Origin of the sequence: Sphingobacterium sp. UBA7038 (assembly GCF_002494055.1) — a bacterium.
Classification (GTDB): domain Bacteria; phylum Bacteroidota; class Bacteroidia; order Sphingobacteriales; family Sphingobacteriaceae; genus Sphingobacterium; species Sphingobacterium multivorum.
This window is the reverse complement of the sequence record NZ_DLAV01000013.1, coordinates 57,672-115,342: the sequence shown is the minus strand read 5'-3', so window position 1 is coordinate 115,342 and position 57,671 is coordinate 57,672. Positions and strand designations below refer to the sequence as shown.

Sequence of the window (57,671 nt, the reverse complement as noted above, 5' to 3'; positions counted from 1 at the left end):
CAACAAAATAAATATCTTCAATACAAAGCAGAAACGATTGATGGTTACTACCGCGCAATCGATAAAGAAGATGCTTCGGACGAGGAGATTTATATGGCGATGGCTGCATCTGTATTATTGGAGTCATTCTTATTTTATTCAGGATTCTTCTTGCCATTATGGTTATGTGGACAAGGTGAAATGGTTGCTTCTGCCGATATCATTAAGAAAATTATCGCAGACGAATCCATTCACGGTGTATTCGTTGGATTAATAGCCCAAGATCAATTCAAAAAATTAAAAAATCAAGATCAGGTAAAAGCTCGTTTCTTGGCCTTGCTTTACAATTTGTATGAAAATGAGCTGAAATATACAGAAGAGATCTATACTGAAGTTGGTTTGACAGCTGAAGTAAAAGAATATGTTCGCTATAATGCCAACAAAGCATTGATGAATTTGGGCTTTGATCCGATCTTCGAAGTAAAACAAGTCAACCCAATCGTATTGAATGGTTTGAATACTGAAACGACACAACATGACTTCTTCTCCAAGAAATCAACTAACTACGAAAAAGCAACGGAAATTGTCCATCTAAAAGATGACGACTTCAAAATGGATGTGGTCGTAGATATATAATATTGACGATTCGTCAAACAAAAAGCCCCAAANNTTTGGGGCTTTTTGTTTGACGGGAAACAACTATTGTTGGAATGCTTTGATTGCCTGTCCGCGCCAAGCGGCATCAAGCGGTGCACCAAGCAACCAAGTTAACGTAGGCGCGATATCATAAATCATCAAAGTTTCCTTGATTTCTTTTCCTTTTGGCACACCTGGTCAGGTCATTACCCAAGAAATCTCCACCTCGGCCAGCGATTTACCACCGTGTCCTTTTCCGGTACCACCATGATCCGCAACAATAACAAAAATTGTTTCGTCTGCTATTCCCCCATCTTTTACAGCTTGCTGCAAGGTACCAATACGTCTGTCGACCTGTTTTAGTTCGGCATAGTATTCCGGTGTATTATGCCCGATATTATGGCCTACGCCATCAGGTTGGTCGAAATGCACAAAAGTAATCGTCGGTTTCTCCTTTTTTATGATATCCACGGTGGTGTTCAAATAGAAATTTTACAGCATCTATTATGTTAAGTAAACATTATTTAATCTCTCTAACCAATATGTTACAGAACAAAAAAAAGACGCTGAAAAATTATTTTCAGCGTCTTAACCTTATACCGTTTTACATCGATTTTAATACCCAGCTTTTGCCAACCGTGCGTACATTTCGACAAAAGCACACTGATCGAGCAGCCATTTCGATTTATGCTGATCCTTCAGGGTCCAGTCTGGACTGAAAAGCCCTGCTTGATCGCGCATATGCTGCCAGGCAAATTCAAGATTTTTCGCAAAAACGGTGAGATACCTTTGGTCGCCATTCACCGCAGCGAGCTCGATGTAACCACGCATCATTACGGCATGAAACCACAAATTGCTATTTTTCAATTTTGGGAAATTCAATTTCGCATCCGTTTCGAAAAAATAGCCTAGACAGGCCTCAGCCAGCTGTTGTGCATCCTCAAGGTACCGTTTATTTTTCGTTAACTTATAAAGCAGGGCTGCTGCCTGCAACATTTGTCCGGCGTTGTACGAAAACTTAGCTTTTCCAATCTTTCCATTGAGCTGCATATTGTCCCAGTATAACTTATCTTCGGGATCCTGAAGATTTCTTTTTGTCCATTCATAAAGACGTTCCCCTTCTTGCAGATAGGACCTATCATTGGTTGCCATAAATAACTTAAGTGCAAATACACTTGCTGGTGCATTCGAACAGGTATTTTTAGATTCCTTTTTCTGTTCACACCAATAAATGCCACCGCCGAGTTTATCATCCTCCCCACTCTTTACAAAATTCCAGATCTCTTTGGCCGAAGACAGGTAATTTATTTTTTTTGTATGGATATAGCTATCGGTAAAATCGATACCCAACCAGATATTATCGTCATAAAAACGATCCGAGGGAGGAGCTGTATTTAAATAAGAAGCATAACCAACCGGCGACCGACTTTCATCCCTATATTCCTGTAGCCCAACCAGGACTTTTTTGTCAAGTATGAACTGAAATGCCTTTTTTGTTTTTGGCAATTCCATCAAGGCATTTACAGCCGAGAAACTACCCGAGAAAGGCCATAGATAAGCATATTTCTTTTGCTGCGCTGCCTGTTGATTATTATCCAGATAATCAGCTTTAAAGTTTTCATCAAAGGGATATTTTTCAGCCAAGAGCTGATTCTTGGTATTTCCAAACTTGCTATAGATGCTATCTAAAGTTTGGATAGCATAGTTCTGAAAATTATTTTTCTGTGCAAATAAGGTTACACCAATAAAGTTCAAAAGAAACAACGTAAAATATCTTTTCATGTGTTTTAGGTAAAAGAATAGTAGATACCTATACGGCATCTACTATTCCTGAACATTAATAACCAGGGTTTTGTTTTAAATTGGGATTGATTGCCAATTGATCCATCGGTACCGCATATAGTTCTTTATTCTTATCGTTCGTAGCTTTATGATCCCACCAAGATCCGGATATATATTTTCCGAATCGGATTAGATCTGTCCGGCGCTTTCCTTCAAAAATAAATTCACGTCCCCGTTCCGCCAGTAATTCATCCAGCGTCAATGTAGCGACAGTATACTGCGCCATAGGCCAGTCAGCCTTACTAAATGCTCTTTTTCTGGATTCATTGACCAACTCCACAGCCTCACTACTGGCTTTTCCACCATTCTTACGCATAAGTGCTTCAGCTTTATCGAAATAGATCTCCGTTAAACGATAAATAATATAATCATTCTCCCAGTAGTTGGCATCGTCCAAGGTACCTGATTTATATTTATTAAATCGAGCTCCAGAATTCTCTTCTCCTTTTGTCATACCACCTTCTGAAGTTTTATCACCTTCGCTTTCTCGGCGGATCGAATTGACAAACACCAGCGGTTTACCTGAATACTCTTCCGTTCCCAATACAGGTGTAGTGGTGCCGTATTTATATTGTGGTCCAAACAAAAACCATTCTTTCTTCCGCAAGTCATTTTCAGCATAGGCATTAAATGCGGTAGGGATAACAACAAATGCATTCCATCCACCGTAACCAACTTTGAGCACTTCCTTCATATAGTCATAACTCATATAGAATCCCGACCAATCGAATGTAAACCCCGCCTGTCTGCTATATTGAAATTGAAATAAGGATTCCGGATTCGCCGAATTGGTATTACTGAACAATGCATTCAAATCAGGGCTCAATTTGGGAGCCCCTCCAATGCCGCCAGCCTGTCCGGAAATAATCTTATCACAAGCAGCGATACATTCATCATTCATTGCCTTACCCGACCATTTTTCGGCATTGAGATAGAGTTCAGCCAGCATGGCATAACCCGCAGCCATAGATACCTGACCGATATTACTGGCCGAGGTTTTAGGCAACTTATCCACATTTTCTTCCAGCTCCTTCTGCACAAATGCAAAAACCTCTGTTCTCGGTTTGGTTTCGGGGTTAATAGGATCGGCTACCTTTGTCACAATAGGAACGTTGCCCCAAAGATCCATTATCTTAATGTAGTGAAATGCCCGCATTACTTTTAATTGCACAAGTATTTGCGTGCGTTCATCCTCTGTCAGATCCGCAATTTTAGCGATATCCAATTTCTCAATATCCTGAATAGCATTATTGACATAGCCAACGCCGCCCCACATCAACTCCCAGGCCCCACGCATTCGGCTTTCATTGCTTGTCCAGGTATGATAGTGCTGCCGGATATGGTCTCCACCGTCATATCCATGGCGTCCCTTTTGCGGCCAGGCCACCTGATCGGCACTTAATTCGGAATGATAATAAAAGCCATTTCCACCTGTAGGTGCAAGCCAGGCCTGCATATGTGTAAAAGGGCGGAGCGCAGCTTGCATAACCTCCCGTTTATTCTTATAAAAATTATCATCCTTGATCTTACTATACACTGTCTCATCCAACTTGGTGCAGGAACTAAAAGAGATACCTAAGGTAACAGTGCTCAGGATGGCGAATAAATATTTATTTGTTTTTTTCATAACCTTACTATTTTAAAATCCAACATTTAAACCAATTGTCCAAGATCTTGTTCTTGGATAGAAACTGCGCGAATCAATCCCTGCTTCAAAACCTGTATCCTGCAACTCTGGATCAATCCCCGTATATTTGGTCATGGTTGCGATATTTCTCCCTGTCGCATATACATATAGACTTTTGATATAATCAGTCTTTAGTTTAAAGTTATATCCCAATGTAATATTATCCAGTTTCACAAAACTTCCATTCTCAAGGTAGTAATCCGAATACTGTGGATCCTGTTTAAGGTCGGCATGTTTAGTAAAAGCACTTTCGAAAACATTATTAGGCAACCATTTTTGATTACCAAAGAACATATCCGCTGTATTTAAAATATCATACTTAAATTTCCCTCTGAAAAATACGGTCAGATCGAAGCCCTTATAGGCAAACCGGTTACCTAGCGACGCATTGAATTTGGGAACACCATTTCCAATATAGGCGCGATCATTATCATTTATATCCGCAATGGTAGCCTTGGAGCCGTCAGCTTTATAGAAGAGCCATTCTCCAGCATCATTCAGACCCGCATAACGTTTTCCATAGAAGGAACCAATTTCACCGCCTTCTTCAAGACGAATGGCATCTCCGAGATTACCTGGAGAGGGCAGACCGCCAAAAGTCATCCAATTACTCTTAAAGATATCATTGGACATGGTAACGAGTTTATTCTTTTGATAACTTCCCGCAAAATCCACCGTCCATTTAAAATCTTCTTTTTGAATTGGAACTCCAGACAATTGCAACTCAACACCTTTATTCGAAACCTCGCCTACATTGTACCAAATGTTTGTACTCACATAGGCTGGCTGTTGCGCCTTATATTGGTATAATAAATCTTTGGTTTTACGATTATAGACATCTAGAGACCCTGTTAGTCGGTTATTCCACAAACCAAAATCGAGCCCGATATTCAATTCGGCTTTTTGTTCCCATTTTAAGTCGGGATTGGGGTTCTGTGTCGGTCCATACGTTTGATAATAGATGCCATCCTGCGGATATACCCCACCTGTTCCCAACAAGATCAACGAATTGTAATTTGGGAAGCCCTGATTACCGGTTACCCCATACCCCACACGGAGCTTCAGATTGTTGACAAGCTCTTTATTGGAGAAAAAGTCTTCGTTTGTAATGGTCCATCCCGCAGAAATGGCAGGGAAATTACCCCATTTATGATTAGCACCAAATCGCGAAGATCCCTCTCGGCGAAGAATTGCACTCACAAAATACTTTTGGTCATAATTATAATTTACCCGTCCAAAAAAAGCAATCAATTTATTGTCTTCCTTAAATGAGCCCATCGATGGTCTTGGCAATTTGGTATTTGTCAGAGCCGTACCACTTCCCATGTCCCAATCTTGAAAAGCGTCTGTTGTAAAACCATTATTGGACATCTCAAACCGCTCATAACCATTATATTGAAAACTGTAACCGAGTAAACCCGTTATATTATGCTTGTCGTTGAATGTCTGGTTGTAATCAATTGTTGTTTCAAAGGTCTTGGACCAATTCAACTCATTTCTTTTCCAAGCATAGCCCATACCCTGATACTCAGAATTTTGGCGTTGGTCCCAATCTTTTATCGAACGATATTGACGATCGTTCCAATTATTTCTAAGATAGGATCCGAAGGCTGAGATGCTCAATGGTTCTATAATCTTGAGTTTCATACGTGCGTCTCCCGAAAAAGTTTCCTGATTGCGTTGATCTACACGGTTGGCCATACGATCCAGCGGATTAAAATTATTATAACCCTGGGTTTGGTAAAAACTTCCATCGGGATTGTATAGTGGAGCAGTTGGATTACGCTGGATTGCCTGTTCGAAATATTCCGTTTTTCCACCCAAAAGATCTGCTTTATTGAAATTGGCAGCAATATTACCGGAGAAAGTCAATCGATCTTTTAATCCAGTTTGCGAAAAATTGACACGACCGCCAAATTGCTGACGTCCATTCTGTTTAGCAATGCCTTCGGCATTTTCATAGTTAATTGAAGCACGGTAGTTGGATTTATCGCCACCACCGCTGGCAACAAAATTATGGAATGTTGAGAAATTACCTTTATTGATCAATTCGTCATACAAATCTGTTGAAGCGCCAAGGTCAAGATCAGGTTTATTCTGTCCGTTGACCACATAATCTCTAAATTGCTGCGCACTCAGCATCGAAGGTTTCTTTGCGACAGACTCATGTTGACCATAGGTATAATATTCAAATCGCGGCTCTCCAGATTTGCCTTTTTTAGTGGTTACTAAAATTACACCACCATTACCCCGCGTCCCATAAATAGCCGCTGCAGATCCGTCCTTTAACACGTCTATGGATTCAATATCTCCTTGCTTGATCAAATCTAGATTTCCACCAGGAATGCCATCAATGACAATCAGCGGGGAGTTTCCGCCTTTCATGGAGGCCATACCCCGCAATTGGATATCTGAACCAGCATTTGGATTACTGCCCTGGGTTCTCGTCACATTTAGCCCGGCAACTTTACCTTGCACCAGATCCATTGGGTTGCGCATACCACCTTGATTGAAATCCTTTTCTTTTACAGAGGCCACTGCTGAAGTCACTTCACTTTTCTTTTGCGTACCATAACCGACAACAATAACCTCCTCCAATTGGTCTTCTGTCGCGGATAGTCGAATATCAATCGGGGCATTTCCTATTACTTTGACTTCGTTTGTTCGATAACCAATAGACGAAACGACAAGGACATCTCCTATCTTGGCTTGCAGGGCAAAATTACCCTGACCATCCGATGTTGTACCTTTTACTGATCCCTTGACGGTAACCGAAACACCGGAGACCCCTTCTCCAGTCTTCGCATCCTGTACCTTTCCTTTAATTAAATCCTGAAACTTAGCGACCTTATGGGTAAAGGTCTCTTTTGGATCTTCCCTCTTGGCGATGACATGCGCATTTGCCTGATGTATCGTCCCTGCGATAATAGCCAACGAAAAAAACAGCTTGGTATTTTTCGTTAAGCGGGCAAATGATTCTAAATCGATTCTGCTCATATAATTAGTGATTTTGGTTTATAAAACGTTTTAACTTTGATAAGCTTAAACGGTCATGTTTAATTAGTATCATCTTCAATAATTAATACGAATACCTGATCCCCATCTCTATCGTAATAGATTAAATCTGGCAGTCTATTAATTATTTATAATAGTGATTTGGTTTATAAAAACGTTTTAGCAAAAAGATACTTAGAACGTCTAGTTTAATTTAGTTTCCCTTAATTAATCGTTTTAAAATCGATCTGCTTTCTTAAAATTGCCTGCTATATTCCATTGCTTTCACTTAACAGAAAACGTTTGGGTTCAAATGTCTATGGTATTATTGCCGCATAGAATCTGCAATAAAGTCTGCTAAATCGCTTTTGCTTTTGTTGTAAAATTTTTTGGTTTCCTATTTTGGTTTTTTAATTGCTTTTTTTTGATTACTTATTGGTTCATTAATTGTTTATTCGTTATTGTTTTCCTTTTTGGTTATTCTTTCTTGGTTTTAACGTGCTATTCGGGTGGAAAGATAGCACTTTAATTTTACAGAGGAAAGATTTATTTTCAAAACCTTTCCCCGGTAAACTAAATATTTCCTTTCTTCATCTCGCTAATCGCATAATCGACAGATCGTGCCGAAAATGCCATATAGGTCAATGAAGGATTTTGTGTTGATGTCGAGGTCATACTTGCACCGTCTGTGACAAAAACGTTTTTCACAGCATGCATCTGATTCCATTTATTCAATACCGAAGTTTTCGGGTCGTGCCCCATACGTGCACCGCCCATTTCATGGATATCCAAACCTGGAGCCTGCCAGTGTGAATCCGGGCGAATGTTTGTGAAGCCAGCATCCGTAAACATCTCCGTCATGACAGCGATGTAATCCTTTTTCATTTTTTCATCATTCTCATCATAATCGACAGCAATTTTTAACAATGGAATACCCCAGTCATCTTTCTTACTGCTATCCAATGAAACCATTCCTGATTCTTTTGGTATCGTTTCACCCATCATGTGAGATCCAACCTGCCAAACACCTAATTTAGGATTCAACAAATTGTTCTTCAGATCTAGCCCTAAACCCGAACGATCCGACTCTTTACTACGCGAAGCTCCGAAACCGGCAGCATAGCCCCTTAAAAAGTCCGTTTCCTGTTTGTGCAAGTTTCTGAAACGTGGAATATAGCCTCCACCTGCGGGATTCCGCCCTTCGGCCGTAAAATCCAACATCCCTTCATACTCTGCATAAATGCGTGCACTATAGTTGTGAAAGGCAACATATTTTCCGAGCACACCACTATCATTACCCAAACCATTTGGAAAACGGTTCGATTTAGAATTCAATAAGATCAAATTCGTATTGATTGCAGCCGCATTGACAAAAATCAGTTTGGCATAAAAATCAATTTCCTCTTTTGTATTGGTATCAATAACACGTACACCCACTGCCTTTCCCTTTTGTTCATCATAGAGAATCGAATGAACAACCGAAAATGGACGTAGCGTCATATTTCCGGTTTTGGCCGCCCAAGGAATTGTCGTTGCATTGGAACTGAAATATCCACCAAAAGGACATCCTCGCTGACAAAGTACGCGATTCTGACACTGTACACGTCCTTGTTCGATGTGAATCTGATTTGGTTTTGATAGGTGTGCACAACGTGCTGAAATCACTTTGCGCTCCGGAAATTTCTTTTGGACGCTTTCTTTAAAATACTTCTCGACAATATTTAAGGGGTACCCTGGCAAAAACTCACCGTCAGGCAATTCAGGAAGTCCATCGTGATTACCTGCAATCCCAGCAAATTTTTCGACATAAGCATACCAAGGTGCTAAATCAGCATAACGTATCGGCCAATCTACGGCAAAACCATCTCTCGCTGGCCCTTCGAAATCAAAGTCAGACCAACGTTGCGTCTGTCTCGCCCATAATAACGACTTGCCGCCAACTTGATAGCCTCTGATCCAGTCAAAAGGTTTCTCTTGAATATAAGGGTGTTCCTTGTCTTTTACAAAAAAATGGGCTGCATCTTCATGGAATGCATAACATTTGCTGACAATCGGATTTTCTTCTTTTACTTTGAAAGGCATTTCATTCCGATGTTCAAACTCCCAAGGCATCATATTGGTGGTTGGGTAATCCTTGATATGTTGCACATCACGTCCGCGTTCCAAAACCAATGTTTTCAAGCCCTTCTCGCACAACTCTTTTGCGGACCAACCGCCACTAATTCCCGAACCGATCACGATCGCATCGTAGGTTCTGTTTTTTTCACTGTCAATATTTAGATTTGCCATGTGCTATTTATGCCTTAACTTTTACCGCACCATTGTACGGACCCGGAATAAGTTTATAGATCACCTTATTCTTCATCACGTATTCTGAGTTCATATACCCCTGAATTGCACGCGATTTGAAGGTCTCAAAAAAAGCCTTCTCGTCGGTTTGGTCTTTTAACCCCGCCAAAGTGGTCTCAGTCTCTTTGTTATTTTTTAAATTCAACTGTTTTCTCAATTTGTTGAAACCAGCGACAAATTTAGCCTGATTTTCTGGCGACTCACAGTCATCCACCATTTTGATGACGAAAAGATGTAGGTTCAGATCCTTTCCTCCCGGTGTATCCGATTTCGGAATCAGGATGTTAGCCAGATCGCCCAAAAATTGCTCATCTTCCGCCGAAATCTTCAGCTTATTTAATACAATTGATGCACCTCCATCATTCAGACAGGACGACAAAATTGTCAGTCCGCCAGCGATAATGAAAAATTGCTTTATTGCGGTTCTACGGTTCATAATCAGAGTTCCCTTTACAAGTCGGTAATATTACATATATCCGAATAAAAATACAAATGCTAAAACGATTAAATTATTTTACAACCCTCAAATCCATTGCGCCAACAGGGCTTTCGCCTCAGATAAGTTTTCCACAATGTTATCAACAGCTGTTAGTCTAGCACGTTCTACCTCTTGCTTCGTAACTGCAATCAACTGCGTCCCTGCTCCCAATGCCGATGTACTTCCTGTTGACGTATCCTCAATAGCCACACAGCGGTCGGCTGGTAGACCCAGATGTGTCAATGCCAAACGATAAGGTTCCGGATTGGGTTTTGGCAGCTCCACACACTCACGCGTGACAAAAAACTCAAAATAATCCAAAAGCTCGTGCTTGCCCAAAACAGTATCGACTGTGCTTCTATAACTCGAGGTCACAAGCCCAATACGGATATCTTCTGCTTTCAAAAAAGCTAAAATTTCTCGTGCTCCAGGCATCAATTCAATATCGCTCATGTTAGAATCGGCATAAGCCGCACGTGTACGCTTCCACATATGTTCTTCCGTCACGTCGTAGCCATAGTCCTCGGTAAGACGCTTGACATTATGTGCTAAAGTATGTCCAGCAAAATCGCGAATCCAATCTTCATAGTTGATCTGAAGGTTAAATTCCTGTTTTAATATAGGTGCCCAGTTTTTGAAATAGAAATATTCCGAATCAATTAACGTACCGTCCAGATCGAACAATACCGCCTGTATTTTATTCATAGTGTTAAAGATACACAAGTAGGTGGAAAAATCCTATTAAATGACGCCACAATAGGTAGAATTTGAGAATGCACCATGATACGTATCCCAAAAACCGATGTAGACATGATAATCAGCTTTTTTGCTTAATTCAACCGGTACGTCCACAAAACATTGGCCATCCCTAGCAGATGCAACTGCTGGTTTTAAGGAACAGAAATCATTTAAGCTAACAAATGCTAGATTTAACTTATAAATTTCATCATCATACGCTGGGTTTGGTATCCATTCCAAAAATATACGACCTTCATTCACACTTACCTTAGTACCCGTGGGCGGTATTAGATCCCCCACAAACACATTCAAATTTTCAAAATTCACAACAGGATTATGATCGGCATCAAAAGCCAGTACATCATTGAAAACATGTTTTTGCGCGAGCTGAAATGCACCATATTTAGATCCATTTTCTTTTTTTAGCCCATAGCCAAAATCAAAAACTGCTTTGTTCTCCGCACAAAATTTTCCGATAGCTTTCATTTTTTGACGATGTAATCGCTGAGCTTCAGTCGGAGGTTTACTGTTTTTTCTCCTTGCTCCGCGAATAATCCATTGCCCCATACGATTGTATCCATATATCGAACCAACTTTACCTCGAAAGCCACCATTGGGCCCATCTTCTATTATAGCCATATTTTAATTTTTTTGTTTAATTATCATCTTAACAATGATCTCTTAACAATCGATCTGTATTAATGTTTGAATTAAATTAGGTATGAACTAGTATTAGATTAGGTATACTATAGGTTTTAGTTAGCTATAACCTATACTATACCTAACTAAAACCTAAACAAAACCTAACTAAAACCTATATAAATATATACTTTGATCTAAATTACGCATGTAGTTGTTTTTCTCCAATTTTGGATAAGCTTTGGACATTTATTAAGTTTGTTGTGGTAAACGAAAACTAAAGTATACCGAGTATGGATGCACGATAAGTTTTTAGAAGATAACCATATCGTTCCTCACATGACGTTCGTTAGCATAGCGCATTCCGGCCAAGTGTAGGTAATTCACAAATAGCATATAGTACTTTCTAATAGCGCCTCAAATGTACACGCGATGAAAACCGAGCTCATGAGTTCGCAAGAAATCTGAAAGCTTCATTGCCTTAAAAATTTATATCATGAAAATAATTGCAATCGGTCGCAATTACATCGACCACGCGAAAGAGCTCAATAATCCAGTCCCAGAGAATCCCATTATATTTTTAAAACCCGATACAGCGGTCTTAAAGGATAACAAAGATTTCTATTACCCCGAATTCTCCAAAAACATTCAGTTCGAAACCGAAGTTGTCCTCCGGGTCTGTAAGGAAGGAAAACATGTGACACCAAAATTTGCATCAACCTATTTCGATGCTATCGGCCTAGGGATTGACTTTACCGCAAGGGACGTGCAGCAAGAATTAAAAGCAAAAAGCCTTCCCTGGGAATTGGCAAAAGCATTTGACCATTCTGCAGTGATCAGCAACCTGATTCCTAAAGAAGAATTTGCGGAAGTAAATTCGATTGATTTCTCCCTGCAGCAAAATGGGCAAAAAGTTCAGCAGGGAAATACCAAGGACATGATTTTCTCCTACGAAGATCTGATTGTATATACCTCCAAATTTATTACCCTACGCAAAGGTGACCTCATTTACACCGGAACTCCAGTTGGTGTCGGATCTGTAGCCATCGGCGATTTATTGGAAGGTTTCATTGGCGAACAGAAGATGTTTAGCTGTAAAATTAAATAGCTGGGAATAGCATGATAAAAAAAACGACAGCAATGCTCTCCCTGCTGGCCTGCATGGCAGGTCTAAGTAAGGGACAAGATATTATCAAAAGCCGCAATTATCCACAAAATTATTTTGTACGGCCCATGGACCTAGCGCCGCAGGCTTCAGGATCGTTCGGCGAATTGCGCGCAACGCATTTCCATGGTGGAGACGATTACCGGACACAACAACGCATCAATATTCCTGTGCATGCAGCGGCGGAAGGTTTTGTATCCCGCGTCAGGGTACAGATAGGTGGTGGTGGTAATTATGTTTACATTGATCATCCCAATGGTTACACCTCGGTGTACATGCACCTCGAAAGTTTCAATTCTGATCTTGCGAAAATCATCAAAGATGAGCAGTACAAGCAAAAACGTTTTGATGTCGATATATTTCTCAAACCCAACCAAGTACTTGTAAGAAAAGGTGAGTTTATTGCAAATTCGGGCAATACAGGCGGGTCTGCAGGTCCACATCTTCATTTTGAAATCCGGGATACAAAAGCACAATTGCCGCTCAATCCGCAATTGTTTGGCCTGTTGTTTCCAGACGGTGTAAAACCGATTATCCGCGGTATGACGGTCTACGATTTGGGTTCCGAACTGTTTGATGAAAATACGCCCCGCAGGCATCAAACCATCAGATCTGTTGGTAGCGGCAATTATAGTTTAGCAACAAACGCCCCTATCTCTGTGAATGGTACCTTTGGGTTGGGAATCAACACGGTTGATAAACGGAGAGGCATCTCTTTTACATATGGTGTGTATTCGATTGAACTATTTTTGGACAATAAAAACATCAGCACGGTACTGTTCGAATCCATTCCTTTTGATCAGACCCGTGCGATACAGTCCTACGTAGACTACCCTTATTTAAAAAAGTCAGGGGTACGCGTGCAAAAGAGCTTCAAAGATCCTAACAATCCGATCAACATCTTCAAAAACTTGGATAACCTCGGTAAAATAACGTTGAAAGACAATGAGGTCCATGAGGTAAAATATGTGGTCAAGGATGTTCAAGGGAATACGAGCGAATTGAATTTTAAGGTGCAGAATAACCCTTCACTTTCCATCAGCCGCCCAAATGCGAAGGGGCTTAAAATGTTTCACTATGCCGATGAAAACAAATATGAAGCGGAGAATGCTCGGGTTTATATGAGCAAAAATATATTGTATGACGACCTTTACTTCAATTATTCGCAGGGAGCAAAACCTGCAAAAGGCTACTCGGCAATGCACTATATCCACAACGCTTATACACCGGTGTTCGGATATTACAAGCTCATGATCAAACCAGACTACAGCTTGTCTGAAAATCTTTATGACAAAGCCTTGATTGTTTCTTCTGATGGCGGAGCACAAGGTGGTCAATATGAGAACGGCTGGGTGGTAGCCAACGTACGCGAATTTGGTGGTTTTTACATCGCTGTCGATACCATTGCACCAAATATCACTGCGCGTAACCTTACCGACGGCAAGAATGTTTCCAATCAACGCTCCATCGATTTTACCATCAGTGACAATCTATCGGGTATAGCTACTTTTGACGCTTATATTGACGGGAAATGGGCTTTAATGAAATATGACCCTAAAACAAGACATATCTGGCATGACTTCGAACCGGAACTCAGCAGTGGCAGACACGACTTTAAACTTGAAGTGAAAGACAACAAAGGGAATTTGAAGGTCTACGAGGCTTCATTCTCCACATCGCGTTAATAGCTAATTTCAAACTTACAACATTTGTCCGACCTGATCTGCTACATTAATTGCAATTTTCGAATTTTGGTTCAAACAAAAGGGAAATGATAAAATGAGTAAAGGAAAAGAGTCCTGGAATTGGCGAGGACTCTTTTCCTTTACTCAACAATAATCAATGTTACATTTTTAATTGTCACAGTACAATAAGCATGATGCATTCCATCTACACGCTATAGAACGATTATCGTGTAGATTAAGATACCTTATTCTTTAATAATGATTAAATGATCTGTATTCCCTGTTGCATTTCTTTAGTTCCAAAACGATACGATGGGCCTGAAATACCAATTGCTGCCAATAATTTATTATTACTATAAATTGGTACCGCTACGCAATTCATCTCTTTTTCCAAACGTTCATAATCTTCAGCATAGCCTTTTTCTATTACATTATCGAGTTGCTTTTGCAATTTGATTTGTTCTGGCTCGATGAGATTAACCATTAATTGTTTGGTCAAACTCGGTGAATGTGCCATAAAAACATTACCCAAAGCCGAATTCATTACATCCATTTCTTTACCTACTTCTAGACTTATACGTACAGAGCGTTTGGGATCGCTTTTTAGTTCGTGCCGCATATAGGATCCTAGCTGTATGGTTAGATAAGCGGTTTCACCGGTGAGTTCGGTTATTTTTTCTACGATAGGACGATAGTCTGTTTTCAGTGTAGCGGTAGAATATTCCGTTGGGATGAGGTGATGCATTTTGCCTGTGAGGTAATATCGGGTAGAAAGTTCCTCTTGATCTGCATAGCCCATATGCACCAAGGTTTTAACAAAATTATGTACCGTAGATTTTTTCATATCCAAACCTGATGCAATATCTTGTATACGCACCCGATTACCGTTTTGTACCATATAATCCATAATGAGAAATAGCTTCTCGAGCGACTGTATCATGTTTTGTTCATTATTACGGAACAAATTTACATTTTAATACTCAATAGTCGTTTATAATAAAATAAAAACAGAATTTTGCGATATATAAAATAGAAATATGCAAGATTTAAAAAATAAGAATGCCCTTATCACAGGTGCTGGTAAGGGGTTAGGTAAAGCGATGGCTTTGGAATTGGCAAAAGAAGGGGTCAATATCGCTCTGGCAGGTCGTACAGAAAAAGATTTGCTACGGGTAGCTGCTGAAATCAGTGCCATTAACAGCGATGTAAAAGTGCAAACTTATGCCTTGGATGTCTCAGATTATACAGGTGTACAAGACACGGTAAAAAGTATTTTGGAAACTTTTGAAACTATTGATATTCTTATCAATAGTGCCGGAGTTTTGGCTGTAGGAGGTATCAACGAATTGCCAGTTGAGCAATGGGAGCAATCTTTCAAAATAAATGTATTTGGAACGTATTATATGATCCACGAGGTATTCCCGGAAATGGTCAAAAACAATGGTGGTGATATCATTAACATAGCATCTACCTCAGGTTTGAAAGGTTCTGCAAAAATGAGTGCCTACGGAGCATCAAAAGCAGCGGTGATCAATCTTACCGAGAGTGTGATGCAAGAAGGCCGCAAGTCCAACATTCGTGTATCGACCATCAACCCGAGTACCATTGCCACAGATATGACGGTGAACGCCAACTTCACCGATGGAAACGAAGAAAAAGTATTACAGCCGGAAGATTTGGCGACCCTAGTCGTACACCATCTGAAATTGCCAAAACGTGCTTTTGTAAAAGAATTCAGTTTGTGGTCTACCAATCCATAAGGTTTTTTATTGTCAACGTTGTAAGAAGAGGCTAACTGAACTACGGTTAATTTAGCCTTTTTTATCATCATTATTTTGATAAACCTTTTTATCAGGAGTGTAGATGGTGATAAAGTGACTAATTATTTCCCGCCCCTAACCCTTGTCAGTGTTTTTCTTGAAATACCTAGGTAAGAAGCGATCATATAAAGCGGAATGCGATTGTAGATATTGGGGTAATTTGATACAAAATCTTCGTAGCGTTTCTGGGGTGAGTCTTTGAGTTGATGCATCAGCCGTTCCTTGTTAGTCAGCGTGTTTTTTGCGGTCAACTGTTCTACCAATTGGTGTAAGGTTGGCGGTTGCTGTAGCACTAAATTTAAATGCTCCATTTATCAAAAATACCAATCTATCTTCGATTACTTTGATGGTTTATTGATTGGGTTAACGGCTACACCCAAAAAAAATCTTGATAAAAATACGTATTCATTTTTTCAATTAGAGGATGATATACCCACTTTTGCCTACGAATTAGATACTGCCGTAAACGACGGCTTTTTAGTACCGCCACGCTCGTATGCTGTCCCTGTACAGATGGTAAGGGATGGCGTGAAATACAAAGATTTAAGCGATGAGGATAAGGCCGAATTAGAGGAAAAGTTGGGATTGACCGCGGTATCTGATGAAGCCCTTCAGGAATTTGAAGTTGGAGCGTCTCAGATTAATTCTTTTTTATTTAATGAACCTACAGTAGATCTTGTTTTGGATCACCTCATGAATAATGGGTTAAAAGTAGCTTCTGGCGATAAGGTCGGCAAAACGATTATTTTTGCCAGAAACCATCGTCATGCTGTTTTTATCGAAGAGCGATTTAACAAAAACTATCCCGAATATGGAGGCAACTTTTGCCGGGTCATTGACAATTACAATGACAAAGCGCAAGATTTACTTGAAAAGTTCTGTTATGACAAAGAAGAACTAGAACCTCAGATTGCTATTTCGGTCGATATGATGGATACAGGAGTCGATGCACCTAGCGTACTGAATCTCATATTTTTTAAACCGGTAAAATCATATGCTAAGTTTTGGCAAATGGTAGGAAGGGGTACTCGTTTACGTCGTGATTTATTTGGACCCCATGAGGATAAAAAATTCTTCCTACTATTTGACTACTGCCGAAACCTTGAGTTCTTTCAGGAGAATCCGGACGGTTATCAAACAAATACCCAAAGACCTTTAAGTCAACTGTTGTTTCTGGAACAATTACATGTTGCTAACCTTATTCAGGAGAATATGGATGCCAATAACCAAGATTTAGCTTTAGCAAAGGAATATATCAATCAACTACATGCCAAAGTAGCGCAGCTGGATACAGCTCGGTATGAGGTCAGAAAGCATCTCGCTGTAGTGCATCAATTTGCAGATAGAAGCAAGTGGGACAACCTCAATAAATCTGCTATCATTGCTATAGAAACGGAACTGTCTCATCTTATTCCTTACACTGAAGACATAGATGAAATGGCTAAACGATTCGATCTAAATAGTTATAAACTGCAAGGAGCAATGATTAATAAATCTCCGCGGCAGACCGTCCTTATCCAGAACTTTATGGATATAGGAAAGAGACTATTAAAAAAGCGAAATGTACCTGCTGTCGCTGCTAAAGAAATCGTCATAAGAGAGATGGCCTCCATAGATTTTTGGCAAGATGCATCAGTATCAAAAATTGAAAATCTACGAAAGGAAATTCGAGATCTAATACACTTGCTCAAAGAGGAGAATAACATTAAACCTATTTATACAAAGCTTGATGATAATCTTTTAAAGGAAGAAATTATCGGGTATGATATTATCGCAAATTTTAAAAATCTACAAAGTTATAAAGATCGAGTAACCGCCTTTATCAAAAAGAATAAGCATCATCTTGTGATCGACAAATTGCATAAAAATCAACCGATCAATGCTTTCGAATTACAGCAGTTAGAACAATACCTCGTAGCGGAGGCACTGGGGTCCAAGGAAGAGTTTATAAAAGAATTTGGTGATCAGCCGCTAGGAACTTTTATTCGGTCCATTATCGGCTTGGATCAAGAGGCTATACAGGCTCATTTCACAAATTTTATTGGCGAAGCTAACCTTTCGGCCAAGCAGATCAAGTTTATGGACACTGTAATACGTTATTTCGTAACCAACGGTTATCTAGAAACCGCCGATCTCATGGAACCTCCTTTTACGGAGCTAGATGACAGCGGGGTTATCGGATTATTTGACGAAAACAATGTTGTCAAACTCATGAGCTTAATCAAGCAAGTTAACCAAAATGCAGATATCGGGGCCTAGATGAACATGCATTCATCTACTCCCCCTGTGCATTGATTTTGTCCAGTATATTCGTTAATTCATCCATCATCGCAGGACGGTGCCTGTAGATCATTTTCCAGTGAAGCATTTGGGCCAAGAGTGTTTCCCTACCAGAAGGTATATCTTTAAATATAACGAATACGATGTCCATCAATCGTTGGTAGGCATTACGTTTATTGGCAGACTCAGCATGTTGATCCAATAGGGATGAGTACAATTTCATAAGTTCCGCAGGATGCAATTTATATAAATGCTCATGATAGTTTAGTATGGTTTCCAGATCGGTCTGCCGTTGCACCAGTGCAAGTAATTGGTCGAACATATTCTCTTCAATATAGATAGGACCTATTTCGTTCAAAAGCCAGTAGTCTTGGTGTTTCGAATAGGAACTCTTTTCTCCGGTTGATTTTGCGCGAATCGAGTTGATTTTGTCGTTAATGACACTTCTCCATTCTTCTGAGGTATAGGTGTTTTTCCACTGGTTGTAATAGTGGCTGCTAAAAGAGTAACCTATAGCGAATTTTTCTGTAAAAGAGCGCACCATTGGAATGTCATTTTGCAGAACGGCAATATGCAAAAGGGTTTCTTCCCAGTCCCTTATTACACGAGGATGCTGTGCTTCTTCCGCTAGTCGTATTCCTTCAACCAGCAATTCCTTGGCCTCTTCAAAGCGCTCGTTTTCAATAGCTTTTTCGACCTGAACCTTCCTCATTTGTGGCAAATGGATTTGTTGTTCTATCAATTGCTGTACCTCTTCTGTCCTGTTTCCTTTTTGAAGGATGGAGGCTTTAATCTGTATAAAAAAACTACTACGGTAATCATAACGGTCTAAACGAGCTTTATGAATAGCCACATCGGCAAAGTGCAGAAAATCATCTATTTTACTTAAATCCAGACATAGCTGCGCATAAAGATCTGTCATATCATATCCGAAATCGCCATAGTCAAAGTACAGATCCTGTTGCAGCTCTTTATTCAAATACACAGCAATCTTTTCTTTCAAATCGACGGGGGACTGCACCGCAATATCTGTCAATAAGGATATACCACTATCGATAGCATCTCCTATAGATCCATTGCTATCGTCGGCGTAAGTAATCACTGGCATAACTTCCTGTATATACGCCATGCATAACAAGCTACCGTTTAGGATGTTATTTTTGGATAGATAATATTGACCTTGCATCAGAATTTTTTGTAATTCCCGTGCTAGCTTACCACTTGAACCATAATCGATAAATTCGTGTTTGCTGTAGGTCTTGATCGCTTTCCTAATCTGATCCTTTATTTGCTTTTCTATGTCAAAGTTTTCATCTTTTTCTGCAAAGAATAGTTCCAAATCAGATTTAAAGCTACTGTCCTTTTTGCTGTACTGGACAATAAATGCTTTCAGCTCGTCGCTACTGATATTGTCCAGTAGTTTTTGAAAGGATAGTTTTGTTTTTTTCTTGGTAGTTTTAGGTACATCCTCAGGAGCAATCGCTTTTTCATCCCGTATAGCATACAAGACAGCAACCACGTGCTTGCACAAATCGCCATCGTAGGGACAGTCACATCCATAATCTCCTACTGATCCTTTTTTGCTAATTTCAATCTCTACAAAATAATCGTCCGACCCTGCTACCACTGCAACCCATACACCATCTTCTGTTTCTCCAAGAGATTCAACCTGTCCTTTTTGGTAGTAGACTTTACCTCGCTGTAAAATCGTACTATTGATCTGTTTTTCAAAAGATGATAGTTCCATTTCCATGTTTTTTTAAAAATAGTAATTTATGTGTCGATAGAAAAATTGATTTTCTAAAAAATTATCCTCACTGTACCAGCCGACAGATCTTTTATCAAATTACTTGGCGAGAACCAAGTTGTCGACTTCACGAGTAGCAGCAGGCACATTAACCAAAATGCTTAAGCATACCATCGGATAGATTTATTGTTATAATTTCGTATCTTAATCGACTAAATCGAAATACATATGGCAACACTAGAAATAGGACAACAAGCACCGGATTTTAGTGCAAAAAATCAACATGGTGAAACGGTACATCTTTCGGATTTCAAAGGGAAAAAAGTTATTTTATATTTTTATCCAAAAGACAATACACCAGGCTGCACCACGGAAGCCTGTAATTTCAGAGACAATTATCAGTCTTTGAAAAAAGATGGTTTTGAAATCATCGGCGTAAGTGTGGACAGCGAAGCATCGCACCAAAAATTCATCAGCAAACATGAGCTTCCTTTTCAGCTGCTTGTAGATGAAGACAAGAGCCTTGTAGAGGCCTATGGTGTATGGGTCGAAAAGAACATGTATGGCAAAAAGTATATGGGCACAGCACGTACCACTTTTGTGATTGATGCAGATGGCATTATCCAACATATCATCAAAAAAGTAGATAACAAAAATGCGTCCCAGCAGATCCGTGATTTAGGCATTTAAAGAATACCTCTTATCAAGAATCTTATATCTAAAATCTAAAACTAATATCTATATTTGCCACTTATGAGCAAACAGACAGACGACTTTTTCAAAAGTGTAGTATCACACGCGAAGGAATACGGTTTTGTATTTCAATCGAGCGAAATATATGACGGATTAAGTGCCGTCTACGATTACGGTCAATTAGGTTCGGAATTAAAAAACAACCTAAAGACTTATTGGTGGAAATCCATGGTGCAATTGCACGAAAACATTGTTGGTATTGATGCCGCAATTTTCATGCACCCAACAACATGGAAAGCCTCTGGTCACGTTGATGGTTTTAACGACCCAATGATCGACAATAAGGATTCAAAAAAACGTTACCGTGCCGATCAATTGATCGAAGATAAGATTGCACGTTATGAAGCAGATGGTAAGACAGCTGAAGCTGCTGCCCTATTAGACGCTTTGAATACCGCATTGAATGCAGACGATTTAGCTGGACTGAAAACCATCATTGAAGAACATAATATCGTATGTCCGGTTTCAGGTACCAAAAATTGGACTGAAGTACGTCAATTTAATTTGATGTTTGCAACCCAAATGGGTGCTATGGCAGATGGAGCTGATCAGGTTTACCTTCGTCCTGAAACTGCACAAGGTATTTTCGTCAACTTCCTGAACGTTCAAAAGACAGGACGTATGAAAATTCCTTTTGGTATTGCACAAATTGGTAAAGCTTTCCGTAACGAAGTAATTGCACGTCAGTTTATCATGCGTATGCGTGAATTCGAGCAAATGGAAATGCAATTTTTCTGCCGCCCGGGTACTGAATTGGAATGGTATAACAAATGGAAAGAAACACGTTTGAAATGGCATTTGGCATTGGGCTTCGATCCATCAAACTACCGTTACCACGACCACGATAAATTAGCGCATTACGCAAATGCTGCAGTTGATATTGAATTCAACTTCCCATTCGGATTCAAAGAAGTTGAAGGTATCCACTCCCGTACAGATTTTGACTTGAAACAACATCAGGAATTTTCTAAAAAGAAAATGCAATATTTTGATCCTGAAATCAATCAAAACTACATTCCATATGTCATTGAAACTTCAATTGGATTGGATCGCCTTTTCTTAACTGTATTATGTAACTCTTTGGTAACAGAAGATCTTTCTACAGCAGAAAAACAAGATTCGCGCGTTGTATTGAAATTTCCACCAGCATTGGCACCGGTAAAAGCTGCAATTTTACCATTGACCAAAAAAGATGGTTTACCAGAAAAAGCACGTGAGATCCTAAATACACTAAAATTGGATTACAACGTTCAATATGACGAAAAAGATGCCATTGGAAAACGTTACCGTCGTCAAGATGCAATCGGAACACCAATCTGTATCACAGTCGATTACGATTCATTGGAAGACAACACCGTAACCATCCGTCACCGTGATACGATGGCACAGGAACGTGTTGCCATTGCCGATCTTGAAAAAATATTGAATGACTTGGCTGGTTGGAATACCTTGCTAAAAAAATTGATATAGCCAATATGCTATCACAGAAAAGGTGTCCATTGCTGGACACCTTTTTGTTTTAATAGATGTAGGGCGGCTAGATGCTAAGTACAATAACTGTGCTAGTATTCTATCACAATATGATCGTCCCACTGTTCATTCTTCACGATCTGAAAACCCAAATTCCCATTGGCAGTCTCCAGCAATTTGCCCTTAAACTGTATTTGAACATTATTTCGGATTTCGCTTTCCAGTTCAAATGTACGCAGCAATTTACCTTCCTTGAAAACTTGGAACTGATATTTAATAGCGGTATTGTTGAGATAATAGCCCATAAATTGGTTGAACGAAAAACTTTGATCAGCTGCCGTAAAATGTGGGATAACCGTCAAAAGACTTTCATCAACCTGGTCGTTACTATGCGTCATAAAAGGATAATAATGAAACACAGGATGAAGCTGCTTCACCTGAATACTATCAATTGCGCTCAGATCTTCGCTGTCTGTAAAAGTCAACTTGACCTCACTGTAGATCCGACTTAAGTTTAGGACCCGTTCCATAGCCCCTTTAACCTCAAAGGTATCCCGGCTAGCAAATAACTCTGCAGATTGTTCTGAAAAAGCATTCGTCGCATAAAAGTGCTCAAAATCCACCGCCCCTGCCAGGATCAGCGGCAATGTCGAATTTTTAGCAATCAGACTTAGGTAATAGGTTCCGTTCGGCAATTCAACATCGAAAGCTTCCTGCGAATTAAGTACGCCCGATTTGATCATAGCCTTCGATTTTGCATCAAACACATGATAGTAAAATTTGCTGGGCAAAGCGGCCGGGTTGACTTGTCCGTAAACCATCAAGTTATCCATCTTGAATGTACCAGTCGTTGGGCTGTAACCCGCTCCTCCATCCCTGCTACCGGCAAATAATGAAATTTTCAACCAGAGCTCCTTGCTGTTGCCAAACGAAATATCTGCCAATGATGCACTCACAGGGATTTTGGCTGAAAGTGACACATTCGATGGATAATTGATTGTATCCGAGAGCATCAAAAAACTATTCCCCTTATCCAGGGAATAACTCAAAAGCAGTGCCCTTGGTCCTGTACTCGAACTATTGCAATCAAAGGTCCAGCTACCCAGCGAATGAATACCTGTGGCAGGGATTTTGACTAGGATCTCTTTACCACCTTTGAAACTAATGGCTTTTCCCGTTGCAGGCCAACCGCCTAAAAAATCATAGTCTGTCTTTCCATTGTTGTAATCGATCACAACGGCATCATCAAGTGCATTTTCGGGAACAACATCGCTGTTATCAAAGGTCCAATGATACAGCAATTCGTTTTCGGAAGAAGCTCTGCTCAGCGCAGCTCGTTTTGCCGTGGTTGATTGTTTTTTTAGAGGAGTAACAATCGCTTCAAAATCCTTGACTTTGAATTTTACCGCATGAATTGTTTCATCGTTTTCATCGGGAAGTTTTACATGCTTTTTGCACGAAGGCATTGCGGCTAAAACCAGGATGAATACACATGAAAGAATTCCCCAAGTTGACTTGGATTTTCTTTTCATAAATATAAATGATTTATAAGTTAATTAACCGGCAGATTAAAATTAACTTATAAATCATTTCACTCCAATAGTATAACTAAAAAGTTACAATCCTTTTTTCACTTTTGCCAGTGGTCTCTTTATCTATTTTTTGAACGTATATCTTTCCAGAAGAGGTTGTTAATTTCATTTTGAGCACATTATTCATCCCTGTTGGACGTACATACTCGCCATTAAATTCGTCCCATTCATAGATCGGATTACCTTCTTCATTCATCCAGATATAGCTATAACGCGCATCGACTTTATCCTTTACTGTCAATTGTTCTGTGTTTTTCTTCTTGTCGATTTTAACCTGAATATTCTTTGGCTAATCAATTTTGTCCAAATACCAACTCCGTCTTTTCCAAGCCAGCATTTCCAGTGGACCTGCTTTGCATCTGCCGATTGCGAGCGGTTTACAGACTCAATAGCATATGGATTACCAGTCCAATACTCATCGGAAAGCTGGGCAAAGGAATGTCCAATTTCGCGCATCGCGATGTCATTGCTCTTAAAATTAACAGTGACGAGTCTTTCTCCGATATTGTCAACAAAACCATTCTTCCGATTTCCGTGGAGGGGAGCCCACCAAAAATCAACGGTATGAGGATCCAGTTATAGCTCGGAAATCTCCATAGACTATTCCATTAAACGGCATAGTAACATCCGCCAAACAACCTAGTAGCGCATACGATGTTCCTGTACATATTCACTCGGCGACAGTTTGGTTATTTTCTTGAACACCCGATTGAAATTGACAACATTGTTAAATCCTGTTTTAAAAGCGATATTAGAAACACTTTCCGAAGATTCGTCAATCAACATTTTACAGGCACGTTCAATCCGGATTTCATTGAGGAAGGTAACATAGGTTTTCCGGGTATGTTTCTTAAAATACTTGCAAAATGCGTGTGGTGTCATGTGTGCTACCGCTGCTATATCTTCCAAGGAAATCTTGTCTCCAAAATGCTGGAAAGTATATTGGAATATTTCATTGATTCGCAATCCTTCGGCATCTGAGAACTTCTTTTGTGGAATACCTGTATACAGCGAAGTCCATTGATCTACTTTTTTACTTAAAAAATTAATCAGCTTCACAAACGAAAGGAGACGATCTATGCCCGCACTCACGTTAATCTGTACAAATTTTTCTTTCAACGCGACGGAATGCTCCGCATCCAATTTTTTACTGACGTTGATGTGTTCCAGGAAATACTTAACATCATCGAATTCAGGAAAATCCAGAAAGGGTTTAAAATGTTCGTAGTCGAAAAAAATATGGATGGCATGAATGCCATCCCTTATATCTTCCCCCGTTTTGAACATATGCGGTTCATCTGCATCAACGATATAGATCTCGTCCTCTTCAAAACTATGTGTAAAGTTGCCAATCATAAAGGTTCCCCGCCCTTTCAGGATATAGGTCAGCTGGATTTCCTTGTGTCGGTGATAGTTGCTGTAGAATGAAGGCAGAATGTCTTCCTGCACACAAATAGATCCTTGGTAAACAACCGGAACTGTAAATTGAACGACTTTCATTATGTATTGAAATAACAAATATTAAACAGTTAATTCAAAAGTAAGCTTTTTTAAGACAATAATCGTTAATTTTTAGCAAGAAATTCCTTTACCTTCCCTAAAAACTGTGGCATTGCTGGATCCTCACCACTCAAGGATAAAATTTGGAAGGTCTGCGGATTTATCCATAGATAACTTGGCGTACGATCTATACCAAAATCATTTTCCATCGTTGCCTGGTCATTATAATTCAAAAAGTAGCTCTGCTTCCCTAGCGCCAGCTCCTTACTTGATTTGATCCATTTATCCAGATCCTTATCCAGCGAAAAATAGATAACCCTTACCCCCATAGCGTTCAATTGAGATTCTTTTTTCCGTAACATCTCCATATCGGCCTTGCTATTGGTATTGGAAGTTCTCCAAAACGCGGCAATCAGCATTTTAGCCTTTGAAATATTCTTTAAATTCAAACTATCCCGTTCTACATTCATCGGGCTAATAGCAGGAAATACAGGCATATTTTCATAGAAGTCTTTCACCCTATCGACCTTTTCGCGGGCAAATTTAACATAAGGATGCTTCTGCAAATCCGTATTAAAACTCAGCAATGCGGCATCGAATTTTTTATAATTCGTCTGATCCAAGGAGATGTATTTAAAAAAATAAGGCAATACTAAGGATGAACGGTGGGTACTATCGAGAATAAAATCGGCGTATAGTGTGCGTGGATTAAATGCGGCATTACCACTTAAGCGCTGTATTTCATCGACTGTTTTCTCATAGGAACCATCATTTCTTGCAGCCATCGAAGGCAACTGACTCTCCAGCTGCCTTACCCGTTGGCTTTTATTTGCCGTTTTATTTTTTTCCTCCTCTTCACGCTGTTTATAGTTCGCATTGAACTGTATGAAATCCTTGGCATTCTGCGAAGAGGTTGTCAAGGTAAACTTGCCCTGGTTTTCACTCAGATCATAGTCACTCCCGCCTTCGACAAATAACGTATAGGCCTCCATACCCTTAATCTGAATATCGTAAAATCCGGTCATGGCAAGTTCGCCTTCCAAAACAAATTGCCCATTAGCAACCTGTGTTTTTACAAATTGCTGCAGTTTATTATCGTGATCGACGAGGCTCACCTGAGTCCCATCCCCGGCAGTGGTTTTTCCGGTAATCTTATAGTCAAAGCTATTCAACAAGGCGGCTGTCTTCGCCGATTCGGACTTTTGTGTACAGGCTGTCGTCCCCAAGGCCAGCACAGAAATCAAGCAAAAATAGTTAACGAACTTCATAATCTTTATAGTTTCCGTTTTCAAATAGACGAATCTTTCCTTTTTTACCTTTAATCTGGAGGTCGGAAACCTTTCCATTCTCCCATTTCATATCCACAGTGTAGTTTCCTCTGGTTTTGAGACCGCTAACTTCACCCTTTGACCAGGCTTTAGGTAGCGCAGGTAATAGATGGATATAACCATTGTGGCTCTGTATCAACATCTCGGCAATCCCGGCTGCACCGCCAAAGTTTCCGTCTATCTGAAAAGGCGGATGCGCACAGAACAAATTAGGGTAGGTACCTGCCCCGACTCCCTGATAGGTTGTTTCATTGGTAAAAGCGGGCTTAAGCAACTGCCTTAGAATTTCGAGTGCATGATCACCATCCTGTAATCTCGCCCAAAATAATATTTTCCATGCTCTAGACCAGCCGGTTCCTTCATCACCACGTACAGCTAAAGTCTTACGTGCTGCGTCAGCCCATTCAGGTGTCGTCTGTGGCGAGATAAATGCCGCGGGATACAGACCATATAAATGTGATACATGTCGATGTTTAGGTTCAACTTCCTGATAGTCCTCGAGCCATTCCATTACGCGCCCCGATGGGCTAACAACTACAGGCGGAGGGACATCCTTCAGCTTCGCTTTCAAGGCGCCGGCAAAACTATCGTTCGTCGTAAGGATAGAATCAGCTTTGATCACCGCCTGGTATAACTCCCGTACGATCTGGTTATCAATGGTAGGTCCCATCACAACCGCAGCAACTTTTCCATTGGCCATTCGGAAAGCATTTTCCGGCGACACCGACGGTGAAGTGACCCACCATCCTGTTTTAGGGTCCTGAACCAATGTATGATCGTAGAACTCTGCCGCTCCTTTGAGTATCGGATAAATCTCTTTGAGGTAATTTTTATCCCCGGTAAACAGATAATGTTCCCAGAGATGGTTACATAACCAGCCTGATGCCGTACTCGCTCCCCAGGAAGCCTGCTCACCCGGAGCGGAATACCCCCAGATATTCGTCATCATATAGACCACCCAACCCGGTGCGTTATAGTAAGCCTTTGCTGTCTGCTCGCCAGTTTTTGCAATCCGCTTTATCATTTCAATAAAAGGCTTATGATATTCGCTCAGGTTATTGACCTCCACGCCCCAATGATTCATCTGTGCATTGATATTGAGATGATAGTCACCATTCCAAGGTGTATTGATCTGATTAGCCCATAACCCCTGTAGGTTTGGCGGGAGCGCGTTTGTATTTTTCGGAGCAGCACTTGAAATATTCAAATACCTTCCATATTGGTAATAAATCGTCGCCAAATCGGGATCCTGAACCGGATTTTTATAAAAATTAGCAATGCGTTCATTGGTCGGAATGGCGTTATTCGCTGTATTTCCAAAGAGATTAAGACTTACCCGATTGAAGACCTTTTGATAGGCTGCGAGATGGTCGCGATATAGCTTCTGTTCGTCAGCAGTTTTTGCTGCTGCAACCGCTGCTTTGACAATAGGTAAGGGATCTTTTCCGTAATAGGAAGTACTTGCTGAGAAATAGATCGTAAGACCGCCTTTTGCAGACACCTCTAAGGTTTTATCTTTTTTGCTGATCTGCAGATTTTTACCTTTAACCTGAATTAATCCAACGAATTTCAGATTTTTACCACCTTTTCCATCAGGCAAAAATCCCTCGATCAGAATCCCATCGTCCAACAAGGTGTAACGGTCAATATTTTCCTGCCGCTGGAATGATATGCCTAACTGCTGTACCTCATCGTTATGTTGACTCAATTGGATAACACCTACATTATTGTCAAAAGAAGTATAATAACGACGTTGGAACTGTTGTCCGTTTATCTTGAATGAAGTTTGTGCCGAGGCAGTCGCTAAGTCCAAGGAACGCTTGTACTCTTCGATCGTTCCCGCGGGCAATTTATAATCCAGCAAAAGGTCACCGAATAACTGATAACAGCCATAGGGAACCTTTGCACCATTACCAAAACCAGATCCCTTGCCTTTGGTCACAAAAGTTTCATTGACCAGTTTTTCGGCTTCATCATTTTTACCAGCTTTAAGCAGTGCCTGAATGGCTTCAACATTTTTGTAGGCTTCATAATTATTGGGATCTTCTGGACTGCCCGACCACATACTGATCTCGTTGAGCACGATCTTGTCCTGACTAGGATTTCCATCTGGCATCATGCCGATGAGTCCATTTCCCAATGGCAGAGTTTCTTCCCAAGCCTTCGCGGGCTTATTATACCAAAGTACGAGTGGATTTTGTTGGGCAAAAAGCAACGTGGTATGACATATACATACCACGATAAACATTAAGAATTTATTTGCCATACAATTCAAGTTCCGCTATGGCCAATTCATTGCCGTCGATAAATTGTTTTGGTTCAAATTTGATAAACTTGGTTGCACTGTTTGTATCAAAAAACACCTGTTGCAAAATTGGATTTGCCTTAATATTGGAAAACTCGCCCTCTTTAACAAGGGTCCATGTTTTTCCGTCGGTACTGGTTGATATTTTATAATGTGTTGGTGTCCCTATGTTCTTTCCATCCTGACGAGGAAGGAAGCCGATACCAGAAACAGGTTTGTCTGTAGCGACAACGATTACACCTTGATCGGCAACAGTCGCAAAAGTACCTGGTTTTCCGTCAGATATATAAGCATTATTATTGGATCTACCTGTCGAAATCTTAAATCCAGTCAGCTTTTTCACCTCTTTGGTATTAAATGCAAAGGGTTCGTTGTACTCCTTGAACAGTCCAAAATCACTGAGCGTGATTGCTACCGGAGCATAAACATGAAGACGTAATTTACTTGCAGTTTGAGGTTGCTCGAGTTTGATGAGGCGGTTTGCGCCGATACTTGTTGCTTTGGCCAAAGGCTTCCAGCTGTTATTTTCCCAACGTTCAATCGAAACACTATCGATACGTTGTCCCAACTTAATATTTTCTCTCAACTGAATAAGGTCGAACTTCGCTGGGGATTTTAATTTTATTTCCAATGTAGCCGATGTTTTGGAATCGTCTGTTGCCCAATAACTATAGCGGTCGTTATCGGTAATAAATGAAGTACCATAGGATTTTGAATCACCGTTACGGACATTGGATGCCGTGATGGACGCTCCTTTGGCTAAATTGGTACGGAAAGTTTCCTTCACTTTTTTCCCAAATGCCTGCAGCGACTTCACATCATTCTCATGTAATGTACCAGAAGGCATCGGTGCTAAGCCAAGATTCATGCATGCTCCTCTTCCAACGGATTTTAAATAGATCTCAAAAAGCTGATTTGGTGTTTTTACACGGCTATCTTGTTCTTCATGATAAAACCATCCCGGACGTTGTGGCACGTCACATTCAGCAGGTATCCAATATTTACCATTACGGTCACCTGTTTCGGCATTATGTGATTCTGTCGCTCCGGGTACAGCGACTTTTCCATTTAAGCCAATCGGCGTAAATGTTGCCCATGAAGTTTCAGCAGCAAATCCTTTCTCATTACCCACCCAACGCATATCGGGACCGATATCTGAGAAAATAACCGCTTCAGGCTGTAATTTTCGTACAATAGGCCAAGTTTTCTCATGCCACTCATAGTAAGTTGTTCGATCGATGATACGCTTCCCTTCATGGCCACCATAAAAGCCATCGCCGCCATTTGCTCCATCATGCCACGAGGTAAACAAAGAGCCATAATTGCTCATCAATTCGGTCAGTTGCTGTCTGTAGGCATCTGCATAGGCCGGTGTGCCGTAACGTTCATCGTGACGGTCCCAAGCAGAAAGATATACACCAAATTTCATCCCATTCCGATGGGTCGCTTGCATAAAATCTTTGACCATATCACCTTTTCCATTTTCCCATGGCGAAGAAGCGATACTATAGGATGTTGTCTTGGTTGGCCACAAACAGAATCCATCATGGTGTTTTGCCACACTAATTAAGCCCCTGAAACCACCCGCTTCCGCTGCCTTAGCAATTTGATTTGCATCAAAAGCCGAAGGATTAAACAATGAGGGCTGTGCATCACCATAACCCCACTCCTTATTTTGGAAAGTTGTCGGCGTATAATGAATCAAACAATACGTTTCCATCTCTTGCCACTTTAATTGACGCTCGGTTGGCAGAGCCCCGTAAGCTTTTAAAGTATCTGATTTGGCTACAGGCCCGCTGGAAAGTAAAATGGAGGATAACAAGATTGTCAACATAGTCTATATTTATGTGCTAGAAAATTAGGTTGTAAAGCCCTAAGATAAGAAGTTTTGCAAAATGCTGTATGTAACATTTGCGTACAAAACCGATCGATGATCAGCTCCAACAGAATTTATCCCTAGGTCAAATCGTATTCTTTGTTTTAATCAATCGATTGATTAAAATATGCAAAACATGAATGCTGTAATAATACTTGGCACTAGTAGAACAATTGTTCAGCACATGCGGCCCCGCCAGTTTGAACCCGCTCGCCAGTTTCAGAAATCGAAACTGTATTTTTTCTTAAATAATTGTTTGTCGACAAGGCTCGGGGGAGAAACTCTTCCAGCACCATAACTCCTTTGATCTCATTAGGCTTGGCATCATAGTCACTAAATATCTGAACAGTTTTAAAAGCTGAATTAGGATAACTTACAACGAGGCTATCTAGGTTCTTCGCTGAATTAAAATAGAACGTTTTTTAGGACCTGAGTTGCTCGTCGACGTAGCTGTACTCCCCTTTTAGCAAATCACCTATGTATTGATAAGTTCGACAATTTTCCCGCCCTCAAATAATAACTTCTGTCTGTCTGAAAATATAAGTTCCTTATTAAAACTCTTTTTTTCAAGTATCATCCGATTTCCGTTTACACGAACGTCCCAGTACACCTTATCCGTAAAAAAGGGGGCAAATCCGTTCGTGGTAGGTATCTCTAAAAATCCTCCTATAATGCGATCCAATTGTTTCCCACGATAACTCAATTTCATTTCGTTCACGTTAGACATAAATAATTCAGCGGTAGATGACTCTAGATACAAGATCGGAATTTGCATTGGTCTTTGTTCAAAAGTTCCTTCCTCATCCTTTGAACAGGAAAAGCAAAGCACTAGGAATATAGTACAAGGCAAAAGCCATATTTTTTTCATAAAATGGGTTATTTCATTGCTAATTATACAAATATAAAAATTTCATCTCGTACCTTTACACATCATGAAACAAGATCAATCTAAAATCATACGTGAACAGGTCGATCGTTCAGCACTTCGCGAACATTCGACTCCTTTATACCTTACATCAAGTTTTATCTTCGACAGCGCTGAACAAGGTCGGGCGGTCTTTGCTGGCGAAGAGGATGCAATGATTTATTCCCGCTATGCTAATCCAAATACTTCAGAATTCATCAACAAAGTTTGTATTCTTGAAGGTGCAGAAGCAGGATTGTCTTTTGCGTCAGGTATGGCAGCAGTATTTGCCTCCTTTGCAGGAATTATCGAAAGTGGAGACCATATTGTCTCTTCACGTGCAATATTCGGTTCTACACATCAGTTATTTACGGAACTATTCCCACGTTGGGGCGTTACAACAACTTACGTAGACGCCGCTAATCCCGAAGAATGGGAAAAAGCAATTCAGCCGAATACGAAAATCATCTTTTTAGAATCGCCATCCAACCCAGGTCTGGAATTGGTTGATTTGGAATGGTTGGGTAAATTCAAGGAGAAATATCCTCATATCATTCTGTCGATCGACAACTGCTTTGCCACACCTTATCTTCAGAAACCGATTCAATATGGATTTGACCTGGTTATCCATTCGGCGACCAAATATATGGATGGACAGGGTCGTGTTTTGGGCGGTATTGTTGTCGGAAAACAAGAGCTTATCGATAAATTGATGTTCTTTATCCGTCATACAGGCCCCGCATTATCGCCTTTCAATGCCTGGATCATATCAAAAAGTTTAGACACGTTGGGCATCCGTATGGATCGCCATTGTTCTAACGCATTGGCTTTGGCCGAGGCATTGGAAAATCATGCGGAAATTGAGGATGTAAAATATCCATTTTTACCAAGCCATCCACAATATGAGCTGGCTAAGAAACAAATGAAAGCTGGTGGCGGTATTGTAACCTTTGTTGTCAAAGGTGGTTTTGAGCGAGCAAAAGCCTTTGTAGATCATTTGGAAATGATTTTATATACCTCTAATTTAGGAGATTCAAGATCAATCGCAACGCATCCAGCTTCAACGACACACTCAAAATTGTCGGAAGAAGAACGTTTGAATCTGGGCATCAAACCGGGCAGTATCCGCCTGTCTGTGGGTCTGGAAGATCAACAAGATATCATCAACGATATCTTGCAGGCTTTAGAGAAAACGAAATAAACGTTCGCTTTGTAATAGTTAGCGAATATACATTAACTAAAAAAGCCTTTGCATAAGCAAAGGCTTTTTTTATTCACTCTCATCCTACTTAATTCAACGATGCGATCGCTGCAGCATAATTTGGCTCATCAGCAATTTCTGCGACTTGCTCTTCGTACAATACTTTTCCATTTTCATCCAATGTGATGACAACACGGCTCAATAAACCTGCCAAAGGTCCATCAGCGATAGCCAATTGATAAGCATCTGAAAAGTTTGAATCTTTATACTCTGATAATGTCACTACGTTATTTAGCCCCTCTGCAGCACAAAAGCGGCCTTGTGCAAAAGGCAAATCTTTCGATATACATAACACCACAGTGTTATCCAACTGAGAAGCCTCTTTATTAAATGCACGTACGGAAGCAGCACAAGTTCCGGTATCTACACTAGGAAAAATATTTAATACAATTTTTTTTCCTTTGAAGTCTGTAAGAGACTTATCGGAAAGATCGCCTGCAGTTAATTTAAAATCAGGAGCTTGCTCGCCAACCTGTGGTAAACTGCCTTTCGTGTTTACTGGATTGCCTTTAAAAGTGATTGTAGCCATATAATATGATCGTTTAATTTTTAGTATCCTTGCAATTAAAGGTACGAGCAAAAAAAATATTACACAACATTTATTAATTTTAGTCAAACATTTATTATGTTAGCATTGTATTTGAAAGAGGAATGTTAACCAAAAATAAACACTAGTATGAAGAAACTGCTATTTTCAATACTTTGTGCAAGTCCGTCACTCCTGTTTGCACAAGGATCTCAAGTGAATCTACAAAGTCCCAAAGCTGTGGGAATGGGGGGAGCAGGTTCTGCTTACTTTTTAGATGAGTCTTCCATTTTTTATAGTCCGGGTGCTTTAGCAAAAATGGACCATAACGCTATTTCAGTTGCCGGTAATGCCGTGATGTACAAATCTGGCTTTCAAGAGGTCGGCAGTACAGTTGTTTATCATACTAGAAATCAGATTTCAACTCCTTTTTCATTATTTGCTGCATTCGGCCCTAAAAACTCCTGGTGGAAAGCCGGTATTGGAGTATACACACCTTACGGTGGGGCCGTCGATTGGGGGAAAGATTGGGTAGGTAAATTCAGTTTGGTCAGCCTTTCGCTACGTGCAATCTATATTCAGCCCACATTGAGTTTCAAACTGACTGAAAATTTTAGTGTTGGGGGTGGTTTTGTATACAACGTTGGTACCGTAGACCTCGAAAATTCTGTTCCGGTATTCTATCCGGATGGTCACGCCGGATTGGCAACCTTAAAAGGAACCGGAACTGGCACGGGGTATAATGTGGGGATTCATTATAACTTAGAAGACGAATTCGCCATATCGGTAAGTTATCGTTCTAAAGTTGTCACTAAACTTAAAAATGGTGATGCAACTTTTGACGTACCAGAATCGGTGGCAAGCAATTTCCCTGCAGGTAACAAATTCAGTGCTGAGCTACCGCTTCCTTCGACATTTGCCGCGGGCATCGCCTTCCCTATTTCGGAGAAATTGAAGATGGCTCTTGATGCAACGCTCATCAACTACGACATATATAAAGCCCTAGATTTCGATTACAAAGAAAATACACCTGTATTGCAGGATACCCATTCACCAAAAAAATACGATAAAGCAGGATCTGTTAAAGCAGGATTGGAATATATTGCTTCCGACCGTTTGCAATTACGTATAGGTGGCGGTGTGATCGCAACTCCAGTACAGCAGAGTGCCTATGTTTATCCGGAGACACCAGACAACACCAGATACTTAATATCGGGAGGTTTTACAATAAAACCATCACCAAAATTTGATGTCACAGGTTCCTTTGCGTATCAACGGATTGTGGCTCGCCAGTCAACCAACGTGGAGAGCCATCTATCAGGTACGTATGCAACAAATATTTTTGCTCCTGGTATTGGTGTAAGCTATAAATGGTAATTAACAGCCAAATTTGACTAAGATGAAAAAAAACAAACTTTATATAGCTGCGGCGTTAGCACTTTTAGCGATCGCCTCATGTAAACCGACCTTGGACGAATATACGCCTTCGGCTGGATCGCTTAATTTTTCAAAATATGTTGCCATCGGAAATTCATTGACAGCAGGTTATGCCGATGGCGGACTCTACTTGGAGGGCCAAAAGGTAGCCTATCCAAATTTAATTGCTGAACAGCTAAAGCAAGTCGGTGGTAGTGAATTCAAATCGCCGTTTTTCAGTGAAGATCAAGCCAATGGTTCTGGTTATATTACACTTACAGCGCTCGTCAATGGCCAGCCAGTAACGGCACAGGTAACGGATAAATTGGCCTACCGTTCTGCTTCACCAAAATTATTGACAAGATATACCGACCCGATTAACAACCTTGGCGTACCGGGCATGCGTATGGATATGGCCTTTGCTGCTGGCGTGGGATCCCAAGCTGGAAACATGTATTTCGAACGCTTACTACCTGACGCAGATGCGATGAAAACATATTTTGCCTATTCAACGACGCAAAACCATACCTTCTTTAGTTTTGCTTTAGGCAATAACGATGCTTTAGGCTGGGCGACTAACGGTGGTGTAGAAGATGGACCAACATCAACATTGACTTCTACTGCGCTCTTCACGTCTTTATTGGGCAACTATGTAACGACATTAACAGCAGGAGGTCAAAAAGGCGTACTGGCCACAATTCCAGATGTAACAGCAACACCTTATTTTACGACGGTAACCCGTGCTGCTTTATTGGCAGCTGTGAATGCAACAAATCCGCCGACACCGGTAACAAATATCTACATTGCAACAAAGTCAGGTCCTCGTGCAGCTACTGATCAAGATTATTTTGTGCTCCCTTTCTCTTCAACAGGATTATTGGGGAAACCAAATGCGGCACAAATTCCGTACGGCTTACACCCACTGAACCCCGTGGAAGACAAATACGTGCTTGATGTAAGCGAAACAGCAACGGTCGTACAACGCATCAACGAGTATAATGCAGCCATCAAAGCTGCTGCAAATTCAAAAGGTCTAGCTTTAGCTGATGTGCATGAATTCTTGAATAATGTAAAAGGAGGTGTTCGTATCAACGGACTAGCGGTGAGTGCAAAATACATTACCGGAAATGCATTCTCTTTAGATGGTATTCACTTAACACCAATTGGAAACGCCCTAATGGCGAACATCTTTATCAGCGCCATCAATTCTAAATATGGCTCAAAGATTCCACAGGTTGATGTAGCGAAATATCGCGGTGTCAAACTACCCGATACCGTCACAAAATAAACAGTGATCAACATACTGACAAAAGGCAGACAAATAATCGTCTGCCTTTTTTGTATATTTCCTCTATAAATAAGTTCCTCAAAAGGCAGAGGAGAGATCGATAAATTACTTTTATATACTACGCAATTATATTGCATATAAAAGGTAATTTATCTAAGTTTGTTTAGTATAGATTGAACAGAAAAAAACTCGTTTCACGTTCCACAGCCTAAACGAGCAAAAAAGAATAAAATAGAATAAGATGAAAATCAAATTAAACCGTGTCAACCAAGCTGTGCATTTCGAAGCCAGCAGTGAATTATCCCCCGTGAAAGTCAACATCGATGGTTCAGAAGCTATCGGCGGTGAAGGAAAAGGTGTTCGTCCAATGGAATTGGTTTTAATGGCACTGGGTTCTTGCAGCGTCTTTGACCTCCATAGCATACTGGTAAAACAACGCCAGCAAATTGACGATATCCAGGTTGAAGTGGAAGGTAAACGCCGCGAAGAAATTCCTCAAGTATTTACAGATATTCACATTAATTTTTTCCTAAAAGGTGAAATTGATGAAGTAAAAGCAGCCAAAGCAGCTGAATTAGCTGTTAAAAAATATTGTTCAGTACACGATATGCTTGCCGCTGGCGGTATTAATATCACGTATTCACTGAAAATAAACTAAGAAATACTTTCCTTGCATCTGATAATCCTCCACATCGCATGTGGAGGATTATTGTTTTTGATCCATGCGGTATTTATTCTCTTTTACAGGCGTATGGAGAATATAACCAAGGAAATAGAATCTGCAGCAGGATTTGACTTTGCCAAAATTAACCGAATTACAAGCGGTTCTGCTCTTCTGTTCTTGTGGGCTGATTGCTGCTCTTGACTTTCTGGTTTCCAAAATGATACCGCAGCGTTAGATTCACCTTTCTAGTATCGCGGTAATCTTTATAAAAGTTGTTTTGGTCACCATATTTGGATGATATCGTCATTTTTTCTGTTTTGAAAATGTCCATAAATGAGAGATTCACTTCAAATTTCTTTTTAAAGAATTTTCGATTTGTCATCACATAGGTACTTGAATACCCTGTAATATGAAATGGCCCCTGTATCGTGGGTGATGTAAATGTATTAACCAGTTCAAGGTTCCAACCGGCATCCTTATTCAGCACATAGTTGGTGCTTACGTTTCCGTTGCCGATATACACATCATTCTTGTGCAATACGTCATCAGTACCCATAAAGTAATTCTGGTTATACATCCCCTCTAGCTGCAGATTCAATCCCCAGCGCCCGGTCAGCTGAAAACTCTTTCCTAAGTCTATCCCTGCCCCTTGTCCTTTCTTGATATTGGTATATTGGAAAATAAGTTGGTGATTGTTGTTATCTTGGCGGGAAATTTCCATATTCGGCCACTTCTCAAATCGGTAGAATAAATCGATATTCCAGTTGTTTTTTGTCCAGGTCAGATTCAGGTTATGAACGATCGTCGCCCTTAAACGTGGATCTCCCTGAAAATAGGAAAAGCGATTATAGTAGGACTTAGCCGGATTAAGCCAGGAGTATGCTGGGCGACTAATACGCTTTCCATAGGAAAAACCAAACTGCTGATCGTCAGTCAAGGCATATTGCATGTAAAATGTCGGAAAGAGCACAAAATAATCACGCTTATTGATATCAGCTGGTTCGGATACAATACCTTCCAAATCGGTATATTCTCCCCTTAGACCTGCTTTCCAGCTCCATTTTTTCCAGGCATAGTCCAATGAGCCATACAAAGCCACATTACGTTCTTTGTAATCAAACACACTACTCTTATCAGGCCTTTGCTCGAGCTCTCCTGATTCATCATCAAAGAAAGCAAGGGTACTCGTCGTTTTCACATCGCTAAATTTTCCACCAAACTCCAGCCCCAGCTTCTTTATTTTTCCGGTGAAATCTATCTGGGAAGAAAAAAGCCGATTTTTATTTCCATTATTACTGATAAATCGGGTATATGTGGGTTCCTCCCCCTTAAATCGCAGTGCCGTCAGCACGTCTTGATCATTTGTCGAATGATTGTCAGTGAAGTAGGATGACCAATTTATGCTCCACCTGGAATTAAGCTTCTTTGTTACCTGAAGGTAGAGGTTATTCGTTTTTGTCGATCGTTGATGATCATTGGTGGTAAAATAACTGGACTCCTGTACATGATTTTTATCGTATATAACGGTTGGCACTTCATAAATCCCATAGGTTTTCGGTCCATAATATCCATTTAGTCCAGCATTAACCGTCCAGGTTGTATCGGGTGTATAGTCTATCGAAAACACATAGCTGTTCTGACTGTTATTGGTATCAAATCGATCCATGACACCTTCCCATGAGGTTTGCTCATTTGGATAATAAACATAATTCGTTTCATAGCGTGCGTAAGTCCCTCGTCCGAAATTATACGTACCTCGAAGATTGAATTTTTCATTTTTATAATACTGGGTTAGTCCAAACAGTTGCTTCCAGGTACTGCTTTTTTCGGCCAATGCAACCACCGAGCCTCTATAGCCATATAGGTTGGATTTGGAAAGTTTAATATTGATAATCGTACTTCCCTCAGCTTCATATTTTGCAGGTGGATTGGTAATAACCTCTATCGATTGCACGTCGCTACCTGCTGTATTCTCCAGATAGGTTTTCAGTTCGTCTCCCGTGAGCATCACTTTTCGGTCATTAATGAGGACAACAATATTTTTGTTTCCACGGACCATTAAATCCGCACCATTCACCATCACTAAGGGCGTACGCTTCAAAATATCCCAGCTATTCAGTGCTGAAAGATTGGAATTCTGAACGTTGAACTCTAAGCGATCCAACTTACGGATCAATCGGGGAGCTCGACCCACGACCTGCGCTTCTTCAAGTACCTTTGCTTCGGGAATAAGTTCAAGTAACAAAGGGCGTGAAATGGTATCGCTGCGAAAAAAAAGTTCCTGAGACTTGAAGTTCAGATAGCTTGTCCGTAGATAGTATCCACTAGGATGATCCAGCGTAAGTAAGAATTTTCCAAAATGGTCCGTCTTTACTTCACGGATCTCTTGATAGTTGCTATCCAATAGCATAACAGTCGCTCCCGCCAGCACAATTTTGTTTGCATCCTGTACTTGTCCCCCGATTTGTTTGGTCTGTGCCGAAAGTAACAAGGGGAAAGCCAGAAAAAATAGGATCAATTTCATGTACAAATAATTAGTCTTTTAATTCTAGTATAGCTTATCCGCATTATTCTATTTGACAATCGCGGCCATTTCATACTGATATGCTATGCTTCAAAAGTGTCTATAGTGACGGCAAATAATGGTTAATAAAGGGTTAATACTGGGTTAAGGTACATTATCTTAGCCCTCAGCAGTTATATTTGTGTATGGAATTGAAACCCAAAAGTTATATCGTCCTATTCACGTTATTTTTTGCCGTACTTATTGGCATACAGGGGTATCAATTGTACAATACCTATCAGCTCAAACAGCGTGATATTTTTGCCACTGTAAAAAGTAAGCTAAGTAAGCTTCATGACAATGACAAGCTTTTTGATGATGATTTAATGAGCAAAGACATTGCTAGAGATTACTACATCAAATTGGTTAAACATGAGATAACGGCCGAAAAATTAAAGGAGTTATACCATGCAAACGCCCATAAAACATCCCAGAGGCTAACGCAATATGTCGACAGTCTATTTCAGCCACTTGGAATGGATGTCATTCTGAAAAAAGAAATTTTGGGCATCTATTTCAAGAGCTTAGAAAAACAGATCGCAGCGGGTCCCATTACCATCTACACAACGTCTGGAGCTTTTCGGCGGCCCGTTGAACTTTCCTCAAGCGAGTGGATAACAGAAAAAACAGAAACACAGAAAATCGAAAACAGCATCCAGAGCAAAGAGGTCTTATATACCTTTCTTGTACATAGGAAGACATCCTTTGAGGTGACGAATCTCAACTGGATATTGTTCAAAGAACTTACTTCGCTCCTATTGAGCACCTTATTTATTCTAGCCGCTTTTCTTTGGCTTTTTTATAGAACCATTCAGAATCTCCGAAAACAGCAGAAACAGATCACCGTACTGCACGATGTCGTCGACAATATTTCACATGAACTCAAAACACCTATTGCAACCCTGAAAATTGCTGCTAAAACACTTTGGAAATCAACAGACGAAAGCATTATAACCGTCATTGAACGACAAGTAAATCGCTTGGAACAAACCCTTGATCCACTTAACGAAAATCTTCACACTATTGATCAGCCTCCTGTTAAAAGCACAGAACTACAAGCTATTTTCGACGATTTTCAACTGACCAACTCCGCTATTGCATTCCAATTAAGTCTCTTGCCTGACGGCAAACTATGCCTGAGCCCAAATGATGCGACAACACTATTTCAGAACCTGATGAACAATGCCGTAAAATATGGTGCAACTTGGATTAATATCTCTTTTGAGGATCAGAAAGGCAAACTCTCGGTTTATATACAGGATAACGGTTACGGCATGGAGGAGTCCGAGCTACCCTATATTTTCGACAAGTTTTACCGCATCCAAAAAGACAATATTCACGACACCAAAGGCCTGGGAATAGGTCTTTTCCTTGTAAAAAAAATCGTCGATCGTTATCACGGACAACTTACTGTAACCAGCGAACCCAATGTCGGGACTACGTTTAAAATCCAGCTGCCGCATGCGCTTGTCCCATCATCGGAAATATGACCAAAAACAAGGATAAGCTGTGAAAAGACAATAGACGGCCATAGACTAAAGTATTTATATTAACTCAACTACTGAAAACAAAAATGAATAAAATATTACTCGTTGAAGACGATCCCGATTTTGGTTTTATGCTTAAGCAATACCTTGAGCTATCCACATTTGCCATAGACTGGATAGCACAGCCCAATGATCTTACGGAAAATTTCCAGCAGCTAGCCGATTATGATCTGGTTATACTGGATGTTATGCTTCCTCAAATCAGTGGTTTTAGCCTCGCCAAAGAAATCAATGCACTATACCCTACTTTACCCTTTATCTTTTTAACAGCCAAAGAGCAAAAAATAGATAAGCTCACGGGACTAAAAATCGGTGCCGATGATTATGTCACTAAACCTTGTGATCCCGAGGAACTATTGCTTCGCATACAAAATATATTAAAGCGGAATCAGAAAAATAGTACTCCAAAATCGATCGCCATCGGGAGCTATCTATTCCATCCTGAACAATTATTATTAAGCCATGCTTCGAAACAATATAAGCTCACTGAACGTGAAGCCCAACTTCTCCTCTTTCTATGGCAACACAATGATCAGCTTGTCACGCGTGAAGAAATCCTTGAAAAAGTATGGGGAAATGCAGATTTCTTCACAGGAAGGAGCATGGATGTCTTTATTACCCGGATCCGCAAATATTTAAGCCTGGATCCTAATCTGAGCATCAGTTCGAATAGAGGTGTCGGATTTACGATTCAATTTTAAGAGTTATCCAGCAATCTCTTCCTTCCGTTTGTTCCATAATTTCTCTGCCCAACGGCCGACAAACCAAAAGGACACGGCCAAAATTAAAAAGAACACTGCTCTATTGATATTATCCCAGAGATACTCGACATAGCGGGTATAGATATTGAGCACTAAAAATACAAATCCTACTTCTCTGCTGACGTTATCTTTCGCTTTTAAGCCGTAGACAACCAGGAATACCGACACGGCAGTGGATAAAATACCCCAGTAGAACATATGGTATTGACGTACAGTCGTCCATTCATAGAAATCAGCATAATTTCCAAAAATAGAAAGGGTCCACAAGGATACCATCAGATAGATCAATCCCACAATATAACTGATGGGCTGAAAGATTTGTAGCCTTTCAAACCTGGGTTGAACCCAAACAGCCAAGGCGGTTATCAGTGCCCCAAAAATGGTAAAACGCAGCGGATAGTTCATCCCCCAAAACTTAAATCCCCAATTGCTATGGTAGGCGGTCTCGGTCGCAAACCATACGCCCAAGGCCAAAAGCATAAACGTCCAAATCAGCTTACTCTCGAGCTTGACGGCAAGAAAGCCATAAATCGCCACGGAGAGTAAAAATAACAGCGAATAGTGCATCGTATCTTTGTCCAATACTTTACCCATAAACCCGATACAGGCCGCAGTTCCGAAAACTCCAATCAGCATCATGGTTTCCGTGGATAGATTTTTATAAGTATAGCGTTTCTTATACCGAAAACCCAGCGTATAGAATAATACAGCCACGGCAGCGAAAAAGAAGCAAAATAGGATATTAGGTGCTTCGTAGAGGGTGTCCACAAAGGCCAAGAATGATGCATCTGTAAACAACGAAAAGACAGCGAAGACCAGAGATGCCAAGGCAATCCAAAAGGCATATCTAGCCAGTTGTCCCCAGTCAAAACTTTTTACGTCTAAACTATCCATCAGCTCGTTCGCTTTTTGCTCATCTAATAAGTTCTCTTTCTTCCAAAATTGGACAATATCGTCGATCGATTGTTTCTCTTGTTTGCTGACGTCGTATTTTCGCATAAATTTAGATTTACTGTGCAAGGTACATTATTTTTTTAAATCACTTGTATATCACATTTTGTTCCAAAAGTCAGAAAGGCTCGCATAATTCCTTTAAAATCTGTAATTTTGCATGTTTTGCATTTAATCCCTCACACGGGACCTTAAGGAGTTTTCATGGCAGTAAAAAGAAGCCCAGATTTGGGCGAACAAAGTGAAGTTCAGGTATTTGGAGCGCGTGCGCATAATCTAAAAAATATAGATGTTTCTTTTCCGAGAAATGAATTGGTTGTTATCACAGGTTTAAGTGGCAGCGGAAAGTCTTCCTTGGCTTTTGACACCATTTATGCCGAAGGACAACGTCGGTATATGGAGACATTCAGTGCCTACAGCCGTCAGTTTTTGGGCGGCATGGAACGTCCGGATGTGGACAAGATATCGGGCTTAAGTCCAGTGATCTCCATTGAACAGAAAACCACCAGCAAAAACCCGAGGTCCACTGTTGGAACCATTACTGAGGTGTATGACTTTATGCGTCTACTATTTGCCCGAGCAGGAGAAGCTTTCTCCTATGTGACTGGGAAGAAAATGGAGCGTATGTCGGACGATCAGGTTATCGAACGGATTTTGACTGAGTTTGAAGGACAGGCACTGAACATCCTGGCACCAGTGGTTAAAGGGCGTAAAGGCCACTACCGGGAGTTGTTTGAACAAATCCGTAAGCAAGGTTATGTGAAGGTACGTGTGGATGGAGAAATATTGGACCTTGTTCCAAAAATGCAGGTCGACCGCTACAAAATACACGATATTGAAATCGTCGTAGATCGTCTGAAAGTAGAGCGTGAAGATAAAAAGCGCTTACAAACTTCCGTGATGCAGGCGATGAAAACAGCGAAAGGTATCATCAAGGTCTCCACGAAAGATAATCAGGAGCAATTCTATAGCCGTTATCTCATGGATGCCGAATCGGGGATCTCTTATGATGAGCCACAGCCAAATACCTTCTCATTCAATTCCCCATACGGTGCGTGTCCGACATGTGATGGTTTGGGCTATATTTTTGAAATTGATAAGAATGCCGTTATCCCGGATAAAAAACTAAGTATTCAAAAAGGTGGTTTGGCCCCTTTGGGACCTACCCGGGAAAATTGGACTTCGGAAGTCTTGAAAGCTGTCGCAAAAAAATTAGATTTTACCATTACAACACCGCTTGAAAAACTAACTGAAGAACAGATTGACCAGCTTTTATTTGGCAATAAGGAAGAGCCTATCGTTGTCACGGTATCTTATGGAAGTTATGGCACACGTGAATATCGTGTTGAATTTGAAGGAATCTTTAAGATGCTGGAAGAGTTTTCGGGAAAATCATCGGATGAGGCACCTTCTTTAGATGACTTCAGAACGAAAGTGACCTGTCCAACCTGTGCGGGAGCTCGTCTGAAAAAAGAATCGTTACATTTTAAAATTGCGGATAAAAACATCCATGAGCTCTCAACGATGGACATTACATCCATCAAAGAATGGTTTGATCAGGTAGAAAGCAAACTTGATGAACGCCAGCTCATTATTGCAACGGAGATATTAAAGGAAATCCGCGCACGTTTAGGCTTCCTGCTGGATGTCGGCCTAAATTACTTGACCTTGGACCGTACAGCTAAAACACTTTCGGGTGGTGAAGCACAGCGGATCCGTTTGGCCACACAGATTGGTTCCCAACTGGTGAATGTACTTTATATTCTGGATGAACCGAGTATTGGGCTCCATCAGCGGGATAACGAACGTTTGATCAATGCGCTTAAAAACCTACGCGATATTGGCAATTCGGTCCTTGTTGTGGAACATGACAAAGACATGATCCTACATGCCGACCATGTTATCGACATGGGACCTGCTGCAGGCGTTCATGGTGGGACTGTGGTTGCCGAAGGTACACCAACAGAAATCCTAAAATCGAACTCTTTAACAGCAGCTTACCTCAACGGGACAAAAGAGGTTAAGATTCCCGAGAAACGCCGTGAGGGCAATGGAAAAACATTGTCATTACGTGGAGCAACCGGACATAACTTAAAAAATCTGTCTGTCTCTTTTCCATTAGGAAAACTCATTGTTGTATCGGGTGTTTCAGGTTCGGGTAAATCAAGCCTAATCACAGGTACTTTATACCCGATTTTGAATAAACATTTTTTCAGAGCCAAAGCAATTCCACTTCCTTTCAAAAAAATTGAAGGGTTAGAACATATTGACAAAGTCATCGAGATCGACCAAAGTCCTATCGGCCGTACACCACGGTCCAACCCTTCGACCTATACCGGTGTATTTTCGGATATCAGAACTTTGTTTGTTCAACTTCCAGAAGCTAAGATCAGAGGCTATAAACCAGGAAGATTTTCCTTTAACGTCAAAGGTGGTCGTTGTGAAACCTGTCAGGGAGCCGGGCTGAAAGTCATCGAAATGAATTTCCTTCCCGATGTACAGGTTCCTTGTGAAACATGTCACGGAAAACGCTACAACCGAGAAACTTTAGAGGTACGCTACAAAGGAAAATCCATTTCCGATGTACTTGATATGAGCATCAACGATGCTGTGGATTTCTTCGAAAATGTACCGAGTATTTACCGAAAGATCAAAACACTGCAGGATGTAGGTTTGGGTTATATCACCTTAGGACAGTCCTCCACAACCTTATCGGGGGGTGAGGCACAACGGGTAAAATTGGCTACTGAACTTTCTAAAAAAGACACTGGAAATACATTCTATATCCTTGATGAACCGACAACAGGTCTTCACTTTGAAGATGTCAATGTCCTTATGGGCGTTATCAATCGTCTGGTCGAGCGCGGGAATACCATTTTGATTATTGAGCATAACCTTGATGTCGTTAAATCGGCCGATTGGGTCATTGATATCGGTCCCGAGGGTGGCAAAGACGGCGGGCAGGTTCTATTTGAAGGAACACCTGAAAACTTAATTAAAAATAATAAAAGCGAAACAGCACGTTTCTTAAAATTGGAAATGTAATGCCTTTGAAACGGCAGCCGCGAAGTATTATATTTCGTGACTGCTGTTTGCTCGGGATGGCTCGGTTATTGCGCAGGAATGTTTTCCAACTCCTTGAGCTTTGTCTTACATGGGGCAATAGATATCGCACACTGACTTTGACGGCCGAGGAATAGGGCGCAACTATTTATCAATGCCATCCATTTCATTTGTATAAATGAACACATTAAAGGTTTTTGCTTTTAAAGAACATACGGAATGTCCAGTTGATTTTCATCAGTGTTTATACGCTGTAAATATGGATATTTCTTAACTTTGTATTATATGTCGGATATTATTCAATTACTTCCAGATAATGTTGCTAATCAGATTGCGGCGGGAGAAGTGGTGCAGCGACCAGCGTCTGCCATTAAAGAATTGATTGAGAATGCTATTGATGCTGGAGCTGACAAAATAAAACTTATTGTTAAAGATGCAGGCAAGTCATTGATCCAGGTCATTGACAATGGCTGTGGCATGAGCGTAACTGATGCTCGTCTTTGTTTTGAACGTCACGCAACATCGAAAATTCGTAAGGCTGAAGACTTATTCGCTATCCGTACGATGGGTTTCCGTGGTGAAGCAATGGCATCCATTGCTGCGATTGCACAGGTAGAGCTCAAAACACGCCGCATTGAAGATGAACTGGGTACAGTTGTTGAGATAGAGGGATCAAAAGTTGTCAACCAATACCCGGAAGCTGTTGCTGCCGGGACAAATATTTTAGTTAAAAATCTTTTTTACAATATTCCTGCACGGAGAAACTTCCTAAAGAGCAACTCGGTAGAAATGCGTCATATCATTGATGAATTTCAACGTATTGCTTTATCAAATCCACAGATTTTCCTAACCTTACATAGCGACGGAAATGAGATCTACCATTTGCCGGCTGAGACGCTGAAACAACGTATTGTCCATATTTTTGGCAACAATTACAATCAGCGACTTGTCCCTGTGGAAGAAGATACGTCCATCATCAAGGTAGAAGGTTTTGTTGGGAAACCTGAATTTGCAAAAAAAACACGTGGTGAACAGTTTTTCTTTGTCAACAAACGCTTTGTACGTGATCCATACCTGCACCATGCAGTCATGAATGCTTATGAAGATATTTTACAGGCCGAAACATTCCCTTTCTATGTATTATTTATCGACATAGATCCTGCACGCATCGATATCAACGTACACCCTACCAAGACCGAAATTAAGTATGAAGACGATAAGGCTATTTACGCCATTATCCGTTCAGCCGTAAAAAGATCGTTGGGACGGTACAATATCATGCCATCTTTGGATTTTGAACAGGAAACAAGCTTCACCAATCTTATTACAAAAAAGGCATTAGATGAAATCATCGTTCCAACGGTAACTTTTAATCCAGACTTCAATCCATTTGATACAGACAAATCGAAATCCAATTCGAGCTACACCCGTTCAGAAAGCTACGCTGAAGGACTTAACAAGAAAACAGGTGGCATACCTAGCAATTGGGATTCCCTGTACCAAATCGTCGAAGAGGAGGAATCTGTTCAGCTGCCATTGCATGCGGAGCCGGAATTGCATACGGATAGCTCACAGGTCATTCAGGTCGAAGATAAGTCATCCTCAAAGCTCTTTTTTCAGCTCCATAATAAATATATTGTCTCTCAGATTCACTCTGGATTTATTCTAATTGATCAACAGGCTGCACATGAACGTATTCTCTTTGAGCAATTTCTTGCGCAACTGGACCAACATAAAGGGCTGAGTCAGCAAAGTTTGTTTCCACAGACTTTGGACCTAAATGCTGCAGATAATGAATTAATGAAAGACCTTTTGGAGGACATCAATGGCTTAGGCTTTCAAATTCGTGAATTTGGAAAAAATTCCTATATTATTGACGGAATTCCTGCAGACTTAGGGACAGGATTCGACGAAATAAAGATGATTGAGAAAATATTGGAGGATTACAAAAACAATCAATCTGAGTATAAGCTCGCTAAGCGCGAAAATCTTGCAAAAAGCCTTGCCCGTAATGCGGCCATTAAACCTGGTACCGCGTTGGACAATACAGCAATGGCAGAGCTTGTGGACAGACTATTTGCCTGTCACTCACCCAATATCTCCATCTATGGCAACCCTGTGATTGTAACATTTACATTGCAAGAATTAGCGGAAAAATTTGGCAAAAATTAGAAGATAAAATATATGTTTCCACAACTGACACCTGTTATCAAGAATTTATTGATCATCAATATCATATTTTATATTGGATCACAACTTGTACCTGTAGCATATGATTATCTTGCGGTCTATTATCCGGACTCCCCTTATTTTAAAATTTGGCAGGTGATCACGCATATGTTTATGCACGACAAGAACAATATTAGCCATATCTTCTTCAATATGTTTTCCCTGGTCATGTTCGGTCCTATGATTGAGCAGGTCCTTGGTTCAAAACGTTTTTTAAATTTCTACCTGGTTTCGGGAATCGGTGCCTGGTTTCTTTATACAGCTGTAAATGGTATACAACTCTATAATGCGACAGGTTCTTTCGCTCCACTTCACGGCATAAGCGGAAACGAACTTATTGCCATGGCCAATACCGGAAATAATGAAGCACTAACCTACCTCATTCCGATGTTGGGGGCCTCAGGAGCCATTTATGGTGTTCTATTAGCATTTGCCTACCTTTTTCCAAACATACCGCTTCAATTTTTGTTTATTCCTGTACCAGTCAAAGCAAAGTATATGATCGGTGGATTCATTCTCATCGAAATTTATATGAGTTTGTCTAGACCAGGGGATTCTGTGGCTCACCTGGCTCATGTCGGTGGTGCACTATTTGGCTATCTACTGCTTAAACTGTGGAAGATTAGAAAAGGAATTTATTAATATCGTGCGCAATGAATAACATCGGTTTAAAAGATTTTTGGAGACAAACCTATAAAACTGGCTCGCCCGTACCTTTGGTGATCAGTATTCAGGTCTGTTTATTTGTCCTCATTTATTTTTTAGACCTGCTCTTCGAATTAAAAATTGTACCACAAAGCTTTTTGGAACCTACGGTGCGTCTATTAAGTTTACCGAGTAATTTCTCAAGCTTTATTGCACAACCCTGGTCATTGGTTACATCGAATTTCGTTTACGTCAAGCTCTGGACCATACTTTTTGATAGTCTCTGGCTCTATTGGGTCGGTCAGATCTTCTTTACCTTCTTAAACAAACGGCAATTTCTATTTGTCTATATCGCCTCATGGCTGCTCGGCAGCGTGCTCTATATGGGCTTTGGGTCACTTATTCCCATGCCAAGTAACTTACAGCTTATGGGAGGTTCTCTTCCCCTGGCAGCGGTATTAGCCGCGATTGTGACTTTGGTTCCCAAGTACGAATTACGCTTTCTCCTTATTGGTACTGTTAAGCTAAAATTAGTGGCTATTATTTATTTTGGATTGGAATTCCTTACCCTTACGATGACCAATCGACCTGCTGCCATTTCGTATTTTGCAGTTATACTTTTTGGAATGGGATTCACTTATGCGCTAAAATCGGGAATGGACTGGTCTACGATTTTTCAGAAAAAACAACAGAAGCCTGCAAAAATGAAAGTCGTTGTAGGTAACAATATTCCGACAAATCGGAAACATCGTTATGACTTACCCAATCAGGACGAAATCGATGCTATCTTAGATAAAATTTCTGTTTCTGGCTACGACAGTCTAACGAACCATGAAAAAGAAACGCTCTTTAGGGCAAGCAATAGTGGTGACAAGGTTGATGGATAAAAGGACATTTTTAAGAAGAAAACTGGGCTTTATAAGTAAAACAATGTTCCTGGCAAATATGCTTGCGATCGTTGCATTGCTTATGAGCTATTCGGCTACCTTCATTAATCCCAAATCCTTTTGGCCAATTGCATTTATGGGCCTGGGCTACCTTCCAATTCTCCTTATCAATATTGGATTTATCTTTTACTGGCTACTCCGCAAACGAAAAATTGCACTTTATTCACTCGTTACAATCCTCATTGGATGGCCTTTTTTAACTAAGCATTGGAATATTCGCAAAGAGAATGCCCCTGTATCATCGGAGGTACGTACGCTTCGCATCATGACTTTCAATGCTCATCTGTTCAAGAAGGTAAACGATGAGAAAAAGAACTTTAAAGCCGACGTTGTCCGCATTATTGACAGCATCTCTCCTGATGTGATCTGCTTTCAGGAATATATTAGCAAGATTAAGGGAAAACATGTTTTCTCTGAGGAATTCAAAGATAAATTGGGATATGACTATTTTTTCTTTGAACCGAGCTCTAAAAACGATTATGAGGCGTATGGAATGGCTGTTCTTTCGCGTTTCCCGATCTATGATTCAGGAACCATCAAAGACAACGATTACGGAATCAACCGGATTAGTTATGTTGATATCAAAAAACAGGACACCCTGATCCGCATCTACAATATACATCTACGTTCTTTTGCGCTGCAAAATGAAGACAAGGAATTTATCCAAAACCTGTCCAATAATAATGAATCGGATAATTCGAGGACCCGTAAATTGAGCCGCAAACTTAAGAATGCCTTCGAGCTACGCAGCGAACAGGCGCATTCGTTAAAGAAGCACATGAATGAATGTCAATATCCTTATATTGCCGTAGGTGATTTCAACGATACGCCAATGAGCTACTCGGTCAATCTAATTGGAGACAGGCTGTATAATGCATTTAAGGAGAAAGGTAATGGCTGGGGAGTAACCCATCATGCCCTGCTTCCGATCTTTCAGATCGACTATATTTTTGCTAGCCAGAAATTTCAGGTAATGAATTATCAGATTGTCAAACAGAAATTATCGGATCATTACCCCGTGTGGTCTGATCTTAGGCTTAAACCTTAGGCATCTGATAACCCAATGTTTTAAGACCTATTTCAATAAATTTATCCCTTCGGTTTTTGATTTTGTAATATGCTTCACGACCAAAATAATAGCGACCGACCAAGGCCTCGATATCGGATTGAATCAAATCATGTAAGTTTTTTGCTTCTTTGGCGGTGACCGAAATCCGCTTCTGACTGTTGAGATATGAAATAAATAGATCAAATTCTGTTGTCGGTAAGTGGTAACCGCTAATAAAATTCTCGATAGAATATGCGGGCAAATGTTTCGTGAAGCGATCATAAACAAATTCTTCGATCGCATTGGAATGAAATATCTCGCGGTATTTGGCACTGGTTTCGTTGGTGTCAATCGGAATAGTAACATCCGGAAGAATACCACCACCACCAAAAACAAGTTTCCCTTTGCTGGTGGTAAACATTTCTTTTTGGCTGAATTCAGTGTCCATCGTCCATAAATCGAAGCCTGTCATGTATTTCGCAGCATCAAAATTGGCGCGTGTGTATTTTCGCTGAATGCATCTTCCAAGAGGGGTATAGTAGCGAGCTACAGTCAGATTGATTGCAGAGCCATCCGAAAAGTCAAATTGTTCTTGTACTAAGCCTTTACCATAGGACCTGCGGCCGACAATCGTTGCCCGATCCAGATCCTGAAGAGCACCGCTCAAGATTTCGCTTGCTGATGCCGTTCTTTCATTGATTAGCACAATGACACGGCCATCACCAAAATCGCCAGCTTTCTCCGAATAGAAATCCTGGCGCAGCTCATTGGCACCCTCGGTATACATCAACAATCTTTTTTCTTTAAAAAATTGCCCCGCCAGATCAATCGCCGTATGGACAAATCCACCACCATTGTTACGCAGATCCAAAATAAGATCCTGCGCCCCACTTTTCCGTAAATCTATGAGCGACTGTCTGAATTCGTCTGCTGTCTTATGCCCAAATCTCCGAATTTTCACATAAGCTGTTTTCGGAGCGATCATATAGGATGCATCTAAGCTGGAAACATTTACCTGATCGCGAATGACTTTTATTGGATTGGCCATTACCACTCCATTACGTTGAATAGCAATCAATACAGCTGTTCCTTTCTTTCCACGGATTAACCTTTCAATTTCGGAATCGGTTACCTTTCTTCCGACAAGATCCTTATTCCCGATCTTTAAAATGCGGTCGCCGATACGCATACCTGCTTTTTCAGCGGGACCAGCAGCAACCATTCCAACAACAAGTAGCGTATCTTTCAGACGGAAATACTCCACACCGATACCATCAAATGTTCCTTCAAGCGTTTCCTGCTTTGCAAGCACTTGATTCGGCCTTAAAAAGGTGGAGAAAGGATCTAAACGGGATACGACATGTTCAATGGCTTCGTCTTGAACGGTATCTATACTGACATTATCAACGTAATTCTCAGCAATTAATTGAATGAGATATTGTAATTTGTCCGAGTTGCCATTCGAGCGTAGACTCGAAAAGGTTGTTTTTTGGTTGCTTCCCTGCTCCTCGGCATAATTTTGCCCCAACAGCAAGCCAAGAAGCAATACTGCAGCATATGTAGCGGCTACAAAAATATTTCGTTTAATACTTTCTGCATGGGAAATCTTCATGAATTATCGAAGATGAGACAAACTATTCAACAATTAATTACTTCATCAAAAATAGCAAGTTTATTCGGTTAAACGAGCACCTGAACCCATATTTTTACATTAAAAATAAAAAGTTCCCTTCCTTGTTTTCAGGCGGAAACAGCGTCTTCCATGGCTAGAAGTCTTTGTAAAAAATTAAAAAATAACAACAGAACAGCCGATAAGGGCACCGAACATTTAATTTCAACAGATGAAGATGATGTCTATAATTTAACTTGCAAATGCGCGTAAATTTATCTTAGTTTGAATTGAAAAAGATTCCACTTTATGCACGAAATCGAACCTTATTACAACTGGCGGGACTATTACATTGCCGCTGAAGATGAACAATCCCCATTTTATGGTACAATCTATAGCGAATTCGATTTTGACAAGCAGATCTATAATTTTCTTTTGCACCCACAATGGGACGAATTCGGTTCGCTTACCTTATATCTAAAAATACTATTTGTGGACTATGAAAAACAATACTGTATTATCGAGCTGATTGGTGAATGGAATGATGCGATCTACAATGATATTATGTTGCTCAAGCGAGAAATTATCGATGTATTGATCAGTCAAGGCATCAAGTATTTTATTCTAATCGGGGAGAATGTACTGAATTTTCATGCTTCAGACGACTCTTACTATGAGGAATGGTTTCAGGATATCGATGATGGCTGGATTGCTGGCGTCGGTTTCCGTGAACATGTGATCGAAGAGTTCCAGCAACAGAATATAGATTATTACATTAATTTCGGTGGCGCATTGAATGAGCTACCTTGGCGGGCATTAAAACCGAAACAAGTTTTCCACCATGTGAATGATTCCTTAACAAAACGTCTTGGTTTTTAGATCTGCTTATTGGGTTTTATTCTCAATCCTTATTCTTTAATCCTTGCTCTTTACTGTATTATCCTGTAACTTTGTAATTGATGTATTAGGTGCTTCGCACATATACTTATAATTTTTACGTTTTACTTATACTTACATACTATGTCATTCAGAATTGAAAAAGACACGATGGGTGAAGTTCAAGTCCCTGCAGACAAATACTGGGGTGCACAGACAGAGCGTTCACGCAACAACTTTAAAATCGGACCGGCAGCTTCGATGCCACACGAAATCGTCGCAGGCTTTGCTTATTTGAAAAAAGCAGCTGCTTATGCTAACCACGAGTTGGGGGTATTACCTGTAGAGAAACGTGATGCAATCGCTACCGTATGTGATGAGATCTTAGCGGGCAAATTGGATGACCAATTCCCATTGGTTATCTGGCAAACGGGTTCAGGTACACAATCCAATATGAATGTAAATGAGGTTGTCGCAAACCGTGCACAAGTATTGGCTGGACATAAGATCGGTGAAGGCGAACCTGTGTTAAAAGCAAATGATGATGTAAATAAATCGCAATCATCTAACGATACTTTCCCTACAGGAATGCATATCGCGGCGTATAAAGCTGTTGCAGAGGTTACAATTCCAGGTGTAGAAAAATTGCGTGACACATTAGCTAAAAAAGCTGAAGAGTTTAAAAATGTCGTAAAAATTGGCCGTACACACTTAATGGATGCTACTCCGTTGACTTTAGGTCAAGAGATTTCAGGTTATGTCGCACAATTGAACCATGGTCTGAAAGCTTTAAGAAATACACTTTCGCATTTATCAGAACTTGCATTGGGAGGTACTGCAGTAGGGACAGGATTAAATACTCCAAAGGGGTATGACGTTGTCGTTGCTAAATATATCGCCGAATTTACAGGCCTACCTTTCGTAACCGCTGAAAACAAATTTGAGGCATTGGCAGCTCATGACGCAATCGTTGAAACACACGGTGCATTAAAGCAATTGGCTGTAGCATTAAATAAAATTGCAAACGATATCCGTATGTTGGCTTCTGGCCCACGCTCAGGTATCGGTGAAATCCTGATCCCGGAGAACGAACCAGGATCATCGATTATGCCAGGTAAAGTTAATCCAACGCAATGTGAAGCATTGACAATGGTCGCGGCACAAGTGATGGGTAATGATGTGGCTATTACGATTGGTGGAACGCAAGGTCACTATGAACTAAACGTGTTCAAACCATTGATGGCGGCAAACTTCTTGCAATCTGCTCGCCTATTAGGGGATGCTTGTGTTTCATTTGAAGAGCACTGTGCAGCTGGTATTGAGCCGAACTACAAACGCATCAAAGAATTGGTTGACAACTCATTGATGCTGGTAACCGCTCTAAACACAAAAATTGGTTATTATAAATCGGCAGAAATCGCGCAGACAGCGCATAAAAATGGCACTACGCTTAAAGAAGAAGCAGTGCGTTTAGGTTATGTGACTCCTGAAGATTTCGATGCTTGGGTAAAACCAGAAGATATGGTTGGAAGTTTAAAATAAGCTGTGACTTTTATTTCAATAAAAAATATACGAACAAAAACATACCTATTGGCGCTTGCCATAGGTATGTTTTTCTTTTTTACAGCCTGCAAATTCAATTCGGATATGCAGAGCGAAGGTGCCCCCTTTTTACAGGGAGAATGGGTCCAAGACAGCATTCCTGGACAGCAGCAGATGATGCAATACACCTTGACCGACTTCAAGTTTACCTGTGACTCTGTTTACGCGACCATGCACGTCAACAATAAAGTACAAACCATACCAGATAGCTGTTACAAAAATGGCTCCTGGACAGAACATGCAAAAGGTATTTATGTTTTGCGCGGAGACTCCATCATTGTCGATGGTATCTATACCAAGGAGAATGGCAAACAGAAGATTTCAGGTTGCTATCTTTCCGGTCAGTATATCCCCCGCTTTAAAGTCGTTTATCATACTGCAGATTCGGTGGTACTGGAAAGCAGGTTAGATCAACGTCAGATCATCTTAAGAAAGACTAAAAATATTACTTGTGTCCCTCAAAAAAGGTATCAATAATTTTTAGTACAATCTATTTACTATCTTCGTACCATTATCGTACAACCTCAACCTTAAAATACAATGAACAAAGGAATTATCGCTTTGGCATTTGGCGGACTTGCCATCGGAATGACCGAATTCACGATGATGGGCATCCTGCCTGACATTGCCAAAGATCTTCATATCGAAATCCCTACCGCTGCTCACCTGATTGCACTCTACGCACTGGGTGTCGTTGTAGGTGCCCCAACATTAGTGCTATTTACAGGAAAATATCCTCCGAAGAAGGTATTACTCTTTTTAATGCTGCTCTTTTTTATCTTCAATGGCCTTTTCAGTATTGCACCGGGACAGTTTTTGATTAGTCTCTCCCGTTTTATGGCCGGACTTCCCCATGGAGCATTTTTTGGTGTTGGGTCTGTCGTGGCAGCAAGACTGGCTCCGAAAGGAAAAGAAGCACAGGCTATATCCATTATGTTTACCGGAATGACTATTGCCAATTTGGCTGGAGTACCACTCGGCACCTATTTAGGCCATCATTATTCATGGCGTTTAACGTATGGTATTATCAGTATATTGGGATTAATCACTTTTGCAGCAATTTATGCATGGATGCCAAAAATTGAGGCCGCCAAAGGAAATAATATCTTTAGTCAGTTAAACTTCTTCAACAAAAAAATTGCCTGGTTATTAATGGCTATTATTGCCATAGGCACCGGTGGACTTTTCGCCTGGATCAGCTACATCGCGCCTTTGGTGACCAATGTGTCGGGCATCGCTGCTGATCGTGTCCCCTTGATTATGATCCTGATCGGTGTTGGTATGTTTTTCGGAAATCTTATCGGCGGAAAACTGGCTGATACAATCTCCCCAACCAAAGCGGCAATCGCGAGTTTCTCCGCTATGGCGATATGCCTTGTGATGGTCTACTTTATATCACCACTGGGCTGGACAGCCTATCCTTTAGCCTTTATTACAGGACTGGTGTCCTTCACTATTGGTTCGCCGACACAACTGATGTTGATCCGCGCCTCAAAAGAAGCAGCAACATTGGCCGCAGCAGGTGGTCAGGCAGCCTTTAACCTCGGGAATACCTTAGGTGCATTTTTAGGTGGAATCCCAATAACCTGGGGTTTAGCTTATAATACACCTTCCCTCGTTGGTGTGGGCATGGCGAGCATTGGAGCACTCCTGACTTTGCTATATTTGAAAGTCTACGACAATAAAACTCAATAAAAACAGCATAATCAAATGGCGCGAACAAGTTATATCAGTATACTACGTATTGTTGCGATATTCCTCGTTATCTTGATTCATTCCTCTTCGGGCTACTTAAACAGCAATGAATTTGAATCATTCGACTGGAGTTATGCCAATTGGCTCAATAGCTTCTCGCGCTTTGCGGTACCCCTGTTTGTCGTTATTTCAGGTGCCCTCCTGTTGCAGAAAGACGAAAGTACGGGACAATTTTATCGGAAACGTTTATTGAAAATTGTCCCGCCTTTTCTTTTTTGGAGCATCGTCTATCTTTTCTATTATTTTGTCCGTTATATCGATTTTGACTATATCGGTTTTCCACAAGTTATCAACATTGTGTTAATTCGCTTAAAGTCAGGAACGAATGCGCACCTTTGGTACCTATATATGATACTTGGGCTCTACCTTGCAGTTCCTTTCATACGCAAAATTGTGGGCAACTGCAGTAAGAGAGAGCTTGAGATCTTTTTGGGATTGTGGTTTGCAGCGTTATTTTTTACGAATAAATGGTTCAATAGTTACCTACCTAATTTTGACCTGACCTTTTTCTCGGGTTATGCAGGCTATTTGGTCTTGGGCCATTACTTACGTAATTACCCTATCCCAATGGTAAAATTGTCAAGTTTTACATTTTTTCTGATCTGCTGTTTAATTACAGCATCGGGGACATATTATCTAAGTAGCTCCCGAGGTGAATTTGATCCGACACTTTACAACTATCTTTCCCCCAACATCGCATTGAGTGCAGGCTTTTTATTCGTCTTCGTGCAAGGCCTTAAGCTCCCAGAACAACTCAACGCCTTCTGGGAATTTATCGACATCCACAGCTTTGGCATTTACCTTTGCCATATTTTGCTGCTCAATTATATTCATCCTTTGCTTCCTTTATCCACTTTGTGGAAAATCCCGGCAGCAACGGTGCTCACGTTGTTGGCTAGCGCCCTACTGACCTATTTATTACGAAAAGTTCCATACGGTAAATACATCAGTGGCTAATTCCGTTATCGGAGCTTCGTTTTACAATTTCTCGCCTTCGACCTTATTGTATACATAAAGATGCGCATTGGGGCCTTCAATCGCATGGCCTTCCTGATCTAGCCCAATCAGCTTGTTTTCACCCACCTTCAGTTTCATATTTGTTTCCTTCCCTGTGAGATGAACAACGGATCCGTTGTCGTGCCACATGACTTTA

Annotated in this window: 47 protein-coding genes (2 of these 47 cut by a window edge); 24 read left to right on the top strand and 23 right to left on the bottom strand. The window is 40.6% G+C overall.

Annotated elements, in window-relative coordinates:
* Positions 1-615 carry the 3' portion of a class 1b ribonucleoside-diphosphate reductase subunit beta gene (gene nrdF / locus B3H30_RS07540; RefSeq protein ID WP_070570180.1) on the top strand. Its footprint begins 372 nt before the window's first position, so only the last 615 of its 987 coding nucleotides appear in the window; the start codon falls outside the window, past its left edge; the stop codon is at positions 613-615.
* 198 nt (positions 616-813) lie between these two features.
* On the opposite strand, the gene B3H30_RS07535 is transcribed toward nrdF, so the two are convergent.
* From B3H30_RS07535 to B3H30_RS07500, 8 genes are all read right to left on the bottom strand, one after another.
* Positions 814-1,086: an alkaline phosphatase gene (locus tag B3H30_RS07535; RefSeq protein ID WP_070570183.1), complete on the bottom strand. Its 273-nt coding sequence runs from the start codon at positions 1,084-1,086 to the stop codon at positions 814-816.
* Between the two features lie 144 nt (positions 1,087-1,230).
* Positions 1,231-2,397 (bottom strand): glycoside hydrolase family 76 protein, encoded by a 1,167-nt coding sequence (locus tag B3H30_RS07530; RefSeq protein ID WP_115046519.1) that lies wholly within the window; start codon positions 2,395-2,397, stop codon positions 1,231-1,233.
* Positions 2,398-2,452: 55 nt separating this feature from the next.
* The gene (locus B3H30_RS07525) at positions 2,453-4,084 is read right to left on the bottom strand and encodes a RagB/SusD family nutrient uptake outer membrane protein (protein WP_088163117.1); all 1,632 of its coding nucleotides are present in this window, start codon (positions 4,082-4,084) and stop codon (positions 2,453-2,455) included.
* Between the two features lie 12 nt (positions 4,085-4,096).
* Positions 4,097-7,141, bottom strand: a complete 3,045-nt coding sequence (locus B3H30_RS07520) for a SusC/RagA family TonB-linked outer membrane protein (protein ID WP_286709712.1) — start codon at positions 7,139-7,141, stop codon at positions 4,097-4,099.
* Positions 7,142-7,711: 570 nt separating this feature from the next.
* On the bottom strand, positions 7,712-9,427 hold the full coding sequence (locus B3H30_RS07515; protein ID WP_070570188.1) for a GMC oxidoreductase: 1,716 nt from the start codon (positions 9,425-9,427) through the stop codon (positions 7,712-7,714).
* A gap of 7 nt (positions 9,428-9,434) precedes the next feature.
* Entirely contained in the window at positions 9,435-9,923 is a 489-nt protein-coding gene (locus B3H30_RS07510) for a gluconate 2-dehydrogenase subunit 3 family protein (protein ID WP_070570191.1), read from the bottom strand.
* Between the two features lie 87 nt (positions 9,924-10,010).
* Positions 10,011-10,670 (bottom strand): HAD family hydrolase, encoded by a 660-nt coding sequence (locus B3H30_RS07505; protein ID WP_070570193.1) that lies wholly within the window; start codon positions 10,668-10,670, stop codon positions 10,011-10,013.
* 36 nt (positions 10,671-10,706) lie between these two features.
* Entirely contained in the window at positions 10,707-11,342 is a 636-nt protein-coding gene (locus B3H30_RS07500) for a DUF6266 family protein (RefSeq protein ID WP_070570195.1), read from the bottom strand.
* 496 nt (positions 11,343-11,838) lie between these two features.
* On the opposite strand from B3H30_RS07500, the gene B3H30_RS07495 reads away from it, so the two are divergent.
* Both B3H30_RS07495 and B3H30_RS07490 read left to right on the top strand, forming a co-directional pair.
* Positions 11,839-12,450, top strand: a complete 612-nt coding sequence (locus B3H30_RS07495; RefSeq protein ID WP_070570197.1) for a fumarylacetoacetate hydrolase family protein — start codon at positions 11,839-11,841, stop codon at positions 12,448-12,450.
* A gap of 11 nt (positions 12,451-12,461) precedes the next feature.
* The gene (locus tag B3H30_RS07490; RefSeq protein WP_254667770.1) at positions 12,462-14,192 is read left to right on the top strand and encodes a M23 family metallopeptidase; all 1,731 of its coding nucleotides are present in this window, start codon (positions 12,462-12,464) and stop codon (positions 14,190-14,192) included.
* 262 nt (positions 14,193-14,454) lie between these two features.
* Here B3H30_RS07490 and B3H30_RS07485 read toward each other — a convergent pair whose 3' ends face one another.
* Complete coding sequence (locus B3H30_RS07485) at positions 14,455-15,132, bottom strand: IclR family transcriptional regulator (protein WP_286833835.1); 678 nt, start codon at positions 15,130-15,132, stop codon at positions 14,455-14,457.
* Between the two features lie 97 nt (positions 15,133-15,229).
* Between B3H30_RS07485 and B3H30_RS07480 the strand changes: the two genes are divergently transcribed.
* Positions 15,230-15,952, top strand: coding sequence for a 3-ketoacyl-ACP reductase (locus tag B3H30_RS07480; protein WP_070570201.1), 723 nt, complete (start codon positions 15,230-15,232; stop codon positions 15,950-15,952).
* 122 nt (positions 15,953-16,074) lie between these two features.
* Here the strand turns inward: B3H30_RS07480 and B3H30_RS07475 are convergent, their stop codons facing one another.
* Complete coding sequence (locus tag B3H30_RS07475) at positions 16,075-16,323, bottom strand: hypothetical protein (protein ID WP_286775157.1); 249 nt, start codon at positions 16,321-16,323, stop codon at positions 16,075-16,077.
* Between the two features lie 43 nt (positions 16,324-16,366).
* On the opposite strand from B3H30_RS07475, the gene B3H30_RS07470 reads away from it, so the two are divergent.
* The gene (locus tag B3H30_RS07470; RefSeq protein ID WP_286775158.1) at positions 16,367-18,271 is read left to right on the top strand and encodes a type I restriction-modification enzyme R subunit C-terminal domain-containing protein; all 1,905 of its coding nucleotides are present in this window, start codon (positions 16,367-16,369) and stop codon (positions 18,269-18,271) included.
* A 16-nt stretch (positions 18,272-18,287) separates the two neighbouring features.
* Here B3H30_RS07470 and B3H30_RS07465 read toward each other — a convergent pair whose 3' ends face one another.
* A complete protein-coding gene (locus B3H30_RS07465; RefSeq protein ID WP_286833831.1) occupies positions 18,288-20,039 on the bottom strand; it encodes an SWIM zinc finger family protein in 1,752 nt (583 codons plus the stop codon).
* Between the two features lie 228 nt (positions 20,040-20,267).
* Here B3H30_RS07465 and bcp point away from each other — a divergent pair, with 228 nt between their 5' ends.
* Both bcp and B3H30_RS07455 read left to right on the top strand, forming a co-directional pair.
* Entirely contained in the window at positions 20,268-20,729 is a 462-nt protein-coding gene (gene bcp / locus B3H30_RS07460) for a thioredoxin-dependent thiol peroxidase (RefSeq protein WP_286779039.1), read from the top strand.
* A 63-nt stretch (positions 20,730-20,792) separates the two neighbouring features.
* Positions 20,793-22,262: a glycine--tRNA ligase gene (locus B3H30_RS07455; protein ID WP_075994392.1), complete on the top strand. Its 1,470-nt coding sequence runs from the start codon at positions 20,793-20,795 to the stop codon at positions 22,260-22,262.
* Positions 22,263-22,354: 92 nt separating this feature from the next.
* Here the strand turns inward: B3H30_RS07455 and B3H30_RS07450 are convergent, their stop codons facing one another.
* Both B3H30_RS07450 and B3H30_RS07445 read right to left on the bottom strand, forming a co-directional pair.
* Positions 22,355-23,794, bottom strand: a complete 1,440-nt coding sequence (locus B3H30_RS07450; RefSeq protein ID WP_286775162.1) for a hypothetical protein — start codon at positions 23,792-23,794, stop codon at positions 22,355-22,357.
* 76 nt (positions 23,795-23,870) lie between these two features.
* On the bottom strand, positions 23,871-24,095 hold the full coding sequence (locus B3H30_RS07445; RefSeq protein WP_145327505.1) for a hypothetical protein: 225 nt from the start codon (positions 24,093-24,095) through the stop codon (positions 23,871-23,873).
* 44 nt (positions 24,096-24,139) lie between these two features.
* On the opposite strand from B3H30_RS07445, the gene B3H30_RS07440 reads away from it, so the two are divergent.
* Complete coding sequence (locus tag B3H30_RS07440; RefSeq protein WP_158638811.1) at positions 24,140-24,436, top strand: hypothetical protein; 297 nt, start codon at positions 24,140-24,142, stop codon at positions 24,434-24,436.
* Between the two features lie 57 nt (positions 24,437-24,493).
* Here B3H30_RS07440 and B3H30_RS07435 read toward each other — a convergent pair whose 3' ends face one another.
* From B3H30_RS07435 to B3H30_RS07415, 5 genes are all read right to left on the bottom strand, one after another.
* Entirely contained in the window at positions 24,494-25,354 is an 861-nt protein-coding gene (locus tag B3H30_RS07435; protein WP_286727404.1) for a helix-turn-helix domain-containing protein, read from the bottom strand.
* A 65-nt stretch (positions 25,355-25,419) separates the two neighbouring features.
* Complete coding sequence (locus tag B3H30_RS07430; RefSeq protein ID WP_286833828.1) at positions 25,420-26,622, bottom strand: DUF4369 domain-containing protein; 1,203 nt, start codon at positions 26,620-26,622, stop codon at positions 25,420-25,422.
* The gene (locus B3H30_RS07425) at positions 26,609-28,948 is read right to left on the bottom strand and encodes a glycoside hydrolase family 95 protein (RefSeq protein WP_286775164.1); all 2,340 of its coding nucleotides are present in this window, start codon (positions 28,946-28,948) and stop codon (positions 26,609-26,611) included. The genes B3H30_RS07430 and B3H30_RS07425 overlap by 14 nt, the downstream gene beginning before the upstream one ends.
* Positions 28,938-30,821: an alpha-L-fucosidase gene (locus B3H30_RS07420; RefSeq protein WP_286775165.1), complete on the bottom strand. Its 1,884-nt coding sequence runs from the start codon at positions 30,819-30,821 to the stop codon at positions 28,938-28,940. Before B3H30_RS07420 ends, B3H30_RS07425 begins: the two co-directional genes overlap by 11 nt.
* 517 nt (positions 30,822-31,338) lie before the next feature.
* A complete protein-coding gene (locus tag B3H30_RS07415; protein WP_112375002.1) occupies positions 31,339-31,731 on the bottom strand; it encodes a hypothetical protein in 393 nt (130 codons plus the stop codon).
* Between the two features lie 64 nt (positions 31,732-31,795).
* On the opposite strand from B3H30_RS07415, the gene B3H30_RS07410 reads away from it, so the two are divergent.
* Complete coding sequence (locus tag B3H30_RS07410; RefSeq protein WP_070570235.1) at positions 31,796-32,968, top strand: trans-sulfuration enzyme family protein; 1,173 nt, start codon at positions 31,796-31,798, stop codon at positions 32,966-32,968.
* Between the two features lie 88 nt (positions 32,969-33,056).
* On the opposite strand, the gene tpx is transcribed toward B3H30_RS07410, so the two are convergent.
* On the bottom strand, positions 33,057-33,557 hold the full coding sequence (gene tpx / locus B3H30_RS07405; protein WP_070570237.1) for a thiol peroxidase: 501 nt from the start codon (positions 33,555-33,557) through the stop codon (positions 33,057-33,059).
* A gap of 147 nt (positions 33,558-33,704) precedes the next feature.
* Between tpx and B3H30_RS07400 the strand changes: the two genes are divergently transcribed.
* The 3 genes from B3H30_RS07400 (at position 33,705) to B3H30_RS07390 (ending at position 36,916) form a co-directional block, all read left to right on the top strand.
* Positions 33,705-34,931, top strand: a complete 1,227-nt coding sequence (locus B3H30_RS07400) for an OmpP1/FadL family transporter (protein WP_286775166.1) — start codon at positions 33,705-33,707, stop codon at positions 34,929-34,931.
* A gap of 22 nt (positions 34,932-34,953) precedes the next feature.
* Entirely contained in the window at positions 34,954-36,258 is a 1,305-nt protein-coding gene (locus B3H30_RS07395) for an SGNH/GDSL hydrolase family protein (protein ID WP_286779041.1), read from the top strand.
* A 241-nt stretch (positions 36,259-36,499) separates the two neighbouring features.
* Positions 36,500-36,916, top strand: coding sequence for an OsmC family protein (locus tag B3H30_RS07390; protein WP_070570243.1), 417 nt, complete (start codon positions 36,500-36,502; stop codon positions 36,914-36,916).
* A 157-nt stretch (positions 36,917-37,073) separates the two neighbouring features.
* Here the strand turns inward: B3H30_RS07390 and B3H30_RS07385 are convergent, their stop codons facing one another.
* Complete coding sequence (locus B3H30_RS07385; RefSeq protein WP_286709602.1) at positions 37,074-39,446, bottom strand: outer membrane beta-barrel family protein; 2,373 nt, start codon at positions 39,444-39,446, stop codon at positions 37,074-37,076.
* A gap of 185 nt (positions 39,447-39,631) precedes the next feature.
* Here B3H30_RS07385 and B3H30_RS07380 point away from each other — a divergent pair, with 185 nt between their 5' ends.
* Both B3H30_RS07380 and B3H30_RS07375 read left to right on the top strand, forming a co-directional pair.
* Positions 39,632-40,975, top strand: coding sequence for a sensor histidine kinase (locus B3H30_RS07380; RefSeq protein ID WP_145327496.1), 1,344 nt, complete (start codon positions 39,632-39,634; stop codon positions 40,973-40,975).
* Positions 40,976-41,058: 83 nt separating this feature from the next.
* On the top strand, positions 41,059-41,733 hold the full coding sequence (locus B3H30_RS07375; RefSeq protein WP_070570249.1) for a response regulator transcription factor: 675 nt from the start codon (positions 41,059-41,061) through the stop codon (positions 41,731-41,733).
* 3 nt (positions 41,734-41,736) lie between these two features.
* Here the strand turns inward: B3H30_RS07375 and B3H30_RS07370 are convergent, their stop codons facing one another.
* Positions 41,737-42,792, bottom strand: coding sequence for a DUF2157 domain-containing protein (locus B3H30_RS07370; protein ID WP_286833825.1), 1,056 nt, complete (start codon positions 42,790-42,792; stop codon positions 41,737-41,739).
* 156 nt (positions 42,793-42,948) lie between these two features.
* Here B3H30_RS07370 and uvrA point away from each other — a divergent pair, with 156 nt between their 5' ends.
* From uvrA to B3H30_RS07345, 5 genes are all read left to right on the top strand, one after another.
* On the top strand, positions 42,949-45,789 hold the full coding sequence (gene uvrA, locus B3H30_RS07365; RefSeq protein ID WP_286833824.1) for an excinuclease ABC subunit UvrA: 2,841 nt from the start codon (positions 42,949-42,951) through the stop codon (positions 45,787-45,789).
* A 303-nt stretch (positions 45,790-46,092) separates the two neighbouring features.
* Positions 46,093-47,979, top strand: coding sequence for a DNA mismatch repair endonuclease MutL (gene mutL / locus B3H30_RS07360; protein ID WP_088163149.1), 1,887 nt, complete (start codon positions 46,093-46,095; stop codon positions 47,977-47,979).
* A 12-nt stretch (positions 47,980-47,991) separates the two neighbouring features.
* Positions 47,992-48,678 (top strand): rhomboid family intramembrane serine protease, encoded by a 687-nt coding sequence (locus tag B3H30_RS07355; RefSeq protein WP_088163150.1) that lies wholly within the window; start codon positions 47,992-47,994, stop codon positions 48,676-48,678.
* 11 nt (positions 48,679-48,689) lie between these two features.
* Positions 48,690-49,568: a rhomboid family intramembrane serine protease gene (locus B3H30_RS07350; protein WP_088163151.1), complete on the top strand. Its 879-nt coding sequence runs from the start codon at positions 48,690-48,692 to the stop codon at positions 49,566-49,568.
* Positions 49,513-50,676, top strand: a complete 1,164-nt coding sequence (locus tag B3H30_RS07345) for an endonuclease/exonuclease/phosphatase family protein (RefSeq protein ID WP_286833822.1) — start codon at positions 49,513-49,515, stop codon at positions 50,674-50,676. The genes B3H30_RS07350 and B3H30_RS07345 overlap by 56 nt, the downstream gene beginning before the upstream one ends.
* On the opposite strand, the gene B3H30_RS07340 is transcribed toward B3H30_RS07345, so the two are convergent.
* A complete protein-coding gene (locus B3H30_RS07340; RefSeq protein ID WP_286833821.1) occupies positions 50,666-52,288 on the bottom strand; it encodes a S41 family peptidase in 1,623 nt (540 codons plus the stop codon). The genes B3H30_RS07345 and B3H30_RS07340 overlap by 11 nt on opposite strands.
* A gap of 306 nt (positions 52,289-52,594) precedes the next feature.
* Between B3H30_RS07340 and B3H30_RS07335 the strand changes: the two genes are divergently transcribed.
* The 5 genes from B3H30_RS07335 (at position 52,595) to B3H30_RS07315 (ending at position 57,475) form a co-directional block, all read left to right on the top strand.
* Positions 52,595-53,164: a hypothetical protein gene (locus tag B3H30_RS07335; RefSeq protein ID WP_046673680.1), complete on the top strand. Its 570-nt coding sequence runs from the start codon at positions 52,595-52,597 to the stop codon at positions 53,162-53,164.
* A 141-nt stretch (positions 53,165-53,305) separates the two neighbouring features.
* The gene (gene fumC / locus B3H30_RS07330) at positions 53,306-54,703 is read left to right on the top strand and encodes a class II fumarate hydratase (RefSeq protein WP_070570264.1); all 1,398 of its coding nucleotides are present in this window, start codon (positions 53,306-53,308) and stop codon (positions 54,701-54,703) included.
* A gap of 48 nt (positions 54,704-54,751) precedes the next feature.
* The gene (locus B3H30_RS07325) at positions 54,752-55,240 is read left to right on the top strand and encodes a fumarate hydratase (RefSeq protein ID WP_236560302.1); all 489 of its coding nucleotides are present in this window, start codon (positions 54,752-54,754) and stop codon (positions 55,238-55,240) included.
* Positions 55,241-55,303: 63 nt separating this feature from the next.
* Entirely contained in the window at positions 55,304-56,458 is a 1,155-nt protein-coding gene (locus B3H30_RS07320) for an MFS transporter (RefSeq protein ID WP_070570268.1), read from the top strand.
* A 15-nt stretch (positions 56,459-56,473) separates the two neighbouring features.
* Positions 56,474-57,475: an acyltransferase gene (locus B3H30_RS07315; protein ID WP_070570270.1), complete on the top strand. Its 1,002-nt coding sequence runs from the start codon at positions 56,474-56,476 to the stop codon at positions 57,473-57,475.
* Positions 57,476-57,496: 21 nt separating this feature from the next.
* Here B3H30_RS07315 and B3H30_RS07310 read toward each other — a convergent pair whose 3' ends face one another.
* Positions 57,497-57,671 carry the final stretch of a copper resistance protein NlpE gene (locus B3H30_RS07310; protein WP_115049384.1) on the bottom strand. Its footprint extends 290 nt past the window's final position, so 175 of the gene's 465 nt are visible here — the last part of the coding sequence; its start codon lies beyond the right edge, outside the window; its stop codon occupies positions 57,497-57,499.

Bases quoted from the DNA above. Each gene is read 5' to 3' on its own strand.
- B3H30_RS07530 (WP_115046519.1), bottom strand. From the start codon at position 2,397: ATGAAAAGATATTTTACGTTGTTTCTTTTGAACTTTATTGGTGTAACC.
- B3H30_RS07525 (WP_088163117.1), bottom strand. From the start codon at position 4,084: ATGAAAAAAACAAATAAATATTTATTCGCCATCCTGAGCACTGTTACC.
- B3H30_RS07520 (WP_286709712.1), bottom strand. From the start codon at position 7,141: ATGAGCAGAATCGATTTAGAATCATTTGCCCGCTTAACGAAAAATACC.
- B3H30_RS07515 (WP_070570188.1), bottom strand. From the start codon at position 9,427: ATGGCAAATCTAAATATTGACAGTGAAAAAAACAGAACCTACGATGCG.
- B3H30_RS07510 (WP_070570191.1), bottom strand. From the start codon at position 9,923: ATGAACCGTAGAACCGCAATAAAGCAATTTTTCATTATCGCTGGCGGA.
- B3H30_RS07505 (WP_070570193.1), bottom strand. From the start codon at position 10,670: ATGAATAAAATACAGGCGGTATTGTTCGATCTGGACGGTACGTTAATT.
- B3H30_RS07500 (WP_070570195.1), bottom strand. From the start codon at position 11,342: ATGGCTATAATAGAAGATGGGCCCAATGGTGGCTTTCGAGGTAAAGTT.
- B3H30_RS07495 (WP_070570197.1), top strand. From the start codon at position 11,839: ATGAAAATAATTGCAATCGGTCGCAATTACATCGACCACGCGAAAGAG.
- B3H30_RS07490 (WP_254667770.1), top strand. From the start codon at position 12,462: ATGATAAAAAAAACGACAGCAATGCTCTCCCTGCTGGCCTGCATGGCA.
- B3H30_RS07485 (WP_286833835.1), bottom strand. From the start codon at position 15,132: ATGATACAGTCGCTCGAGAAGCTATTTCTCATTATGGATTATATGGTA.
- B3H30_RS07480 (WP_070570201.1), top strand. From the start codon at position 15,230: ATGCAAGATTTAAAAAATAAGAATGCCCTTATCACAGGTGCTGGTAAG.
- B3H30_RS07475 (WP_286775157.1), bottom strand. From the start codon at position 16,323: ATGGAGCATTTAAATTTAGTGCTACAGCAACCGCCAACCTTACACCAA.
- B3H30_RS07465 (WP_286833831.1), bottom strand. From the start codon at position 20,039: ATGGAACTATCATCTTTTGAAAAACAGATCAATAGTACGATTTTACAG.
- bcp (WP_286779039.1), top strand. From the start codon at position 20,268: ATGGCAACACTAGAAATAGGACAACAAGCACCGGATTTTAGTGCAAAA.
- B3H30_RS07455 (WP_075994392.1), top strand. From the start codon at position 20,793: ATGAGCAAACAGACAGACGACTTTTTCAAAAGTGTAGTATCACACGCG.
- B3H30_RS07450 (WP_286775162.1), bottom strand. From the start codon at position 23,794: ATGAAAAGAAAATCCAAGTCAACTTGGGGAATTCTTTCATGTGTATTC.
- B3H30_RS07435 (WP_286727404.1), bottom strand. From the start codon at position 25,354: ATGAAAGTCGTTCAATTTACAGTTCCGGTTGTTTACCAAGGATCTATT.
- B3H30_RS07430 (WP_286833828.1), bottom strand. From the start codon at position 26,622: ATGAAGTTCGTTAACTATTTTTGCTTGATTTCTGTGCTGGCCTTGGGG.
- B3H30_RS07425 (WP_286775164.1), bottom strand. From the start codon at position 28,948: ATGGCAAATAAATTCTTAATGTTTATCGTGGTATGTATATGTCATACC.
- B3H30_RS07420 (WP_286775165.1), bottom strand. From the start codon at position 30,821: ATGTTGACAATCTTGTTATCCTCCATTTTACTTTCCAGCGGGCCTGTA.
- B3H30_RS07415 (WP_112375002.1), bottom strand. From the start codon at position 31,731: ATGAAAAAAATATGGCTTTTGCCTTGTACTATATTCCTAGTGCTTTGC.
- B3H30_RS07410 (WP_070570235.1), top strand. From the start codon at position 31,796: ATGAAACAAGATCAATCTAAAATCATACGTGAACAGGTCGATCGTTCA.
- tpx (WP_070570237.1), bottom strand. From the start codon at position 33,557: ATGGCTACAATCACTTTTAAAGGCAATCCAGTAAACACGAAAGGCAGT.
- B3H30_RS07400 (WP_286775166.1), top strand. From the start codon at position 33,705: ATGAAGAAACTGCTATTTTCAATACTTTGTGCAAGTCCGTCACTCCTG.
- B3H30_RS07395 (WP_286779041.1), top strand. From the start codon at position 34,954: ATGAAAAAAAACAAACTTTATATAGCTGCGGCGTTAGCACTTTTAGCG.
- B3H30_RS07390 (WP_070570243.1), top strand. From the start codon at position 36,500: ATGAAAATCAAATTAAACCGTGTCAACCAAGCTGTGCATTTCGAAGCC.
- B3H30_RS07385 (WP_286709602.1), bottom strand. From the start codon at position 39,446: ATGAAATTGATCCTATTTTTTCTGGCTTTCCCCTTGTTACTTTCGGCA.
- B3H30_RS07380 (WP_145327496.1), top strand. From the start codon at position 39,632: ATGGAATTGAAACCCAAAAGTTATATCGTCCTATTCACGTTATTTTTT.
- B3H30_RS07375 (WP_070570249.1), top strand. From the start codon at position 41,059: ATGAATAAAATATTACTCGTTGAAGACGATCCCGATTTTGGTTTTATG.
- B3H30_RS07370 (WP_286833825.1), bottom strand. From the start codon at position 42,792: ATGCGAAAATACGACGTCAGCAAACAAGAGAAACAATCGATCGACGAT.
- uvrA (WP_286833824.1), top strand. From the start codon at position 42,949: ATGGCAGTAAAAAGAAGCCCAGATTTGGGCGAACAAAGTGAAGTTCAG.
- mutL (WP_088163149.1), top strand. From the start codon at position 46,093: ATGTCGGATATTATTCAATTACTTCCAGATAATGTTGCTAATCAGATT.
- B3H30_RS07355 (WP_088163150.1), top strand. From the start codon at position 47,992: ATGTTTCCACAACTGACACCTGTTATCAAGAATTTATTGATCATCAAT.
- B3H30_RS07350 (WP_088163151.1), top strand. From the start codon at position 48,690: ATGAATAACATCGGTTTAAAAGATTTTTGGAGACAAACCTATAAAACT.
- B3H30_RS07345 (WP_286833822.1), top strand. From the start codon at position 49,513: ATGAAAAAGAAACGCTCTTTAGGGCAAGCAATAGTGGTGACAAGGTTG.
- B3H30_RS07340 (WP_286833821.1), bottom strand. From the start codon at position 52,288: ATGAAGATTTCCCATGCAGAAAGTATTAAACGAAATATTTTTGTAGCC.
- B3H30_RS07335 (WP_046673680.1), top strand. From the start codon at position 52,595: ATGCACGAAATCGAACCTTATTACAACTGGCGGGACTATTACATTGCC.
- fumC (WP_070570264.1), top strand. From the start codon at position 53,306: ATGTCATTCAGAATTGAAAAAGACACGATGGGTGAAGTTCAAGTCCCT.
- B3H30_RS07320 (WP_070570268.1), top strand. From the start codon at position 55,304: ATGAACAAAGGAATTATCGCTTTGGCATTTGGCGGACTTGCCATCGGA.
- B3H30_RS07315 (WP_070570270.1), top strand. From the start codon at position 56,474: ATGGCGCGAACAAGTTATATCAGTATACTACGTATTGTTGCGATATTC.